At 60.2% G+C, this 56453-nt stretch carries 51 protein-coding genes (1 of these 51 running past the window's edge); 22 read left to right on the top strand and 29 right to left on the bottom strand.

All coding sequences use genetic code 11. The features are described 5' to 3' along the window. Both gdhA and ettA read right to left on the bottom strand, forming a co-directional pair. Positions 1–117, bottom strand: the start of a protein-coding gene (gene gdhA, locus ACZRKZ_RS09700) for an NADP-specific glutamate dehydrogenase (RefSeq protein ID WP_463981504.1). It extends 1221 nt beyond the left edge of the window; 117 of the gene's 1338 nt are visible here — the first part of the coding sequence; its start codon is at positions 115–117; its stop codon lies off the left edge, out of view. Between the two features lie 257 nt (positions 118–374). Then, the gene (ettA, locus tag ACZRKZ_RS09695; protein ID WP_463967273.1) at positions 375–2039 is read right to left on the bottom strand and encodes an energy-dependent translational throttle protein EttA; all 1665 of its coding nucleotides are present in this window, start codon (positions 2037–2039) and stop codon (positions 375–377) included. Between the two features lie 285 nt (positions 2040–2324). Between ettA and ACZRKZ_RS09690 the strand changes: the two genes are divergently transcribed. Both ACZRKZ_RS09690 and glyA read left to right on the top strand, forming a co-directional pair. Further along, positions 2325–6176, top strand: a complete 3852-nt coding sequence (locus ACZRKZ_RS09690) for a bifunctional diguanylate cyclase/phosphodiesterase (RefSeq protein WP_463981503.1) — start codon at positions 2325–2327, stop codon at positions 6174–6176. Positions 6177–6325: 149 nt separating this feature from the next. Beyond that, positions 6326–7579 carry a serine hydroxymethyltransferase gene (gene glyA, locus ACZRKZ_RS09685; RefSeq protein WP_463981502.1) on the top strand — a complete coding sequence of 418 codons (1254 nt, stop codon included), beginning with the start codon at positions 6326–6328 and terminating at the stop codon, positions 7577–7579. A 138-nt stretch (positions 7580–7717) separates the two neighbouring features. On the opposite strand, the gene yjiA is transcribed toward glyA, so the two are convergent. The 3 genes from yjiA to ACZRKZ_RS09670 are packed head-to-tail and all read right to left on the bottom strand — an operon-like array spanning position 7718 to position 11036. Beyond that, entirely contained in the window at positions 7718–8722 is a 1005-nt protein-coding gene (yjiA, locus tag ACZRKZ_RS09680) for a GTPase (RefSeq protein WP_463981501.1), read from the bottom strand. Between the two features lie 34 nt (positions 8723–8756). Continuing rightward, positions 8757–8954, bottom strand: a complete 198-nt coding sequence (locus tag ACZRKZ_RS09675) for a YbdD/YjiX family protein (protein ID WP_003182142.1) — start codon at positions 8952–8954, stop codon at positions 8757–8759. A 15-nt stretch (positions 8955–8969) separates the two neighbouring features. Continuing rightward, positions 8970–11036 carry a carbon starvation CstA family protein gene (locus ACZRKZ_RS09670; protein WP_463981500.1) on the bottom strand — a complete coding sequence of 689 codons (2067 nt, stop codon included), beginning with the start codon at positions 11034–11036 and terminating at the stop codon, positions 8970–8972. Positions 11037–11210: 174 nt separating this feature from the next. Between ACZRKZ_RS09670 and ACZRKZ_RS09665 the strand changes: the two genes are divergently transcribed. Then, on the top strand, positions 11211–11582 hold the full coding sequence (locus ACZRKZ_RS09665) for a PilZ domain-containing protein (RefSeq protein WP_463967278.1): 372 nt from the start codon (positions 11211–11213) through the stop codon (positions 11580–11582). Positions 11583–11608: 26 nt separating this feature from the next. Here the strand turns inward: ACZRKZ_RS09665 and radA are convergent, their stop codons facing one another. The 3 genes from radA to katB form a co-directional block, all read right to left on the bottom strand. Next, positions 11609–12976: a DNA repair protein RadA gene (gene radA / locus ACZRKZ_RS09660; protein WP_149410780.1), complete on the bottom strand. Its 1368-nt coding sequence runs from the start codon at positions 12974–12976 to the stop codon at positions 11609–11611. A 34-nt stretch (positions 12977–13010) separates the two neighbouring features. After that, positions 13011–13550, bottom strand: coding sequence for an ankyrin repeat domain-containing protein (locus ACZRKZ_RS09655; RefSeq protein ID WP_463981499.1), 540 nt, complete (start codon positions 13548–13550; stop codon positions 13011–13013). 78 nt (positions 13551–13628) lie between these two features. Continuing rightward, the gene (katB, locus tag ACZRKZ_RS09650) at positions 13629–15170 is read right to left on the bottom strand and encodes a catalase KatB (RefSeq protein ID WP_463981498.1); all 1542 of its coding nucleotides are present in this window, start codon (positions 15168–15170) and stop codon (positions 13629–13631) included. A gap of 287 nt (positions 15171–15457) precedes the next feature. Here katB and mscL point away from each other — a divergent pair, with 287 nt between their 5' ends. Next, the gene (gene mscL / locus ACZRKZ_RS09645) at positions 15458–15874 is read left to right on the top strand and encodes a large-conductance mechanosensitive channel protein MscL (protein ID WP_463981497.1); all 417 of its coding nucleotides are present in this window, start codon (positions 15458–15460) and stop codon (positions 15872–15874) included. A 42-nt stretch (positions 15875–15916) separates the two neighbouring features. On the opposite strand, the gene ACZRKZ_RS09640 is transcribed toward mscL, so the two are convergent. Beyond that, positions 15917–16693, bottom strand: coding sequence for a ferredoxin--NADP reductase (locus tag ACZRKZ_RS09640; protein WP_463981496.1), 777 nt, complete (start codon positions 16691–16693; stop codon positions 15917–15919). 434 nt (positions 16694–17127) lie between these two features. Between ACZRKZ_RS09640 and ACZRKZ_RS09635 the strand changes: the two genes are divergently transcribed. Beyond that, complete coding sequence (locus ACZRKZ_RS09635) at positions 17128–17838, top strand: helix-turn-helix transcriptional regulator (RefSeq protein WP_463981495.1); 711 nt, start codon at positions 17128–17130, stop codon at positions 17836–17838. A 208-nt stretch (positions 17839–18046) separates the two neighbouring features. Continuing rightward, a complete protein-coding gene (locus ACZRKZ_RS09630) occupies positions 18047–19171 on the top strand; it encodes a methyltransferase (RefSeq protein ID WP_463981494.1) in 1125 nt (374 codons plus the stop codon). A gap of 61 nt (positions 19172–19232) precedes the next feature. Here the strand turns inward: ACZRKZ_RS09630 and ACZRKZ_RS09625 are convergent, their stop codons facing one another. From ACZRKZ_RS09625 to ACZRKZ_RS09615, 3 genes are read right to left on the bottom strand one after another with little or no spacing between them, the layout of a single operon-like run. Next, complete coding sequence (locus ACZRKZ_RS09625) at positions 19233–19400, bottom strand: DUF2474 domain-containing protein (RefSeq protein ID WP_003215809.1); 168 nt, start codon at positions 19398–19400, stop codon at positions 19233–19235. 12 nt (positions 19401–19412) lie between these two features. Next, on the bottom strand, positions 19413–20420 hold the full coding sequence (gene cydB, locus ACZRKZ_RS09620) for a cytochrome d ubiquinol oxidase subunit II (protein ID WP_149410773.1): 1008 nt from the start codon (positions 20418–20420) through the stop codon (positions 19413–19415). A gap of 3 nt (positions 20421–20423) precedes the next feature. After that, complete coding sequence (locus ACZRKZ_RS09615) at positions 20424–21875, bottom strand: cytochrome ubiquinol oxidase subunit I (protein WP_149410772.1); 1452 nt, start codon at positions 21873–21875, stop codon at positions 20424–20426. A gap of 343 nt (positions 21876–22218) precedes the next feature. On the opposite strand from ACZRKZ_RS09615, the gene ACZRKZ_RS09610 reads away from it, so the two are divergent. Next, complete coding sequence (locus tag ACZRKZ_RS09610) at positions 22219–23463, top strand: MFS transporter (RefSeq protein WP_149410771.1); 1245 nt, start codon at positions 22219–22221, stop codon at positions 23461–23463. Here the strand turns inward: ACZRKZ_RS09610 and ACZRKZ_RS09605 are convergent. The 4 genes from ACZRKZ_RS09605 to ACZRKZ_RS09590 form a co-directional block, all read right to left on the bottom strand. Beyond that, complete coding sequence (locus ACZRKZ_RS09605; protein WP_463981493.1) at positions 23460–25643, bottom strand: xanthine dehydrogenase family protein molybdopterin-binding subunit; 2184 nt, start codon at positions 25641–25643, stop codon at positions 23460–23462. The genes ACZRKZ_RS09610 and ACZRKZ_RS09605 overlap by 4 nt on opposite strands. Continuing rightward, the gene (locus ACZRKZ_RS09600; RefSeq protein WP_463967287.1) at positions 25640–26629 is read right to left on the bottom strand and encodes an FAD binding domain-containing protein; all 990 of its coding nucleotides are present in this window, start codon (positions 26627–26629) and stop codon (positions 25640–25642) included. The genes ACZRKZ_RS09605 and ACZRKZ_RS09600 overlap by 4 nt, the downstream gene beginning before the upstream one ends. Beyond that, positions 26626–27150: a (2Fe-2S)-binding protein gene (locus tag ACZRKZ_RS09595; protein ID WP_463967288.1), complete on the bottom strand. Its 525-nt coding sequence runs from the start codon at positions 27148–27150 to the stop codon at positions 26626–26628. Before ACZRKZ_RS09595 ends, ACZRKZ_RS09600 begins: the two co-directional genes overlap by 4 nt. Before the next feature lie 103 nt (positions 27151–27253). Next, positions 27254–27700, bottom strand: a complete 447-nt coding sequence (locus tag ACZRKZ_RS09590) for a DUF4879 domain-containing protein (protein WP_463981492.1) — start codon at positions 27698–27700, stop codon at positions 27254–27256. A gap of 210 nt (positions 27701–27910) precedes the next feature. On the opposite strand from ACZRKZ_RS09590, the gene ACZRKZ_RS09585 reads away from it, so the two are divergent. The 4 genes from ACZRKZ_RS09585 (at position 27911) to ACZRKZ_RS09570 (ending at position 31885) form a co-directional block, all read left to right on the top strand. Continuing rightward, positions 27911–29206 carry an NCS2 family permease gene (locus ACZRKZ_RS09585; protein ID WP_149410766.1) on the top strand — a complete coding sequence of 432 codons (1296 nt, stop codon included), beginning with the start codon at positions 27911–27913 and terminating at the stop codon, positions 29204–29206. Beyond that, positions 29203–30282, top strand: a complete 1080-nt coding sequence (gene trmA, locus ACZRKZ_RS09580) for a tRNA (uridine(54)-C5)-methyltransferase TrmA (protein WP_463981491.1) — start codon at positions 29203–29205, stop codon at positions 30280–30282. Before ACZRKZ_RS09585 ends, trmA begins: the two co-directional genes overlap by 4 nt. Positions 30283–30587: 305 nt before the next feature. Then, positions 30588–31028: a type II 3-dehydroquinate dehydratase gene (gene aroQ, locus ACZRKZ_RS09575; protein ID WP_463981490.1), complete on the top strand. Its 441-nt coding sequence runs from the start codon at positions 30588–30590 to the stop codon at positions 31026–31028. 5 nt (positions 31029–31033) lie between these two features. Further along, positions 31034–31885 (top strand): shikimate dehydrogenase, encoded by an 852-nt coding sequence (locus tag ACZRKZ_RS09570; protein ID WP_463981489.1) that lies wholly within the window; start codon positions 31034–31036, stop codon positions 31883–31885. A gap of 35 nt (positions 31886–31920) precedes the next feature. Here the strand turns inward: ACZRKZ_RS09570 and ACZRKZ_RS09565 are convergent, their stop codons facing one another. Together ACZRKZ_RS09565 and quiC are read right to left on the bottom strand one after the other, a co-directional pair. After that, complete coding sequence (locus tag ACZRKZ_RS09565; RefSeq protein ID WP_463981488.1) at positions 31921–32616, bottom strand: TetR/AcrR family transcriptional regulator; 696 nt, start codon at positions 32614–32616, stop codon at positions 31921–31923. A 71-nt stretch (positions 32617–32687) separates the two neighbouring features. Continuing rightward, positions 32688–34592: a 3-dehydroshikimate dehydratase QuiC gene (quiC, locus tag ACZRKZ_RS09560; RefSeq protein ID WP_463981487.1), complete on the bottom strand. Its 1905-nt coding sequence runs from the start codon at positions 34590–34592 to the stop codon at positions 32688–32690. Positions 34593–34847: 255 nt separating this feature from the next. Between quiC and ACZRKZ_RS09555 the strand changes: the two genes are divergently transcribed. Continuing rightward, positions 34848–36182 carry an MFS transporter gene (locus tag ACZRKZ_RS09555; RefSeq protein WP_463981486.1) on the top strand — a complete coding sequence of 445 codons (1335 nt, stop codon included), beginning with the start codon at positions 34848–34850 and terminating at the stop codon, positions 36180–36182. Positions 36183–36188: 6 nt separating this feature from the next. Here the strand turns inward: ACZRKZ_RS09555 and ACZRKZ_RS09550 are convergent, their stop codons facing one another. After that, complete coding sequence (locus tag ACZRKZ_RS09550) at positions 36189–37067, bottom strand: DMT family transporter (protein WP_463981485.1); 879 nt, start codon at positions 37065–37067, stop codon at positions 36189–36191. A 194-nt stretch (positions 37068–37261) separates the two neighbouring features. Here ACZRKZ_RS09550 and ACZRKZ_RS09545 point away from each other — a divergent pair, with 194 nt between their 5' ends. The 3 genes from ACZRKZ_RS09545 to ACZRKZ_RS09535 all read left to right on the top strand — a co-directional run bounded on the left by ACZRKZ_RS09545 (position 37262) and on the right by ACZRKZ_RS09535 (position 39644). Continuing rightward, entirely contained in the window at positions 37262–37687 is a 426-nt protein-coding gene (locus tag ACZRKZ_RS09545; protein WP_463981484.1) for a hypothetical protein, read from the top strand. 94 nt (positions 37688–37781) lie between these two features. Then, the gene (ypfJ, locus tag ACZRKZ_RS09540; RefSeq protein ID WP_463967293.1) at positions 37782–38669 is read left to right on the top strand and encodes a KPN_02809 family neutral zinc metallopeptidase; all 888 of its coding nucleotides are present in this window, start codon (positions 37782–37784) and stop codon (positions 38667–38669) included. After that, entirely contained in the window at positions 38670–39644 is a 975-nt protein-coding gene (locus ACZRKZ_RS09535; protein WP_463981483.1) for an alpha/beta hydrolase, read from the top strand. 6 nt (positions 39645–39650) lie between these two features. Here ACZRKZ_RS09535 and ACZRKZ_RS09530 read toward each other — a convergent pair whose 3' ends face one another. From ACZRKZ_RS09530 to ACZRKZ_RS09520, 3 genes are all read right to left on the bottom strand, one after another. Next, positions 39651–40244 carry an HAD family hydrolase gene (locus ACZRKZ_RS09530; RefSeq protein ID WP_463981482.1) on the bottom strand — a complete coding sequence of 198 codons (594 nt, stop codon included), beginning with the start codon at positions 40242–40244 and terminating at the stop codon, positions 39651–39653. Beyond that, the gene (gene tesB / locus ACZRKZ_RS09525; protein ID WP_463967296.1) at positions 40241–41110 is read right to left on the bottom strand and encodes an acyl-CoA thioesterase II; all 870 of its coding nucleotides are present in this window, start codon (positions 41108–41110) and stop codon (positions 40241–40243) included. The genes ACZRKZ_RS09530 and tesB overlap by 4 nt, the downstream gene beginning before the upstream one ends. Before the next feature lie 78 nt (positions 41111–41188). Continuing rightward, positions 41189–41758, bottom strand: a complete 570-nt coding sequence (locus ACZRKZ_RS09520; protein WP_463981481.1) for a GNAT family N-acetyltransferase — start codon at positions 41756–41758, stop codon at positions 41189–41191. 75 nt (positions 41759–41833) lie between these two features. Between ACZRKZ_RS09520 and ACZRKZ_RS09515 the strand changes: the two genes are divergently transcribed. Together ACZRKZ_RS09515 and ACZRKZ_RS09510 are read left to right on the top strand one after the other, a co-directional pair. Then, complete coding sequence (locus tag ACZRKZ_RS09515; protein ID WP_463981480.1) at positions 41834–42754, top strand: histone deacetylase family protein; 921 nt, start codon at positions 41834–41836, stop codon at positions 42752–42754. A 172-nt stretch (positions 42755–42926) separates the two neighbouring features. After that, positions 42927–44162 carry a TIGR03862 family flavoprotein gene (locus tag ACZRKZ_RS09510; protein ID WP_463981479.1) on the top strand — a complete coding sequence of 412 codons (1236 nt, stop codon included), beginning with the start codon at positions 42927–42929 and terminating at the stop codon, positions 44160–44162. Between the two features lie 42 nt (positions 44163–44204). Here the strand turns inward: ACZRKZ_RS09510 and ACZRKZ_RS09505 are convergent, their stop codons facing one another. Continuing rightward, on the bottom strand, positions 44205–45536 hold the full coding sequence (locus ACZRKZ_RS09505; protein ID WP_463967299.1) for a DEAD/DEAH box helicase: 1332 nt from the start codon (positions 45534–45536) through the stop codon (positions 44205–44207). A gap of 48 nt (positions 45537–45584) precedes the next feature. Beyond that, positions 45585–46481, bottom strand: coding sequence for a drug/metabolite exporter YedA (gene yedA / locus ACZRKZ_RS09500; protein WP_463981478.1), 897 nt, complete (start codon positions 46479–46481; stop codon positions 45585–45587). A 160-nt stretch (positions 46482–46641) separates the two neighbouring features. Between yedA and ACZRKZ_RS09495 the strand changes: the two genes are divergently transcribed. After that, positions 46642–47103, top strand: coding sequence for an Lrp/AsnC family transcriptional regulator (locus ACZRKZ_RS09495; RefSeq protein ID WP_133100033.1), 462 nt, complete (start codon positions 46642–46644; stop codon positions 47101–47103). Positions 47104–47203: 100 nt separating this feature from the next. Here ACZRKZ_RS09495 and ACZRKZ_RS09490 read toward each other — a convergent pair whose 3' ends face one another. The 3 genes from ACZRKZ_RS09490 to ACZRKZ_RS09480 form a co-directional block, all read right to left on the bottom strand. Beyond that, positions 47204–47815 carry a 3'-5' exonuclease gene (locus ACZRKZ_RS09490; protein ID WP_463981477.1) on the bottom strand — a complete coding sequence of 204 codons (612 nt, stop codon included), beginning with the start codon at positions 47813–47815 and terminating at the stop codon, positions 47204–47206. Between the two features lie 34 nt (positions 47816–47849). Beyond that, positions 47850–48326: an NYN domain-containing protein gene (locus ACZRKZ_RS09485; protein WP_017476223.1), complete on the bottom strand. Its 477-nt coding sequence runs from the start codon at positions 48324–48326 to the stop codon at positions 47850–47852. Between the two features lie 129 nt (positions 48327–48455). Beyond that, positions 48456–49193: a DUF2076 domain-containing protein gene (locus ACZRKZ_RS09480; protein ID WP_463981476.1), complete on the bottom strand. Its 738-nt coding sequence runs from the start codon at positions 49191–49193 to the stop codon at positions 48456–48458. 168 nt (positions 49194–49361) lie between these two features. On the opposite strand from ACZRKZ_RS09480, the gene ACZRKZ_RS09475 reads away from it, so the two are divergent. Both ACZRKZ_RS09475 and ACZRKZ_RS09470 read left to right on the top strand, forming a co-directional pair. After that, complete coding sequence (locus tag ACZRKZ_RS09475) at positions 49362–50024, top strand: YciC family protein (RefSeq protein ID WP_463981475.1); 663 nt, start codon at positions 49362–49364, stop codon at positions 50022–50024. A 73-nt stretch (positions 50025–50097) separates the two neighbouring features. Continuing rightward, positions 50098–51186, top strand: a complete 1089-nt coding sequence (locus ACZRKZ_RS09470; RefSeq protein WP_463981474.1) for an endonuclease/exonuclease/phosphatase family protein — start codon at positions 50098–50100, stop codon at positions 51184–51186. A 2-nt stretch (positions 51187–51188) separates the two neighbouring features. On the opposite strand, the gene hrpB is transcribed toward ACZRKZ_RS09470, so the two are convergent. Further along, positions 51189–53696: an ATP-dependent helicase HrpB gene (gene hrpB / locus ACZRKZ_RS09465; RefSeq protein WP_463981473.1), complete on the bottom strand. Its 2508-nt coding sequence runs from the start codon at positions 53694–53696 to the stop codon at positions 51189–51191. Positions 53697–53884: 188 nt separating this feature from the next. Here hrpB and ACZRKZ_RS09460 point away from each other — a divergent pair, with 188 nt between their 5' ends. Together ACZRKZ_RS09460 and ACZRKZ_RS09455 are read left to right on the top strand one after the other, a co-directional pair. Then, the gene (locus ACZRKZ_RS09460) at positions 53885–54304 is read left to right on the top strand and encodes a polyribonucleotide nucleotidyltransferase (RefSeq protein WP_133100039.1); all 420 of its coding nucleotides are present in this window, start codon (positions 53885–53887) and stop codon (positions 54302–54304) included. Positions 54305–54320: 16 nt separating this feature from the next. Continuing rightward, positions 54321–55214 (top strand): cation diffusion facilitator family transporter, encoded by an 894-nt coding sequence (locus ACZRKZ_RS09455; protein WP_463981472.1) that lies wholly within the window; start codon positions 54321–54323, stop codon positions 55212–55214. On the opposite strand, the gene ACZRKZ_RS09450 is transcribed toward ACZRKZ_RS09455, so the two are convergent. Beyond that, positions 55211–56257, bottom strand: coding sequence for a DUF6515 family protein (locus tag ACZRKZ_RS09450; protein WP_463981471.1), 1047 nt, complete (start codon positions 56255–56257; stop codon positions 55211–55213). The two genes, ACZRKZ_RS09455 and ACZRKZ_RS09450, sit on opposite strands and share 4 nt — an antisense overlap. Positions 56258–56453 lie beyond the last annotated feature (196 nt).

Raw genomic sequence — 56453 nt, 5'->3', positions numbered from 1 at the left:
GGCTTCAAGAAACGGCCACAGGCTGCGCAGGACTTCTTCCACGGCCTGGTGGAATTCCGGCTGGTCAGGGTCGCGTTTCTTTAGACGGGAAAGGAAGGATTCAACGGATTCGATCATGAAAATTCTCGGCAAATTTAGTGTCGTTAACGGAGACTTGAGCCGGACTTTAACAACTCATGTCGCACCGCAACAGCGCAAAATGTCGCCTTTTTGAATTTAAATGGTGCGCTTGATATAAATAATCCAACTTTACAGGTTTGTTTGCACCTTAAGGGGGAGCGCAGCTCCAAGCATCGCACCAACAGACACCACCTCGTAGTGCACAAAAAAAAGCGGAGCCCGAAGGCTCCGCTTTTTCAAACCACCAGCCCGAATCAGACCAGTTTTTTGTGCCGTACACGATGCGGCTGGGCAGCCGCATCGCCGAGGCGTTTCTTGCGATCGGCTTCGTACTCGGTGTAGTTGCCTTCGAAGAACACGGCCTGGGAGTCGTCTTCGTACGCCAGGATATGAGTGGCCACACGGTCAAGGAACCACCGATCGTGAGAGATCACAATGGCGGCGCCCGGGAAGTCCAGCAGGGCTTCTTCCAGGGAGCGCAGGGTTTCCACGTCGAGATCGTTGGACGGTTCGTCGAGCAGCAGGACGTTGCCGCCCTCTTTCAAGGTCAGGGCCAGGTGCAAGCGACCGCGCTCACCACCGGACAGGTCCTTGACGAACTTCTGCTGGTCGCCGCCCTTGAAGTTGAAACGGCCCACATAGGTGCGCGACGGAATTTCATAGTTGCCGATGCGGATCTGGTCGGAACCGTCGGAAATCTGCTGGAACACAGTCTTGCTGCCGTCGAGGTCGTCGCGGCTCTGATCCACGCAGGCAAGCTGCACGGTTTCGCCGACTTCGATGGTGCCCGAATCCGGTTGCTCCTTGCCCATCAGCATGCGGAACAGGGTGGATTTACCCGCACCGTTACCGCCGATCACGCCGACGATGGCGCCCTTGGGCATGGAGAACGACAGGTTGTCGATCAGCACGCGATCGCCGTAGCCCTTGGAAACGTTCTTGAATTCGATAACCTTGTCACCCAGGCGCGGGCCGGCCGGGATGTAGATTTCGTTGGTTTCGCTGCGCTTCTGGAATTCCTGGGATTGCATTTCCTCGAAGCGTTGCAGACGGGCCTTGGATTTGGACTGACGCGCCTTGGCACCTTTTCGTACCCACTCCAGCTCGTCTTTCATGGCCTTTTCATGGGCCGACTGCTGCTTGGATTCGGCGGCCAGACGGTCGGACTTGGCTTCCAGCCAACCGGAGTAGTTGCCCTCGTAAGGGATACCGGCACCACGGTCGAGTTCCAGAATCCAACCGGCGACGTTGTCCAGGAAGTACCGGTCGTGCGTGATCGCAACCACGGTGCCCGGGAAGTCGTGGAGGAAGTGCTCCAGCCAGGCGACGGAATCGGCGTCCAAGTGGTTGGTGGGTTCGTCGAGCAGCAACATGTCGGGAGCCGACAGCAGCAAACGGCACAGGGCCACACGGCGTTTTTCACCACCGGACAGATGTTCGACCTTGGCGTCCCACGCCGGTAGGCGTAGCGCATCGGCGGCGACTTCCAGCTGGCGCTCCAGGTTGTGACCGTCACTGGCTTGCAGGATGGCTTCGAGCTTGGCCTGTTCGGCGGCCAGCTTGTCGAAGTCGGCATCCGGTTCAGCGTAGGCAGCGTAGACCTCGTCCAGGCGAGCCTGGGCGTTCTTGATCACACTGACCGCTTCCTCGACCACTTCACGCACGGTCTTGGTAGGGTCCAGGATGGGTTCCTGCGGCAGGTAGCCGATGTTCAGCTCGGGCATCGGACGGGCTTCACCGTCGAACTCGGTGTCGACGCCAGCCATGATTTTCAACAGCGTGGATTTACCCGAACCGTTGAGGCCGAGCACGCCGATCTTGGCGCCAGGGAAGAAGGACAGAGAAATGTTTTTCAGGATTTCCCGCTTCGGCGGAACAACTTTGCTCAGCCGATGCATGGTGAAGACGTATTGAGCCATGGTGAACCTAGCGTCAGTAACTGATGAATTAAGCGGGCGAAGCCCGTGCCAGGCCATGCGCGACGCGGGCCGTTGATGTTGATCAATGCCTGCGTACGGAAAAAGCCTGATTGTCTGGGGCTGGGACGCCCTCGCGTAACCGGCAAAGCTACCTGAATGCAGGTGGGCAGTCCAGCCAAGCGGGACTGGCACTTTGCCACAACACAAGGCATGCTAGCCGCCCTCCGGGCGTCCGGCTTATAGTGCACGTCGCGCGCCAGTCCAGCCAAACCGCAGGATCACAGCTTGTCCAACGTCACGCCGCCAACTCCCCTGCGCGCCGCTCATATAGCGCCGGGAGCGCCCCTGCACGGAACCCTCAAAGGCGCATTGGCGACGCTGGTCCTCGTGCTGCTCGCATTATTGTTCTGGCAACTGCTGGATCAATTGCAGCAGAACCAGAAGGACCAACAGCAGTACACCATCGACTACAGCGCGGACCTCGCCGAACAGATCAGCCTGAACATGGCCTTGAGCGCACAGATCGCCCTGAATCTGCTGCCGATCGTCGAGCCACCGCGCAACGATGAACAGCAACAAGCCTTGATGCGCACCCTGCAACGCTCGTTGCCGGAACTGCGCAGCGTCGCCCTGCTCGCCCCCAGCGGAGCGGTGATCAGTGACAGCGCCAAAGACAGCCAGGACAGCGCCTGGCTGATAGAACTGGTCAAGCGCAGCCATTCCCAGTCTTATTACTTGAGCAATAACAACGACGGCACAGTCATTTACCTGCTGCTGCATCAGCCCAGCGGCGGCGCCAAGATGTACTGGGCGTTGCGCCTGGCGCCTAACTACCTGGCCAACCTGACCCGCCAGGATGGCCAGGGCCAGCGGCCGATGTGGGTCATTGAAAACCGCCTGAACCACCGGGTGGTCAGCCGCGACAGCGGCATGACCGCCCAATGGGCGGCAGCGCTGACCCCGGACGAGCTGAACAAAAGCGTGCTGGTCACACCCTTGAGCAAAAGTGACTGGCAACTGCGCGGTCTGTTTGATCGCGTCGCCGTGCTGGAGCAACTGCTGCCGGCGTTTATCGGCAAATGCCTGCTGGGCCTGGCCTTCTCGCTGGTCCCGGTGATTGTCCTGCTGAACATGCGCCGCCGCCAGCGTCAGCTCCATGAAGGCCGCCGGCGCTACCAGGAAATTTTCGAAGGCACTGGCGTGGCCTTGTGCGTTCTTGATCTGTCCGGCTTGCGCGCGTTTTTCGACAAGGCCCACTTGCAGACCCGTGAACGACTGCAGGATTGGCTGCAAAACAGCCCGGAGCAACGCCAGCAACTGCTCAAGGAACTGCGCATCACCGAGGTCAACCAGGTTGCCGTGCGCCTGCTCAATGTGGCGTCCTGCGAACAAGCCTGGGACCGCCTGATCGACGGTTGCCCGCAGAACACCACTGCCATCGGCTATCAAGTGCTCGAAGCGGTGCTCACCCAGCAAAAGCAGCTTGAGCTAGAAATTCAGCTCAACGACGTCGAAGGTAACGAACAATATCTGTGGCTGGTCATGCGCCTGCCAGAAGAGCAGCACGACTATAAGGCGGTGATCCTCAGCATCAGCGACATCACCAGCCGCAAGCTGATCGAGTTGTCCCTGGTGGAGCGCGAAGGCTTCTGGTCGGACGTGGTGCGTACCGTGCCCGATCACCTCTATGTACAGGACGTGATCAGCCAGCGGATGATTTTCAGCAACCACCATCTGGGGCACACCCTGGGCTACAACAAGCCCGAGTTGCAGCAAATGGGCGAGTACTTCTGGGAGATCCTGTTGCACCCCGAAGACGCCGAGCGCTATCACGAACTACGCCAACAGCAGCGTGCCACAGGCTACCTGGCCCAACTGCAATGCCAGTTGCGCTTTCGCCACCGTAACAATCAATGGCGTCGGTTCGATATCCGCGAACAGGCCCTGGCGCGGGACAAGTCCGACCAGGTCACGCGGATCATCGGCGTGGCCAAGGACATTACCGATCAGATCGAAGCCAGCGAGTCCCTGCGTGACAGCGAACAGCGCTACCGCATGCTGGCGGAAAGCATCAGCGATGTGATTTTTTCCACCGACAGCAAACTGGCCCTCAACTACGTCAGCCCCTCGGTGAATGCGGTGCTGGGTTATGAGGTCGACTGGATCTTCAAGAACGGCTGGCAATCGACCATTGCCAACCCGCAACAGCTGACCGGCATCTACACCCTGGTGGAGAGGGTCAGCCGCGCCTTGGACAATCCCGAGACCCTGGCCCTGCTGCGCAACGAAGTGCAGACCCAACTGTTCCTGTTCGATTGCCTGCGGGCCGATGGGCGCAAGGTGCCAATCGAACTGCGGCTGGTACTGGTGTGGGATGAGCACGGCGCGTTCGAAGGCATTCTCGGTGTCGGTCGCGACATCAGCCAGCAACGCCGCGCCGAGAAAGACCTGCGCATGGCGGCCACGGTCTTTGAACACTCCACCTCGGCGATCCTGATTACCGACCCAGCCGGTTACATCGTGCAGGCCAACGAGGCGTTCAGCCGGGTCAGCGGTTATGCCGTGGCGGATGTCCTCGACCAGTTGCCGAACATGCTCACCGTCGACGAACAACAGGAAGCACACCTGCGTTACATACTCAAGCAGTTGCACCAGCACAGTACCTGGGAAGGTGAAGTGTGGCTCAAGCGCCGCAGCGGCGAGCACTACCCAGCATGGGTCGGCATCACCGCCGTGCTCGATGACGAGGGTGACCTGGCCAGCTACGTGTGTTTCTTCAGCGACATCAGTGAGCGCAAGGCCAGCGAACAGCGCATCCACCGCCTGGCCTACTACGACGCCCTGACACACCTGCCTAACCGCACGCTGTTCCAGGATCGCCTGCACACCGCGCTGCAGTCGGCAGAACGGCAGAAGTCGTGGGTGGTGCTGATGTTCCTCGACCTTGACCGCTTCAAACCGATCAACGATTCCCTGGGCCACGCCGCCGGCGACCGCATGCTCAAGGAAATGGCCACCCGCCTGCTGGGCTGCGTGGCTGAAGACGACACAGTCGCGCGCATGGGCGGCGACGAGTTCACCCTGTTGCTACAACCGCGAGTCAGTCGCGAGCTGGCGCTGAACCGGGCAATCCATGTGGCCGAACAGATCCTCGCCAGCCTGGTGAAGCCGTTCGTGCTGGAGGGCCGCGAGTTTTTCGTCACGGCCAGTATCGGCATCGCGTTGAGCCCTCAGGACGGCAATGAACTGAGCCAACTGATGAAAAACGCCGACACGGCGATGTATCACGCCAAGGAACGGGGCAAGAACAACTTCCAGTTCTACCAGGCCGATATGAACGCCAGTGCCCTGGAACGACTGGAACTGGAAAGCGACTTGCGCCACGCTCTGGAGCAGGATGAATTCGTGCTCTATTACCAACCGCAGTTCAGCGGCGATGGCAAACGTTTGACCGGCGCCGAAGCCCTGCTGCGCTGGCGCCATCCGCGACGCGGACTGGTACCACCGGGGGATTTCATTCCGGTGCTGGAGGAGTTGGGGTTGGTGGTGGATGTGGGCGACTGGGTGATCAGCGAAGCCTGTCGCCAACTCAAGACTTGGCACCAGAACAAGGTGCGGGTACCCAAGGTCTCGGTGAATATTTCCGCCCGGCAGTTCTCCGACGGCCAGTTGGGCACGCGTATCGCCACCATCCTCAAGGACACCGGCCTTCCGCCAGCGTGCCTGGAGCTGGAGTTGACCGAAAGTATCCTGATGCGTGAAGTCAACGAAGCCATGCAGATCCTCGCCAGCCTGAAAAATCTGGGCCTGAGTATCGCGGTGGATGACTTCGGCACCGGTTACTCTTCGTTGAACTACCTCAAACAATTCCCTATCGACGTGCTGAAAATCGACCGCACCTTCGTCGATGGCCTACCGTCGGGCGAGCAGGACGCACAGATCGCCCGAGCCATTATTGCCATGGCCCACAGCCTGAACCTGGCAGTGATCGCCGAGGGCGTGGAAACCCATGAGCAGCTGGACTTCCTGCGTGAGCATGGTTGCGATGAGGTGCAGGGTTATCTGTTCGGCCGGCCGATGCCGGCGAATCGGTTCGAGGCGCAATTCAGCAATGATGCGCTGTTTGTGTTCGATTGATCTGAGGGGCCGAGTGGCCGGAAAAGAGAGAGTCGTCCATCCCCAGATGAACACCACTTGTCCGCGACATGATGTCCTTTCATATGCCATCTAAAACCCATTGGGTTAGAATGCTCTCCTTTTCTGCCCCCCGATCCATGAGGACCGCCATGTTCAGCCGTGATTTGACTATTGCCAAGTACGACGCCGATCTCTTTGCCGCCATGGAGCAAGAAGCTGTGCGCCAGGAAGAGCACATTGAGCTGATCGCTTCGGAAAACTACACCAGCCCCGCGGTCATGGAGGCTCAAGGTTCGGTTCTGACCAACAAGTACGCCGAAGGTTATCCGGGCAAGCGTTACTACGGCGGCTGCGAATTCGTCGACGTGGTTGAGCAACTGGCCATCGACCGCGCCAAGGAACTGTTCGGCGCCGATTACGCCAACGTCCAGCCCCACGCTGGCTCCCAAGCCAACAGCGCCGTTTACCTGGCCCTGCTGCAAGCGGGCGACACCATCCTGGGCATGAGCCTGGCCCACGGCGGTCACCTGACCCACGGCGCCAGCGTTTCCTCCTCTGGCAAGCTGTACAACGCCGTTCAATATGGCATCGACACCAACGGCCTGATCGACTACGACGAAGTCGAGCGCCTGGCGGTCGAGCACAAGCCAAAAATGATCGTGGCCGGTTTCTCTGCCTACTCGCAGATCCTCGATTTCCCACGCTTCCGTGAAATCGCCGACAAGGTTGGCGCTTACCTGTTCGTCGACATGGCCCACGTGGCCGGTCTGGTCGCCGCTGGCGTCTACCCGAACCCGGTGCCTTTCGCTGACGTGGTGACCACCACCACCCACAAGACCCTGCGCGGTCCACGTGGCGGCCTGATTCTGGCTCGCGCCAACGCCGACATCGAGAAGAAGCTGAACTCCGCCGTATTCCCAGGCTCTCAGGGCGGCCCGCTGGAACACGTGATCGCGGCCAAGGCGATCTGCTTCAAGGAAGCACTGCAGCCTGAGTTCAAGACCTACCAGCAACAAGTGGTGAAAAACGCCAAGGCCATGGCCGGCGTGTTCATCGAGCGTGGTTTTGACGTGGTCTCCGGCGGTACTGAGAACCACCTGTTCCTGCTGTCGCTGATCAAGCAGGACATCTCCGGTAAAGACGCTGACGCCGCACTGGGCAAGGCTTTCATTACCGTGAACAAGAACTCGGTGCCAAACGACCCACGTTCGCCGTTCGTCACCTCGGGCCTGCGCTTCGGCACCCCAGCGGTGACCACTCGTGGCTTCAAAGAGGCTGAGTGCAAGGAACTGGCTGGCTGGATCTGCGACATCCTGGCGGACCTTTCCAACGCAGCAGTGATTGATTCTGTTCGTGAGAAGGTCAAGGCCATCTGCAAGAAGCTGCCGGTATACGGCGCTTGATTGCAGTTGCTTGATTGAAAAGCCCACTGTAGGAGCGAGCTTGCTCGCGAAAAACGCCAACGATAACGCGTGCATCCTGGATGCACGCGGTGCCTATGAGTTCTTCGCGAGCAAGCTCGCTCCTACAAGTGGGCTTTTTTATGCCTGATAGATTCGCTGGAAACCCGCGCGAATCTTCTCTTCCGGCAATTCGTCGGCAATAAACACAATCACACTTTCTCGCGCTTCGCCTTCAGCCCACTCGGTGTCCCAGTCGAACCCGTAGAGCTTCAGCACGCCCTGAAAAACCATGCGCCGTTCTTCCCCGGCGATGTTCAGCACGCCCTTGTAGCGCAGCAACTGCTTGCCGTGGTCTTCCAACAGCTCGTTCATGAACTCGCTGAGCTTATCGATATCCAGCGGCTGGTCGGTGCGTAGCACCAGGCTGGAGATTCGATCGATGGAGGGTGCCTTGCTCACTGGCCGCAAACTCATGCCGGCGTTGAGATTGAAACCACGCACATCCAACAATTCAGCCAGGTCGATCTTGCCGTGTTCCACGACGCGGATTGGCGCGCGGCGGTTGATGCGAGTCAGACGTTCGCTGAGGGCCTCGAAGGTGGCGTCGTCCACCAGGTCGCGCTTGCTCACCAGTAGGCGATCAGCAAAACCGATCTGCGCCTGGGCGATGGTTTGGGTGAGATGGTGCTCGGCGTGGGCCGCGTCCACCAGGGTGATGATGCCGTCGAGGATGTAGCGCTCGCGCAGTTCTTCATCGATGAAAAAGGTCTGGGCCACGGGTGCTGGATCGGCCAGGCCGGTGCATTCGATCACCAGCCGATCGAAGGCGATCTCGCCGCTGTCCAGGCGTTCGAGCAACAGGTAGAGGGCCTTGGTCAGGTCGGTGTGGATGGTGCAGCACACGCAGCCGTTGGACAGGGTCATGACTTGCACCGGCTCGCTGCCCAATAGCTGGGTGTCGATACCGGCGTCACTGAATTCGTTTTCGATCACGGCGATTTTCAAGCCGTGTTCGGCCTTGAGCAGGTGGCGCAACAAGGTGGTTTTGCCAGCGCCGAGAAAGCCGCTGAGGATGGTGACGGGGATGGGAGAGGACAAAACGCGATTCTCCTTCAATACACAGCAATAAAAATGGGAGCCCATATACAGGGGCTCCCACCGGAACCTGGCTAGCAGGTCAACAGCACTTTGGCCCACCCTTGCCGCCGTAACGGGCTTCCTGGCGTTCCCGGAAGAACGCCTCGTAGTCCATCATCGGCTTATCCGGGTGTTTGGTTTGCATATGCTCGACATAGTTGTCGTAGTCGGGCATACCGACCATCAGGCGCGCGGCCTGACCGAGGTACTTACCGAGGCGACTCAGGTCATTGAACATGATTGCAATCCTCTATCACGCGTCCGGTACGGCCTGGAATGGCGATTCTTTGTCCGTACGTTCCTTGTTGCCCCAGGCGGCGATACCGACCTTGAGCGCATAGAACAGGATGCTGAACACCACGAACAGGAACAGCACTGTCAGCGTTGCGTTGGTGTAAGCGTTCCAGATTACGTGTTGCATCTGGTCGATGTTCTTGGCCGGAGCCAGGATTTGACCGTTTGCCAACGCATCACTGTACTTCTTGGCCAGCGACAGGAAGCCAATCGCCGGGTTGGCGTCGAACAGCTTGATGAAGCCCGCGGCGGTGGTGCAAATCAGCAACCAGATCGCTGGCAACATGGTCACCCAGATGTAGCGCTGGCGCTTCATTTTGATCAGCACAACGGTGGCGAGCATCAGCGCGATACCGGCGAGCATCTGGTTGGAGATGCCGAACAGCGGCCACAAGGTGTTGATGCCACCCAGCGGATCGATTACGCCCTGATACAGCAAGTAACCCCACATCGCCACGCAGCCTGCGGTGGCGATCAGGTTGGCAGTCCAGGACTCGGTACGCTTGAGGGCCGGCACGAAGGAGCCGAGCAAATCCTGGAGCATGAAGCGCCCGGCACGGGTGCCGGCGTCTACAGCGGTAAGGATGAACAGCGCTTCGAACAGGATTGCAAAGTGGTACCAGAACGCCATGGTGTTTTCACCCGGCAGGACACTGTGCAGGATCTGCGCAATACCGACCGCCAGGGTCGGCGCACCGCCGGCACGGGCCAGGATGGTGGTTTCACCGATGTCCTTGGCCACCGCCTGCAGCGCTTCCGGAGTAATTGCAAAACCCCAGCTGCTGACGGTTTGCGCAACGGTTACCACGTCAGAGCCGACAATCGCAGCCGGGCTGTTCATGGCGAAGTACACGCCTGGCTCGATCACCGAAGCGGCAACCATGGCCATAATGGCCACGAACGACTCCATCAACATGCCGCCGTAACCGATGTAGCGGGAATGAGCTTCATTTGCCAGCAACTTGGGCGTGGTACCCGAGGAGATCAGCGCGTGGAAACCCGAGACCGCGCCACAGGCGATGGTGATGAACAGGAACGGGAACAGACCACCCTTCCACACCGGGCCAGTGCCATCGATGAACTGGGTCAGTGCCGGCATTTTCAGGTCAGGCATGGTGACCAGGATGCCAATCGCCAGGGCGATGATGGTACCGATCTTCAGGAAGGTAGAAAGGTAGTCACGCGGCGCGAGGATCAGCCATACCGGCAGTACCGCTGCGACGAAGCCGTAGCCGATCAGCATCCCGGTAATCTGAATCCCGCTGAAGGTGAAGGCCTTGGCCCACACTGGATCAGCAGCAATCTGCCCGCCCAGCCAAATCGAACCCAGCAGCAACAGCACGCCGATGATCGAAATTTCGCCGATGCGGCCCGGGCGGATGTAGCGCATGTAAATGCCCATGAACATCGCGATCGGGATGGTCGCCATTACCGTGAAGATGCCCCACGGGCTTTCGGCCAGGGCCTTGACCACGATCAGCGCCAGCACCGCGAGGATGATGATCATGATCAGGAAGCAGCCAAACAGCGCGATGGTCCCGGGAATGCGGCCCATTTCTTCGCGGACCATGTCCCCCAGGGAACGGCCGTTGCGACGCGTGGAAAGGAACAGGATCATGAAATCCTGTACCGCACCCGCCAGCACTACGCCTGCAATCAGCCATAGCGTACCGGGCAGATAGCCCATCTGCGCCGCCAATACCGGGCCGACCAAAGGCCCTGCGCCGGCAATAGCCGCGAAGTGGTGACCGAAAAGAATGTGTTTGTTGGTCGGCACATAGTCCAAACCGTCGTTGTTGACCACGGCGGGGGTGGCCCGCAGTGGATCGAGCTGCATCACGTGGTTAGCGATGAACAAACTGTAGTAACGGTAAGCCACCAGATAAATGGCCACAGCAGCGACCACAATCCACAAGGCGTTGATCGCCTCGCCACGGCGTAAGGCCACTACGCCTAGGGCGCATGCTCCTACAATTGCCAGCACCAGCCAGGGTAGATGGCGTAGCAGGCCATTATTATTTTTCATTTATATATTCCAGCCAGGTTGGACAGAAAGACAGCCATCGCGAGTTTAGCGCGCCCGGCTCTAAAGGCCACCCCCCTTACGTTGCTCTAGAGCCTTGTAGGCGCGAAAAAAACAGAAATATCCGCGCCATAATGGCGCAGGGCTACAATCCCCTTATATCCAGAGGGTTTCACCATGAGCGACCAGCCGTCAGATCGACGCCGTTTCCGGCGGATTGCCTTCGATGCCAGAACCGAGCTTGGGCAGAACGGACGGGTTTGGTCGGTGCAGTTAGTGGATTTATCGCTCAAGGGCCTGCTGGTGCAGCGGCCTGAACCCTGGCTTGGCCATGGCGACGAACCATTCGATGTCGATATTCATCTGGACAAGGATACCGACGTGAAAATGCAGGTGCGCCTGACCCATGACAATCATGGGCAGTTGGGGTTCGTCTGCGAACACATCGACCTCGACTCGATCAGCCACCTGAGGCGACTGATCGAGCTGAACCTCGGCGACCAGGAAGAGCTTGAGCGGGAGTTGGCCGCGTTGCTGGATCCGTTGTAGGAGCGAGGATTTTGTGGTGTTGCGGGTTACTCAAATAACGCATCCAGCGCTTGTTCCAGGCGCGTTACCCCAATCACCTGCAACCCCGGCGGCGATTCCTTTGGCGCATTGCCCTTGGGCACGATGGCCCGCTTGAAGCCGTGCTTGGCGGCTTCTTTCAAGCGCTCCTGGCCACTGGGTACCGGGCGCACTTCACCCGACAAACCGATCTCACCAAATACCAGCAAATCATGGGGCAAAGGTCGATTGCGCAGGCTGGACATCACCGCCGCCATCAATGCCAGGTCGGACGCGGTTTCCAATACCTTGACCCCGCCCACCACGTTGAGGAACACATCTTGGTCATGGGTCGGAATGCCGCCATGGCGGTGCAGCACCGCCAGTAACATGGCCAGACGATTTTGATCCAGCCCCAACGTGACACGGCGCGGATTGGCCAAGTGGCTGTCATCCACCAAGGCCTGGACTTCCACCAGCATCGGCCGGGTGCCTTCCCACGTTGCCATCACCACACTGCCCGGTACTTCTTCCTGAGCCCGCGTAAGAAAGATCGCCGAAGGATTGGAGACTTCTTTTAGCCCCCTGTCGGTCATGGCGAAGACACCCAGTTCGTTGACCGCACCGAAACGGTTTTTCACTGCCCGTAGCAGACGTAAACGACCGTCGGATTCACCCTCGAAATACAGCACGGTATCCACCATGTGTTCCAGCACCCGTGGGCCGGCCAGTGCGCCCTCTTTGGTCACATGCCCCACCAGGAAAATCGCCGTGCCGCTCTGTTTCGCGTAACGCACCAACAGCGCAGCACTTTCCCGAACCTGGGACACGCCACCCGGCGCCGATTGCAGTTGCTCAGTGAAAATCGTCTGGATCGAGTCGATCACCATGACCTTGGGCTTTTCCAGGCGGGCGGTGGCGATGATGCTTTCGATGCAGGTTTCGGTCATCACCCGCAATTTGTCCTGAGGCAAGCCCAGGCGACGGGCGCGCATGGCCACTTGTTGCTGAGATTCTTCGCCGGTGACGTACAGCGCCGACATGCGGCTGGCGATGCTGCACAGGGTTTGCAGCAGAATGGTGGATTTGCCGATCCCCGGATCACCGCCAATCAGCACCACCGAGCCGTCCACCAGGCCGCCACCGAGCACCCGGTCCAGCTCGCCGGAGGCGGTGGAGAAGCGCGGGATCTCTTCGACGCTGACTTCGGCCAGGGTCTTGATCTGGGTTTGCTGCCCGGTCCAGCCGGAACGGCCGCTGGGAGGCGCAGCACCACCGCTTTCCACCATGGTTTCGGTGAGGGTGTTCCACGCGCCGCATTCACCGCACTGGCCGGCCCACTTGGGAAAGGTCGCGCCGCACTCTGTGCAGCCGTACATGCGCTTGGCCTTTGCCATCCGAGAACCTCCACCGAAAAAACGCGATGATAGCTCAGCGCGGCTCGGCGGTACGGATTTCACCACTGGCCAACCGTGAAGCGCTGTTACCGACCGGGTCTTCGGCGTTCAGGTCGGCGCCCTTGGCCTTCAGTTCATCCAGCAGTTCAACCCGCTTGAACAGTCCCGCATACATGGCCGCCGTCTGTCCGGCGCCGTTGCGCTGGTCGGGGTTACAGTCGGTGGCCAGCAAACGCTGGGCAATTTTCAGTTCACCCTTGAAAATCGCCCCCATTAGCGCGGTGTTGCCACGCTTGTCCTGGGCGCAGGCATCGGCGCCGACCGCCAATAGTCGGTCCACCGCAGGGCCTTGCCCGTGGTAGGCGGCGAGAATCAGCGCGGTGTAGCCCTTTTCGTCGACCGTATTCAGGGAATAGCCGGCGTCAATAAAGGTATCGAGCATTTCCACGTCGCCCCGGCGGGCGGCATCGAAGTAGTAATCCTGCAGTTGCGCCTTGACCGCCGCCGGGCCTGACGGCTCGGCATGTGCGGCAAATGCCAGCAATATCATCAGCAAACCGATGTAGATACGCATGGAGTCTCTCCTCGTAACGTAATGCCCCCCGTAGCAGTTGCCGAGTAGAACGAGGCTACGGGGGAGCAAAACAACGGGTTAGTCGGTCAGCTTCTCAGCCAATGTCTTAACGCGAGCCAGATCACCCTTGGCGACCTTGGCCACGCCGGTGCCGTACTCGGGGTCAGCCTTGTAGAGGAACGACAAGATGATGTGCTTGCTCACGTCATCAGTGGTGGCCAGGGAGCCGCCGAAATTGTCGATCAAGTCCTGACGCTCTTTCTTGCTGAAGGAACGGTACAAGTCACCAGCCTGCTTGAAGTTCTGCTCACGCTGGATCTTCGCCTGCTGGGTCGTCCCCGACAGCGCCATCTGGCTATAGCGCGCACTTTGCGGCTCTTCCCGTGGCAGCAGGCGGCTTGGCTGGTAGTTCACGCCGCTGGTGCTTTTGCCAAAGTTCATCGCGCCATCCTGGTTACCGTTGTTGACGGTGACCCGTGGAGCATTGATCGGCAGTTGCAGGGCATTGGCGCCCAGGCGGTACATTTGCGTATCGGCGTAGGAGAATACCCGGCCTTGCAGCAGACGATCTTCCGACGGCTCGATGCCCGGCACCAGATTGGCCGGGGCCATGGCTACTTGTTCGGTTTCCTGGAAGACGTTGGCCGGGTTACGATTCAAGACCATTTGCCCAACTTTGCGCTCAGGAACATTCGGCCAGATCTTGGTGGCGTCCAATGGATCGAAGTCAAACTTGACGAGGTCTTGCGGCTTGAGCACTTGCACGTACAAATCCCACTTGGGGAAGTCGCCTTTATTGATATGCGTGACCAAGTCATTGGTCATATGGCTGTAGTCACGACCCTGAACTTCGCCAACCTGCTTGGGCTCAAGGTTCTTGATGCCCTGCTGGCTCTTCCAGTGGAACTTGACGTAGTGCACTTCGCCCTTGGCATTGATCAACTTGTAGGCGTGTACACCGTTACCGTCCATTTCCCGGTAACTGGCCGGGGTTCCGGAGTTGGAGTACAACTCGGTCAGGGTGCGGGTGGACTCTGGAACATGGGAGAAGAAGTCGAAACGACGGGAGTCATCGTCGAGGTTAGTGCGTGGGTCTGGTTTGAAGGCGTGAACCATGTCCGGGAACTTGATGGCATCGCGGATAAAAAACGTCGGGAAGTTGTTGCCGACCAAGTCCCAGTTACCTTCGGCGGTATAGAACTTGGTGGCGAAACCGCGAGGGTCGCGCAAGGTTTCCGGGGAATGGTTGCCGTGTACTACCGCCGAGAAGCGCACGAACACCGGGGTGGCTTCACCAACGGCAAAAACTTTGGCCTTGGTCAGGTCGCTGAGGTTATCGGTGACTGTGAAAGTACCGTGGGCGCCAGTGCCACGGGCATGGACGATACGCTCGGGAATACGCTCACGGTCAAAACGCTGCAGCTTCTGGATCAGTTGCACGTCTTGCAGCAGCACCGGGCCAGTGGCGCCAGCGGTTTGCGAGTTCTGGTTGTCGCCTACTGCAGCACCATTATCGCGGGTCAGGTTGGCAGCTTGTACGGATAGCGAAAGCAGGCTGGCGGTCACCATGAACAGCACGCAACGTGCAGTAATAGGCCCGCGATTAATAGGGTTTTTCATCAAGGTTTCCTCTGGTTTTTTTAATGCACATTCAGTTGTGCTTACCAGAGGCTAGTGACCGTAGAGTCAGAAGATAAATAGAAAAACCATACCAGGTCGATTGAAAAAATAGCGTGGTAAGGCACTGAAATTATGGGTAATTCGCGCGCGAATGATGGCACTTTGCAAACTATTTACGATTTAATGTGTCGATTACAACGAACACTGTTAACAGTTGTGTCGCGCACGCCGTGCAGGACTGACTTACACTGGGTTCTACCCTCCTCATCTGTAACAAGGAATAACCTATGGGCGTGATAAATGAGTTCAAGGCCTTCGCGGTCAAAGGTAATGTGGTCGACATGGCCGTCGGTATTATCATCGGCGCCGCCTTCGGCAAAATTGTTTCCTCCTTTGTAGGCGACGTGGTGATGCCCCCTATCGGTCTGTTGATCGGTGGCGTGGACTTCGGTGATCTGGCCGTGACACTCAAGGCCGCGCAGGGCGACATCCCGGCAGTGGTCCTGGCCTATGGCAAGTTTATCCAGAGCATGATCGACTTCGTGATTGTGGCGTTTGCGATCTTCATGGGCGTTAAGGCCATCAACCGCCTCAAACGCGAGGAGGCCGTGGCACCTAGCCTGCCGCCGGTACCAACCAAGGAAGAAGAGCTGCTGGAGGAGATCCGCGATCTGCTCAAGGCACAGAACAGCAAGCCCGAGTAATCGGCGGGCAAAAAAGCGGCGCCTTTATCAGGCGCCGTTTTTTTACCAGTAGTTTTCCACCGCCACCTGCCCCGGCCGCCGGGTCAGGCTCAACTGCATGTCCCGCTGTTTAAGCAACTGGCGTGTGTCATCGATCATCTGCGGGTTGCCGCAGATCATTACCCGCGAATGCTCCGGTGTCAGCTCGACGCCGGCCGCACGCTCCAGCTCACCATTCTCGATCAGCGCAGTGATCCGCCCATTCAGCGCCCCCGCATGCTGCTCACGAGTGACGATGGGAATATAGGTGAGCTTATGGGCATGCTCCACCAGGTACTCGCGCTCGCCCAGCGCATTGATCAGTGACTGATAGGCCAGCTCCCTGGCCTCCCGGGCACTGTAGACCAAGATGATCCGCTCGAACTTCTCCCAGACTTCAAAGTCCTGCAGGATCGACAGGAACGGCGCGACCCCGGTGCCGGTACCCAGCAACCACAGGTCGCGGCCATCGGCAAAGCGGTCCAGAGTCAGGAAACCGGTAGCCTGGCGCTCCACCAGCAAAATATCGCCCTCGCGCAGTCGGCTCAGTTCGCTGGTGAACTCGCCACCGGGCACCACAATGGAGAAGAAATCGAGGTGTTCGTCAAAGGGCGAAGACGCCACAGAGTAGGCACGCCACACGATACTGCCATCGGCCTTGGTCACGCCCAGGCGGACGAACTGACCAGCCCGAAAGCGAAAGCCTGGGTCTCGGGTGGTACGCAGGGTAAACAGGCTGGGGGTCAGCGACCGCACATCGAGAAGGGTCTGGCGTGTGTATTTTTCAGCACTGGCCGTCATGAGGGACTCCGTTTCACAGATGGCCCTAGTGTCCCTCAAAGGGACGCGTGGAAACACTGGTGGTTTGTAATGGCATCGCCCAGAGACAGCAGTAGCCATGCTGTCATTTTCACCAACCGCAGAAACCCTTAGTAGTGGCAATTTAGTGTCGCGTCAATCATTTAGCTATTGAGCAAGTTACAAGAGCGCCATTACACGGCACTTGCCATTCTAATGAGCACAACGGCAACTCATTGAAAATCAAAAAAATCGCCATTTCCTGACGACTACTTGTAAAGCCTACTAACGCACCGCATTTAGAAAATGCATAAGCCTGCACTTGAAGATAGCGAATCTTTTATTTCGCTTCGCAGGATATGCCCTACACTCATTTGCGTGCCGCATTGGGGTCCAGGACGTACCCAAGCTACAGCAATACTCAAGGAGAGTTACCGATGCTCAATTGGCGCAACACCCGTCTCCCCAAACTGAAAGGTGAGAACGAAATAACCAGCATGTTTGAAGCAGCCCTTAACATTACCTTTGAACTCGGCTTCCAATACTGTGCTTTTAGCATGAGTTCTCAACTACCACAGATTCAAAAAAAACCTATTTTTATCAATAACTATCCAAGTGAATGGAATCAGCTTTATAAACAACAAAACTACTTCGACATGGACCCTGTTGTTTCCCACTGTAAACGCTGCGTGCTACCTGTTGTCTGGGAAGAAAAAACTTTCTCCAGCGCTCCCGACTTGTGGGTTCATGCGCAGTCCTACGGTCTGAATTTCGGGTGGACCCAACCCGTCCATGACTTTCAGGGGGTTTTCAGCATGCTGAGCCTGGGGCGCAGCGAATGCCCTGTGAGCCCGGAGGAGCTTTACGAAAAAGCCGGACAAGTCCTCTGGCTTTGTCATGCCTTACATGCGGTGGTGGCGCAAAAATACTCGACCAACCCCCTCGTTCATCCCCCCACCAAGCTGACATCACGGGAAACCGAAGTCCTGCAATGGTCAGCGCAGGGCAAGACCGCAGCGGATATCGCTACTATTTTGTGCCTATCCGAACGTACCGTCGGTTTTCATATCAGCAGTTCGATAAAAAAACTGGGAGTCAGTAACAAGATTGCTGCCGTGATGACGGCAGTGAAAACCGGACTGTTTTAACCCGCACGCCCAAGACGCTCTGAACGCCTGCAGCGTGACGCAAAACACCGAATGTAATCCCCAGGAAAAAAAAGTAACATTTACGGCCAGTTCTGAGTGATGAAGCAGCCTCCAACACCGTGCGTCGAAGTCCACTCAGAAGGTTCCTCACGTCAGGCCCCACAGCCAAACTACGGAACACCCGTCGATTACCCAGAGTCTCCCCGCCATGCCCCTGCTCGACAGCCCCTTCGCCCAACTCGACCTGATCCGCCAGCCAGAGCAGCAAAACGAACCGCTGCAAGCCTTCGATGCCGCCGACGATTATTTGCTCAGCCACCTGGCCGAACAACAACCGACACACGCAACCCGCGTTCTGGTGCTCAATGACAGCTTTGGCGCTCTGGCGGCCAGTCTTGAAGGGCATGTACAAGTGACGTCCAGCGGCGATTCGTTCCTCGGTGCCCTGGCACTGGAGAAAAACCTGGTGCGCAATGGCAAGCCATTCGATGCGGTGTCGAGCGTGCCCGCCAGCCAGGCGCTGATCGGACCTTTTGATCGAGTGCTGATCCGCGTGCCGAAAACCCTGGCGCTGCTCGAAGAGCAATTGATCCGCCTGCAGGGCCAACTGGCGCCCGGCGCCGAGGTGATTGCCGGGGCGATGGTCAAGCACCTGCCTCGGGCGGCCGGAGAGTTACTGGAGCGCTACATCGGGCCGATGCATGCGTCCCTGGCAGTGAAAAAAGCCCGTTTGCTGATCGCCACCCTGGCCGACCGGCCACAGGCCGTTTCGCCTTATCCCACTCGCTATCGCCTGGAAACGCCGTCCATCGAACTGCTCAACCATGCCAACGTGTTTTGCCGCGAAGACCTGGACATAGGCACCCGGGCATTTCTACCGCACCTGCCACAGAACCTGGGCAACGCCCGGGTCGCAGATCTGGGCTGCGGCAATGGCGTACTAGCGATTGCGAGCGCCCTGCAAAACCCACTGGCGCAGTACACCTTGGTGGACGAGTCGTACATGGCCGTGCAATCGGCGGCCGAGAATTGGCGGGTGGCGCTGGGCGAGCGGGATGTGGTGATTCGTCCTGGCGATGGCCTGGCCGATCAGGAACCGCAATCCCTGGACGTGGTGCTGTGCAATCCGCCGTTCCACCAGCAGCAGGTGGTGGGGGACTTCCTCGCCTGGCGTATGTTCCAGCAGGCTCGCGAAGCGCTGGTGGTGGGCGGTGCTCTCTATATCGTCGGCAACCGCCATTTGGGTTATCACAGTAAGTTGGCGCGGTTGTTTCGGGGTGTCGAGCAAGTCGCCGCCACGCCGAAGTTCGTGATTCTGAAAGCACGAAAATAAATTAAAAAAACCCTCCGTGAGGAGGGTCATAAACCGTGCTGCAAGGCAACGGGATGGGATGTCAGTGAGTGGTCAAGCCCGCAGCGTTCATGAACATGCGCATCAGGCTGGCCACTACAAACAGGGCCAGGACGCTGCCGGTCCAAATCATCGCCAGCCAGCCCAGGCGTTGCCAGAGCGGCTTTTTCTCGGCCTGTTCGATGTCGTGCAACGAAGGTTTGCCGGACATTGATCGATCCTCCTAGTGATAACCGTCTTCGTGGGTGACCTTGCCGCGGAACACGTAATAGCTCCAGAAGGTGTAGCCCAGAATGAACGGGATGATAAACAGCGTGCCCACCAGCATGAAGCCCTGGCTTTGCGGCGGCGCAGCGGCGTCCCAGATCGAGATCGACGGGGGCACTATGTTCGGCCACAGGCTGATGCCCAGGCCGCTGTAGCCAAGGAAGATAAGCACCAGGGTCAGCAGGAACGGCGTGTAGTGAGCGTTGCGAGCTACGGCACGCACCAGGCCGTACATGGTCACCAGCACCAGGATCGGTACCGGCAGGAACCAGAACAGGTTCGGCAGGGTGAACCAGCGCGAAGCAATGTCCGGGTGTGCCAGCGGCGTCCAGATGCTGACGATACCAATCACCGCCAACACCACGAATGCCAGGGGCCGCGCCAGGTTATGCATCTGTTCCTGCAACTTACCTTCGGTCTTCATGATCAGCCAAGTGCAGCCCAGCAGCGCATAAGCAATGATCAGTGCCACGCCACAGAACATCGTAAACGGCGTGAACCAGTCCAGCGAACCTCCGGCGAACTGACGATCAACCACGGGAAAGCCATCGATAAACGCCCCCAAGGCCACGCCCTGGAAGAAGGTCGCCGTCAGCGAACCGCCGATAAAGGCCTTGTCCCACAGGTGGCGCTTGTCATCCTTGGCCTTGAAGCGAAACTCAAAGGCCACACCGCGGAAGATCAAGCCGATCAGCATCAGGATCAACGGTAGGTACAGCGCCGAGAGCACCACCGAGTAAGCCAGCGGAAATGCGCCGAACAGCGCCGCGCCCCCCAGTACCAGCCAGGTTTCGTTGCCGTCCCAGACAGGGGCGACGGTGTTCATCATCACGTCGCGGTCGGTCTTGCCCTTGATAAAGGGGAAGAGAATGCCAATGCCCAAGTCAAACCCGTCCATGACCACGTACATCATGATGCCGAATATGATGATCACGGCCCAGATCAGCGGAAGATCAATACCCATGACTCAATTCCCCTTCTTCTGACTATCGGCCAGGCTGTCGCCATGATCGGCGTCGGAGCTGTCATCGGCCGCCGACAACGGCCGGGCCGGTGTGCGTTGTTGCCCGGGCCCACCGTGGGCCGGCTCGGTACTGTCGTCGGTGACCGGGCCTTTGCGCACCAGGCGCATCATGTAGCCAAGACCGGCGCCGAACAGGGCGAAATACACCACCACAAACAGCGCCAGGGTGATGCTCATCTGCACGAAACTATGCCCGGAAGAAGCATCCGCCGTGCGCATCAGCCCGTAGACCACCCACGGCTGGCGACCAATTTCCGTGGTGAACCAGCCAGCCAGAATCGCGATCAGGCCGGACGGCCCCATCCACAGCGCCAGGTAAAGGAACGGCCTGGAGGTATAAATCTTGCCGCCCCTGCGCAGCCAGAGACTGAACAGGCCGGTGAAGATCATCAACAAACCAAGCCCGACCATGACCCGGAACGACCAGAACACGATAGTCGAGTTGGGACGGTCCTCAGGGGGAAAGTCCTTGAGGGCCGGCACCTGTTTGTCCAGGGAGTGGGTCAGGATCAGGCTGCCCAGGTAAGGGATTTCTACCGCGTATTTGGTTTTTTCGGCCTTCATGTCGGGCCAGCCGAACAGGATCAGCGGCGTAGGTTCGTCACCGATATTTTCCCAGTGACCTTCGATGGCAGCGATTTTCGCCGGCTGGTGCTTCAAGGTGTTGAGGCCGTGGAAGTCACCGATAACCGCCTGGATCGGCGCCACGATCAGCGCCATCCACATGGCCATCGAGAGCATGGTGCGGATCGCCGGGCTGTCTTTGCCCCGCAGCAGGTGCCAGGCCGCCGAAGAACCGACAAAGAACGCCGTGGCAACAAAGGCAGCGGTAGCCATGTGCATCAGGCGGTAAGGGAATGACGGGTTGAAGATCACCGCAAACCAGTCCGTGGGGATCACCCGGCCGTCAATGATTTCAAAGCCCTGGGGCGTCTGCATCCAGCTGTTGGAGGCAAGAATCCAGAACGTCGAGATCAGCGTGCCGACCGCCACCATCACCGTGGCGAAGAAGTGCAGTTTGCGCCCGACCTTGTTCCAGCCAAACAGCATTACCCCAAGGAAACCGGCTTCGAGGAAGAAGGCGGTGAGCACCTCATAGGTCAGCAGCGGCCCGGTGACTGCACCAGCGAAGTCCGAGAATCGACTCCAGTTGGTACCGAACTGATAGGCCATGACCAAACCCGAGACCACGCCCATGCCGAAGTTGACGGCAAAGATCTTCGACCAGAAATGGTAGAGGTCACGGTAGGTGTCGTTGTGGGTCTTGAGCCATAAGCCTTCCAGCACCGCGAGGTAACTGGCCAGGCCGATGGTGATGGCCGGGAACAGGATGTGGAACGAGATGGTGAACGCGAATTGGATTCGGGCGAGGTCTAGCGCCTCCAAACCAAACATAAGTCTTCCTCTGTCAGGTAATACCGGCTGCTGGCTGGGGCCTGCACCCACTGCCCCCACGGATATGGAGTGTGGCGAATTGCAATTCGTTCTTTTTATAACTGACCACGTAGGGATTCTGGCCTGAAGGCCGCCAGATCAACGCCTAAAAAGGCATTGATCTGGATCAAGCATCGCTGAAAGAGTAGTCCCATTTTCGGCGCTGGACTGTGTGGCCTTTTGCCGCGTGACAGGTTGCCTCACTGAAATAGATGTCTTGCTAAGGATATTTCCACTCCTGCAACTATTTGTTACAGCTTGATGCTAATCTCGCCTGTCCCCCGAGCCCAGACCTGTCTTCCCGATGCCCAGTGAGCCCGCGTTGCTGTTACGTCATCATCGCCCTTTCATCGCGTTCTGGCTGGCGCGGATCTTTACCGCCAGCGGCTTCCAGATGCTCACCGTGGCCATCGGCTGGAACCTCTACCAACTGACTGGCAATGTGCTGGACCTGGGGTTGGTGGGCTTGGTCGAGTTCATCCCCCGCGTGCTGTTCATGCTGCACACCGGCCATGTTGCCGACCGCTATGAACGGCGCAAGGTCGCCGCCATCTGCCAGACGCTGCAGGCGCTGATCGCCCTGTCCCTGGCCATCGCCAGCCTGAACGGCAGTGTCACCCGCGAGATGATCTTTATCCTCGCCTTCCTGCTCGGTGCGGCACGCTCCTTTGAGATGCCCACCACCCAGGCGCTGCTACCGAGCATCGTGCCCAGCGCGTTGTTTCCCCGTGCGGTGGCGGCGTCGCAGTCGGCGCAGCAATCAGCCACCATCGTCGCTCCGGCCCTCGGTGGTTTGCTGTATGCCTTCGGCAGCGCCTGGGTGTATGGCCCAACGGTGTTGCTGTACCTGATTGCCTGCGTGCTGACCCTCAACCTGCCGGCCCGGCAGACGCCGCTCAACAAAGCCAAGGCGACCATGGACTCGTTGCTGGCCGGGATTCGCTTTATCCGCAGTCGCCCGGACATTCTCGGGGCGATATCCCTGGATCTGTTCGCCGTGCTGCTGGGCGGCGCGACCGCGTTACTGCCGGTGTTCGCCAAGGACATCCTGCTGACCGGAGCCTGGGGCCTTGGGCTACTGCGTTCGGCGCCAGCGGTGGGAGCACTGCTGATGTCATTGTGGCTGGCGCGGTTTGCAGTGGACCGCCACGTCGGTCGTATCATGTTTACCGCCGTCGGCGTGTTTGGCGTGGCGACCATTGCCTTCGGCCTGTCCACCTCGTTCTGGTTCTCCATGGCGGTGCTGGTGGTACTGGGCGCGGCGGACATGATCAGCATGGTGATCCGCGCCTCCTTCGTACAACTGGAAACCCCCGATGAAATGCGCGGCCGGGTCAGCGCCGTCAACGGGCTGTTTATCGGCGCCTCCAATCAGTTGGGCGAGTTTGAGTCCGGCGTCACCGCCCACTGGCTGGGCACCGTGCCCGCCGTGGTCATGGGCGGGATCGGCACGCTGGTGGTGACCGGGGTCTGGATCAAATTGTTCCCAACCCTGGCCAACCGCGACCGCATGCACACGCCGGCACCGGTAGAAGACACCAAGGTTTAAAGCACCTTGTCGAGGGTGATGGGGAAGTCCCGCACCCGCTTGCCGGTGGCGTGATAGATGGCATTGGCCACCGCCGCCGCTACGCCGACAATGCCAATCTCACCCACGCCCTTGGAACCCAGGGCGTTGACGATCTCGTCATGCTCTTCGACAAACAGCACGTCAATCTCGCCGATATCAGCGTTTACCGGAATGAGGTACTCGGCCAGGCTGTGGTTCATGTAGCGCCCCAGTTGATGGTCGATCTGGGTTTCTTCGTGCAAGGCCATGCCGATGCCCCAGACCACACCGCCGAGGATCTGGCTTCGGGCCATTTTCGGATTGACCACACGCCCGGCAGCGATTGCGCTGACCACGCGACTGACCTTGATGGTGCCCAGGTCCTCGTCCACCCGCACCTCGACGAAAACCGCCGAATGGGTGGCCGTGGCATAGCCCTCGCGCTTTTTATCCGGCTCGCTGTCGACCTGCACTTCCAGCGCCTGCTCACCACTGTCGCGCACCAGTTTCGCCAAGGAAACACGTTGCTCGCCAGCATATAATTGACCGTCCTCAAAGCGGGCGGACTCGGCATCCTTGAACGCCGGATAGGTCTTGCGGGCAATATTGAGCAGCTTTTCATTCAGCGCCTCACAGGCTTGCTGCACGGCAGTGCCCACCGAAGACACGGTAAACGAACCGCCCTGCAACGGCGCCGGCGGCAGTGACGAGTCGCCAAGAATAAAACTTACGTTCTCCATGGCAATGCCGCTGGCCTGGGCGGCAATTTGCGTCATGACCGTGTAGGTGCCGGTGCCGATATCGGTGGTGGCGCTACTGACGGTGAGCTTGCCGTCATGATCGATCCGCGCCTTGGCGCTCGCTTTCATTTGCAGGGCCTCCCAGACGCCGCCAGCCATGCCCCAGCCGATCAGTTGGCGACCGTCACGCATACTGCGCGGTTCGGGGTTGCGCCGGCTCCAGCCGAAGCGCTCGGCGCCTTCGCGGTAGCACTCGCGCAAGGCTTTGCTGGACCAGGGCTTGTCTTCATTCTGGTTGCGCTCGGCGTAGTTGATCAGCCGCAGTTGCACCGGGTCGATGGCCAGGGCGCAGGCCACTTCGTCCATGGCGCATTCCAGGCCGATCACACCAAGAGCCGCGCCGGGAGCACGCATGTCCAGCGGGGTGAAGACGTCCAGCGGCACCAGCTTGTAGGTCAGTTGCACGTTGTCGCAGTGATAGAGCATGCCGCTCCATTCCACCACGTGCTCGCTGAAATCCTCGAACCGTGAGGTCTGGCCGATGGCCGTGTGACCGAGGGCGAGCAGCCGACCATTGGCAGCTGCGCCCATTTGCAGACGCTGCAAGGTGCGTGGGCGATAGCCGAAGGTGAACATCTGTTGGCGGGTCAGGGTTACCCGCACCGAACGCTTGAGGGCCAGCGCCGCCATCACCGCCAGGGGCAGTTGATACTGCGGGCGCAAGCCGGAACCGAACGCACCGCCGACGAACGCAGCAAAGATCCGCACCTGGCTTTTGTCCAGGCCGAAGACTTTTTGCACATAGGCCTGGCAGTTCTGCGGGCCTTGGGTCTTGTCGTGGATATGCAGCGTACCGTCCGGCTGGTACAGCACGGTGCTGGCGTGGGGTTCCATCGGGTTGTGGTGTTCGATCGGGGTGCTGTAATGCAAGTCCAGACTGATGGCGGCACCGGCCCATTCGGCCTGGAAGTTACCCCGTGGCTTGGGCGGTGTTTGCGGGGACGGGTGTGCCTGCTCTTGCACGGCGAGCAGGTCAGTCTCGGCGGCTTCGGCTTGATACTCGATGGTCACGAGGGAGCCGGCATATCGCGCCACTTCCAGATTATCGGCGATCACCAGGGCCAACGGTTGGCCGCTGTACAGCACACGGTCGTTGTACAGCGGGCGAAATGGCGAGCCGTCGGCAGCATCGGCGTCGGCGTAGCTGTCGTCGTAGCTGGCCAGCTTCGGGCGGTTGAGGTGATCGAGCACCATCACCACTCCCGGCAGCGCCAAGGCCTTTGAGACGTCGATGCGCAGCACCCGGCCCCTGGCGACAGTGCTGGAGACTACGCTGGCGTGAAGCAGGCCATCTTCGCGGAACTCACCGGCATAACGCGCCTGGCCGGTGACCTTGAGTAGACCGTCGACCCGGTCCAACGGTTTGCCGATAGCACTCATGGGCGAGCTCCTGCGACGGCGGCATCGCTCAAGGCGCGGATAATCGCGCGGCGTGCCAGTTTGATCTTGAAGCCGTTGTGCTCCAAAGGCTCGGCGTCCTGGAGCATGGTGTCGGCGGCGGCGCTGAAGGTTTCACGGCTTACCGACTGGCCGATCAACGTGGCCTCCACCGCACGGTCACGCCAGGGTTTGTGGGCGACACCGCCCAAGGACAGGCGCGCATCGCGGATCACTTCGCCATCCAGTTCCAGCGCGGCGGCCACAGACACCAGAGCAAAGGCGTAAGAAGCGCGGTCGCGAATTTTCAGGTAGTGGCTGTGGGCGGCCAGGTTATCGGCGGGTAACTCAATGGCGGTGATCAATTCGTCGTCGGCCAGTTGGTTGTCGCGCTGAGGCGCATCGCCAGGCAACCGGTGGAAATCAGCGAACTCGATGATTCGCGCCCCGCCGCGCCCTTGCACATGCACCCTGGCTTCAAGGGCGGCCAGGGCCACGCACATGTCCGAAGGATGGGTAGCCACGCACTGGTCGCTGGCGCCGAGGATCGCGTGAATGCGGTTCAAGCCCTCCCGCGCCGGGCAGCCGCTGCCGGGTTTGCGCTTGTTGCAGGGCACGGCGACGTCATAGAAGTAGTAGCAACGGGTGCGCTGCAGCAGGTTGCCGCCGGTGCTCGCCATATTGCGCAATTGCGGTGACGCTCCAGCGAGGATCGCTTGGGATAACAGCGGGTAGCGCTGTTCGATCAAGGGGTGCCAGGCCAGGTCGGCGTTGCTCACCAAGGCGCCGATCATCACCCCGCCTTCGGCTGTTTCTTCGACCTGGCGTAATGGCAGGCCGGTGATGTCGATCAGATGTTCGGGATGGCTGATGTTCTCCTTCATCAAGTCCAGCAGGTTGGTGCCACCGGCAATGAACCGCGACGTTGCGCTGCCCAGAGCTACGGCGGCCTGCACGTCGGCCGGCTTGCTGTAGTGGAAGGGATTCATTGCTCACCTCCCTGCTGGCGACAGGCCGGCAAGGCCTCTTCGATGGCGTCACGGATATTGTTGTAGGCGCCGCAGCGGCACAGGTTGCCACTCATTAATTCCTGGATCTGCGCGGTGTCGTGAGCCCGCCCTTCCCGGGCCAGGCCCACTGCCGAACAGATCTGGCCGGGTGTGCAGTAGCCACACTGGAAGGCATCGTGCTTGATGAAGGCCCGTTGCATCGGGTGCAGCTCTTCGTCGTCGGCCAGGCCTTCAATGGTGGTCAACTCGGCACCGTCGCACATCACCGCCAGCGTCAAGCAGGCGTTGACCCGCTTGCCGTTGAGCAACACGGTGCAGGCGCCGCACTGGCCGTGGTCGCAACCCTTTTTGCTGCCGGTCAGGTCCAGTTGCTCGCGCAAAAGATCCAGCAGGGTGGTCCAGGGCAAGACGTCCAATTGCCGGACTTGGCGGTTGAGAGTCAGGTGTATCGGATGACTGACGAACGGCTTGGCCGCAGCAAAGATAGGAGTCGCGCTCATAAACACCTCACGGTTGGTGTGCATTCGCGGCGTTCTGGGAAGTCGCCGTCTTAGCGGTACGACTTCGGGGAGTTATGAGCGTTCAAGGGAAGTGATGGGTGGATCAGCGAATAGAGAGCACGGTACTCAAGGTATTGCGCGGCACGTTAATCGACGTGTTGCTGTACTGGAACGAGCCCTGGGCCCGGACGTCCAGATCAAACACATACACATAACCCATCAGCACACCCGCCCCGCTGCAGGCCTGGCTGATGGAACCGACCTGGCACACTGCCGTGCTTTGGCCCGAAAGCCGTGCGCCATCGAAAGACGCCACGGCGTTGTTGCCAATACCCACTTCCATCACATACACCTTGGTAGGCCCACGATGAGCACACTGTCGCGTGCTGTCAGCCTGTTCGGGGATGACTTCCGTGCAATTGGCCGACTCGACCTTGAACACCCGCACCTCGCTCAAGGCCGGTGCAGGCGCGCCCCATGCAGGTGCCGAACCCAGCCACAAGCTGATACAAGCGAACAGAGCTAGACTCCAGGCGTTGGTTTTTTTCATGCTGTCGATGACTCTCTACTAAACGTCGGCGCAGTATGCCTCAGGCCTATAACAAGCAAAACCATACCCGAGCGCCACTGAGCCTCCGCGGCTGGTATGATGCGCCGCTTTTTCCGATCCTCTGTAGAAAACACGCGGCGCCTGGCGCAGTTTGTGCTTTGACTTTGAGGTCAATAAATTACGGCGCCGAATGCGCCACAGGGAGCAGGCATGCTGGAAAAGCTGTTTCAACTCAAGGCACACAACACCAACGTGCGCACCGAGATTCTCGCGGGCATCACGACCTTTCTGGCCATGGCCTACATTCTGTTCGTCAACCCGAGCATTCTCGGCGAGACCGGCATGGACAAGGGCGCGGTGTTTGTCGCCACCTGCCTGGCGGCGGCCATCGGTTCGACCGTGATGGGCCTGATCGCCAACTACCCGATTGCCTTGGCACCGGGCATGGGCCTGAACGCCTTCTTTACCTACACCGTGGTCATCCACCAGGGCCACACCTGGCAAGTGGCGCTGGGGGCGGTGTTCATTTCGGCGGTGCTGTTTTTCCTGCTGTCGATCTTCCGCATCCGCGAGTGGATCATCAACGCCATCCCTCTGCCCCTACGTTCGGCGATTGCCGCTGGCATCGGCCTGTTCCTGGCGCTGATTGCCCTGCACAACGCCGAAATCGTCGTGAGCAACCAGGCAACCATGGTGGGCCTGGGTGATCTGTCAAAACCGGCACCGATTCTCGCCGCTCTCGGTTTCGCGCTTATCGTCGCGCTGGAAGCCCTGAAAGTGCGCGGCGCCGTACTGATCGGCATTCTGGTGGTGACTGTCGCCTCTATCCTGCTGGGCGTCACCCCGTTCGGCGGCGTAACTTCGATGCCACCGTCCCTGGCCCCGACCTTCCTGCAACTGGACATCGCCGGCGCCCTGGATGTCGCCCTGATAAGCGTGATCTTTGCCTTCCTGTTCGTCGACCTATTCGACAACTCCGGCACCCTGATCGGCGTCGCCAAGCGCGCAGGACTCATGGGCAAGGACGGCCACATGCCGAAAATGGGCCGCGCGTTGATCGCTGACAGCACCGCGGCCATGGCCGGCTCCCTGCTGGGCACCTCGACCACCACCAGTTATATCGAATCGGCAGCGGGCGTCAGCGCTGGTGGCCGGACCGGTTTGACCGCCGTTGTGGTCGCGATTCTGTTCCTGCTGGCGCTGTTCTTCTCGCCACTGGCGGCCAGCGTACCGGCCTTCGCCACCGCGCCAGCATTGCTGTTCGTCGCGGTGCTGATGACCTCAGGCCTGGCGGAAATCGACTGGGACGACATCACCGTCGCCGCACCCGTGGTGATCACTGCCCTGGCGATGCCTTTCACTTACTCCATCGCCAACGGCATCGCCTTCGGTTTCATCGCCTGGACTGTCATCAAGCTGCTCTCGGGCCGCTACCGTGAGCTGAACCCGGCGCTGGTGATTCTGTCGATTCTGTTCGTGATCAAGCTAGGCTGGTTCCCCGCATGACTTTTGACGCCGCAAGCTACGCCCTGCAACTGGACGAAAAGGTCGCGCGCCTGCGTGACCTGCTCGCGCCTTTTGATGCGCCAGAGCCGCAGGTTTTCGACTCGCCATTGCAGAACTTCCGCCTGCGCGCCGAATTCCGCCTGTGGCGCGAAGAAGGTGAGCGCCACTACGCGATGTTCTCCCAGGACGACAAGCGCACGCCGATCCTCATCGAACAATTTCCCATCGCCAGCCTGCGCATCAACCAGTTGATGCCGCAACTCAAGGCTGCCTGGCAAGCCAGCGCCGCCTTGAGTCACAAGCTGTTCCAAGTGGAGTTCCTCACCACACTGGCGGGCGATGCGATGATCACCCTGTGCTATCACCGCCCGCTGGACGAGCATTGGCACACCGCTGCCAACAAGCTGGCCGCTGAACTGAATGTCAGCATCATCGGTCGTTCCAAGGGCAAGCGCGATGTGATCGGTCGTGATTACGTGGTGGAAAAACTGGACGTCGGCGGTCGCATCTTCAGCTACCGTCAACCGGAAGGCGCCTTCACCCAGCCCAACGGCACAGTGAACCAGAAAATGCTCAACTGGGCGTATGAAGCCCTGGGCGATCGCAGCGATGACCTGCTGGAGTTGTACTGCGGCAACGGCAACTTCACCCTGCCGCTGGCAACCCGCGTGCGCAAGGTGCTGGCCACCGAGATCAGCAAAGCCTCGGTCAATGCTGCGCTGAGCAACCTCGACGAGAACGCAGTGGGTAACGTCACCCTGGTGCGTTTGTCCGCCGAAGAACTGACCGAAGCGTTGAACGAAGTGCGGCCGTTTCGCCGTCTGCACGGCATCGACCTCAAGAGCTACGAATTCGGCAGCGTATTCGTCGACCCGCCGCGCGCCGGCATGGACCCGGACACCTGCGAACTGACCCGGCGCTTCGAGAACATCCTGTATATCTCGTGCAACCCCGAAACGCTGGCGGCAAACATCGCGCAATTGCACGACACGCACCGCATTACCCGCTGTGCATTGTTTGACCAGTTCCCGTGGACGCACCATATGGAATCGGGTGTGCTGTTGACCCGGCGGTAAGCCCGCCTGTGGCGAGGGGCCTGCACCCTCGCCACAAAAGTCTCACAGACTAGTAACAATGAGCACCTCTTCGAACATGGGGTTGTAACCACTCATCCCCCGCCTGGAAAAACCCTGCCAATACCCGCGAATCCTGCTCACTCAGCAACCCTGCGTAATACTTGAGCTGAATCCACGCGAGGCCTTTTTCACCCAACGTTCGATAATCGAACGGTTAACTGCGCTTCGCGTCTTCGACAATTGACCAAATTAACCATTCAGTACATTTTGTCCCCACAGATAAAAACAACAGTGGAGACTCCCATATGCCCCCTATCGTGCTGGTGCTCAACGGCCCCAACCTAAATCTGCTAGGCACCCGCGAACCGGCCACCTACGGCCACGAAACCCTGGCCGACGTTGCTGACCTGTGCGGTCGCAGTGCGAAAAAACTGGGGCTCGCCATCGAATTTCGCCAGACCAACCATGAAGGCGAATTGCTGGACTGGATTCACGGCGCCCGCGCCCGTTGCGCAGGGATTGTGATCAACCCGGCGGCCTGGACCCACACCTCAGTGGCGATCCGCGATGCGCTGGTGGCCAGTGAAGTACCGGTGATCGAAGTGCATTTGTCCAACGTGCATGCCCGCGAGCCGTTTCGGCATCACTCCTTCGTGTCGCCGATTGCCAAGGCGGTGCTCGCCGGTTTCGGCAGCCATGGTTATCACCTGGCCCTTGAGCATTTCAGCCTGACATTGAAGGGATGAGTCACATGTCTCAACACCGAATTCTGGCCGGCCTGATCGGCTCCGGCATCCAGGCTTCCCGCACGCCAGCCCTGCATGAACATGAAGGCGATGCACAGGGTCTGCGTTACCTGTATCGCTTGATCGATCTGGATCAGTTGCAACTGGACAGCAACGCCCTGCCCAACCTGCTGAAGGCCGCCGAGCAGATGAACTTCACCGGTTTGAACATCACCTATCCGTGCAAGCAGGTGATCCTGCCGTTGCTGGATGAGTTGTCCGCCGAAGCGCGGGGGATTGGCGCGGTGAACACCGTCGTACTGCGCGACGGCAAGCGCATCGGCCACAACACCGACTGCCTGGGATTTGCCGAAGGTTTTCGCCGGGGCTTGAGCGGTGCTGCGCGCAAGCGCGTGGTGCAGATGGGCGCGGGTGGCGCAGGCGCAGCGGTGGCCCACGCGCTGCTGGGTGAAGGCGTGGAGCAACTGAGCATTTTTGATGTGGATAACAACCGCGCGCAAAGCCTCGCCGACAGCCTCAACCAGCATTTTGGCGCGTCCCGAGCCCAGGCCGGTAGCGACCTGCCTGGTGCCATGGCCGAAGCCGACGGCCTGGTGAACACCACGCCCATGGGCATGGCCAAACTGCCGGGGATGCCCGTGCCGCTGGCGTTGTTGCATCGGGAGTTATGGGTGGCGGAAATTGTCTATTTCCCGCTGGAAACCGAACTGCTGCGCAACGCTCGAGCCTTGGGCTGCCGCACGCTGGATGGCGGGAATATGGCGGTGTTTCAGGCGGTGAAGGCGTTTGAATTGTTCAGTGGCAAAGTGGCGGATGCGGGGCGGATGCTTGAGCACTTCCAGAACATGAACACCTGATCACTGATCTTTCCCACGCACCACGTGGGAAAGATTCAAGCCTGCAAATAGCGCAACACCGACTCGCAGATCATCGCCCGATGCCGCTGCTTGACCACTTCATCCGACAACACGATCTGAAAGATCTCGCTAAACGTATGCCGATTGGACACCCGGTAAAAGCTGAATGAGTTGATCAGCAGGTGCACATCCAACGGCTCCAACCCTTCGCGAAACACCCCCAGTTCCGCGCCCCTGCGCAACGTCGCACCAAGGGCTTCAAGGATGTTGCTGTTCATCGCCTTGATCGACTCGGATTGCTTCACATATTCGGCGTTGTGAATGTTCTCGATGCTGACAATCCGCACGAAATCCACGTTCTGGTCATGGTGATCAAAGGTGAACTCCACCAGGCGCCGGATCGCTTCACGTGGTTCCAGTTCGGTGAGGTTCATCCGCGCTTCGGTGTTGCGGATATCGCCGTAGAGCTTCTCCAGCACTTCGACGTACAACTGCTCCTTGCTGCCGAAGTAGTAATAGATCATGCGCTTGGAGGTATGGATGCGCTCGGCAATGGCGTCCACGCGGGCGCCGGACAACCCCTGCTGGACGAACTCGACAATGGCTTCTTGAAGAATGTTTTCGCGGGTCTTTTCCGGGTTGTTCTTGCGACTTTTGCGCGGCGCGGGTGAGGCGGCGCAGAGCTCGGAGGTAGATAGCTCGGAAGTAGAGCGTTCGGAAGTCGAGGTCATGGTGCACTCACGGCCATTTATGCAGGCCGTGATTATGGGCCGCCGCACACCCCGAAGGAAGCGCCAACACCCTACAACTTGGCCTGGCGCACGGCGCCGCTGCGGGACTTGGCCATCGCCGCCAGACGCACCGCCACGTTGGCCGCACCGTAACCGGCGTAGCCGTTTTTGCGCTGGATGATCTCGAAGAAAAATCGCCCTTCAAACGGCTCCGTGTAGACGTGAAACAACTCACCGCCTTGGGCGTCACGGTCGTACAGAACGTTGTAGTACGCCAACTCACTGAGGAACTCATCATCGAAGTCAAAGCGCGCCGCCAGGTCATCGTAATAGTTGAGCGGGATGTCCAACAGCGGCACACCGGCGTCCTTGGCCCGGCTGACTTCGGCGAAAATATCCACGCAATCAAAGGCAATATGATGCACGCCGGAACCGCGATAGCTTGATAGCGCGTGGGAAATAGCGGTGTTGCGGTTCTCGGAAATATTCAGTGGCAGGCGAATCGAGCTGCAACGGCTGCGCAGTGCCCGGCTTTTCACCAGGCCATACGGGTCGGGCAGCACCACTTCGTCATCGGCCTCAAAATCCAGCAGGCTCTTGTAGAACAGCACCCAACTGTCGAGGCTGTCGGCCGGCAAGGCCATGGCCATATGGTCGATGCGCAGCAGGCCGCCGCTGGAAGCGGTCGAGGCTTGCAGGTTGAAATCAGTGCTGTAGATCCCGCCTTCGTTCTGATCCACCAGGTAAATCAGGCTGCCATCGGGTGCACGCACCGCCGCCAGTTCCAGTTCGTTGGGGCCGACCAACCCGCGATAGGGCTGGCCTTTGTAGGCCACCGCCCGCTCCAGAGCCTTGGCGCTGTCCTTGACGCGGATCGCCGTGGCGCACAACGAAGGGCCATGGGCTTCAAAAAAATTGTGGGCGAAAGAATAGGGCTCGCAGTTGAGGATCAGATTGATATCGCCTTGGCGCAGCAGGCTGACACTTTTGGAGCGGTGCTGGCCAGTCTTGACGAAACCTAGGCGTTCCAGCCATTGCGTGAGCTTGGCGCCCAGGCTTTCATCTATGGCGAACTCCAGAAACTCGATGCCGTCGTACTCGCTGGCGGCCGGCGTTTCGAACAGGATCTCAAGGTTTGTCGCAGCTGCCGCCTCCTGCTCCAGGCGTTGGCGAGTCTTCTCTTCCAGGTACAGCAGCGAGCGCAGGCCATCGGCAGCGTTGGCCCGGGTCGGCGCGGCACGAAAGCCGTCGTTGAAGATTTCCAGGGACAACGGGCCGGTGTAGCCACTCTTGATGATCGGCGCGAGAAAACCCGCCAAATCGAATTCGCCTTGGCCGGGGAAGCAGCGAAAATGTCGACTCCACTCCAGCACGTCCATGGCCAGGATCGGTGCGTCGGCCATTTGCACGAAAAAAATCTTGTCGCCGGGAATCTCGGCGATGGCCGTGGGGTCACCCTTGAGGGACAAGGTATGAAAACTGTCCAGCAACACCCCCAGGCTTGGGTGATCGACCTGGCGCACCAGGTTCCACACCTGCTGCCAGGTATTGACGTAGCGACCCCAGGCCAGCGCTTCATAGCCGATGCGCAAGCCTCGGCGGCCGGCGTGTTCGGCCAGCAAGCTCAAGTCATCCAGCAGAATGCTCTCATCGCCGACGGAATCCGCCGACGCATTACTGCACACCAGCACCAGATCGGTGCCCAGCTCCTGCATCAAATCGAACTTGCGCTCGGCCCGCTCCAGGTTGCGCGCCAGGCGCTCGCGGCGGCAGCCTTCAAAGTCTCGGAACGGCTGGAAAAGGGTGATGGCAATACCGAGGTCAGCGCACATCTGCCGCACTTCCCGAGGGCTGCCGTCGTAATACAACAGATCATTTTCGAAGATTTCCACACCATCAAACCCGGCAGCCGCAATGGCTTCGAGTTTTTCCGGCAGGGTTCCACTCAAGGAAACGGTGGCGATGGAACGTTGCATGGGGCGACTCCCGGAAGTGAAGGCAGGTCTTGTTTGGGCCGAATTATTGGCTCGGTAAATCGGCCTAGCAATTAAAATGTACGGACTAGTTAGTTTTATGGGCGATTATCGAACAAAATGGCGGTTTGGCGAATTGACGATTTTTCAGCCACTGCGCACCATCGATTGGGCATAAGGGCTGTTTCTATTCGAGCGGCCTAAAATGATCAAGACCCAGAACACACCATAAGAATTTCAAAAAACGGGTACCTCCTCATGCCTTCGCAAAATTCCGCTCTGGCCGCGCGCCAGGGCAATCCGCAAAGCGGCATCGGCGACAAGATTCGCGGCGCAATGGCCGTCGGCAAGACCCGCTGGGGCATGCTGGCCCTGGTGTTTTTCGCCACCACCCTCAACTACATCGACCGCGCCGCACTAGGCGTGATGCAACCGATCCTGGCCAAGGAAATGAACTGGACGGCGATGGACTACGCCAACATCAACTTCTGGTTCCAGGTCGGCTACGCCATCGGTTTTGTATTGCAAGGTCGCTTGATCGACCGGGTCGGCGTCAAGCGCGTGTTCTTCTGCGCGGTGCTGCTGTGGAGCATAGCCACGGGTGCCCACGGCCTGGCCACCTCGGCGGTGGGCTTTATGGTCTGTCGCTTTATCCTCGGGCTGACGGAAGCCGCCAACTACCCAGCCTGCGTCAAGACCACCCGGCTGTGGTTCCCTGCTGGTGAGCGAGCGGTGGCGACCGGGATCTTCAACGCCGGCACCAACGTCGGCGCAATGCTGACGCCGATGATGCTGCCGTTGATTCTCCACGTGTGGGGCTGGCAGGCAGCGTTCCTGGGCATGGCGGCGCTGGGCGGGATCTGGCTGGTGTTCTGGGGCCTGAAGTACTACAACCCGGAAGAACATCCAACGGTCAAACAATCAGAACTGGACTACGTGCAACAAGAGGTCGAACCAGACCAACCCCGCGTGCCCTTCAGCCGTATCCTGCGCATGCGCGGCACCTGGGCCTTTGCCTTGGCCTACTCGATGACCGCGCCGGTGTTCTGGTTCTACCTGTACTGGCTGCCGCCGTTTCTCAACCAGCAATACAACCTGGGGATCAACGTCACCCAGATGGGCATCCCGCTGATCATCATTTACCTGACAGCGGACTTCGGCAGTATCGGGGGCGGGATTCTGTCTTCGTTCCTGATCGGTCGCGGGATGCAGCCGATCAAGGCGCGGTTGCTGTCGATGCTGCTATTCGCCTGCTGCATCATCGGGGTGATCATGGCTGCCGGCTCCAGCCAGTTGTGGGTCGCGGTGTTTGCCATCTCCCTGGCCATCGGCGCCCACCAGGCCTGGACCGCCAACATCTGGAGCCTGGTGATGGACTACACGCCCAAGCACATGATGAGCACGGTGTTCGGCTTTGGCGGCATGTGCGCGGCAATCGGCGGGATGTTCATGACCCAGATCGTCGGGCATATCCTGACGGTCACCAACAACAACTACACGGTGCTGTTCACGCTGATTCCGGCGATGTACTTCATTGCGCTGATCTGGATGTACTTCATGGCGCCACGCAAGATCCCTGTCGTCGACGCCTGACTCGACCTACCTGCGCCGCTGCTGCCATGCAGCGGCCAGGCCACTCAAGCAGATCACTCCGATGCCGACCACCGTGGTCAGGGTTGGGGTATGTTCGAACACCAGCCAGCCCAACAATCCTGCAAAGACGATCTGGCAATAGCCGAACGGCGCCAGCAAGGCCGGTGCCGCCACGCGGAAAGCCTTGGTCAGCATCAGGTGCGCAGTCATCCCGCAGGTTCCCAGCGCCAACATCAATACACCGTGCCACCAGGTCGGGATCTGCCAGAAGAACGGCACCAATGCGCTCATCACCAGGGTGTTGCACAGGCCGGCGAAGAAGTTGCTGGTGGTCGGGCTGTCGTACTGGCTGAGGATGCGGGTGAGCAGTTGATAGAAGCAGAAAAACAGCGCAGAGCACAGCGGCAGCAACACCGCAGGCGTGAACAGATCACCACCCGGGTGAACGATGATCAGCACCCCGACAAAACCGCAAAGCACCGCCAGCCACTGGCCGCGAGTCACGTGCTCGCCCAGCAGGGGCACCGACAAGGCAGTCACCAGGATCGGTGCCAGGAAGTTGACCGCCGTTGCCTCGGCCAAGGGAATGAAATGCAGGGCCGAGGTGAAAAACAAACTGGTGCCCAATAAGCACAACGCGCGCGCCACCTGCAGCCACGGCCTTTTGCTGCGCAGTACCCGCAAGCCCGATTGTGGCAGGAAGATCCCGGCCATCAGCAAGGTATGCACCATGTAGCGGGCCCACACCACCATCACAATCGGATAAAACCCGGCCAGGTATTTGGACAGGGCGTCGTGGCTGGAGAACAGAAAAGTCGCCACCACAATCAGCAAAATGCCTTTGAGGGGATGGTTGACGCCGGAAAGTGGAGTACTGAGGGTCATTGAGTTCCCTTGAATGACAGGCTGAGATGACCGCCGCACATCGCGGCACTCAACCCGGTAATCTAGAGCCTGGCGTGCATCTGCTCCAAGAGCATAACCAAACACTGTTCGAACAGCGCACTAAATTGCCGGAATTAAGTCCAACGCTCCACGCCAACCCACCATTGCGCGTTTTTTAACCAAGGCCCTCTAAAATGAAAAAAACACTCTTCATCCTCTCGACACTTATCTTGCTCAGCGCCTGCGACAAAGAAGCCCCGGACACAAAAGTCGCCAATAAAACCCCTCCGGCGTCCGTGCAAGCCACGCTGGTGCCGGAAACGTTGCCCACCGATAAATGGGTCGGCAAATGGGTTGGCGTAGAAGGCCTGAGCCTGACCATCACCAAGGACGATAGCATCGGTCGCGGACATTACGTGCTGACCATGAAATACGGGCTAGACGCCGATGCCTCCGGGACCTTCAAGGGCGAGGCGGCCGATGATGGCATCACCTTTGCCCGCCCGGACGGCCCACAGATCCTGCGTGCCGGCGACGGTGCAGCCACTGGCATGAAATGGCTGGCCGATAAAAAGGACTGCCTGGTGGTCAATACCGGCGAAGGCTATTGCCGCCAGTAACACCTTTGGGCTTTGATAGCGTCAGACCGCCGGACTGGCGCCAACCCGACTCACCAACAACACTGATCTGCACGCTCATCAAGAGGATTGCCACATGCTATGGAAAAAAGGCCGACGCAGCGACAACGTGGTGGATGCCCGCGATGGCAGCGGCGGCGGTGGGGGCATGCGTTTTGGTGGCGGCAAGGGCTTGAGCCTCACGGCCATTGTGCTGATCGTCGGCATCGGCTGGCTGACCGGCCAGGACCCGATGCAGATCCTCGGCCAACTCAGCGGCCAGCTCACCGAGCAAGCGCCCTCAGTCAGCCCGCAAACGCGCCAGGCTCCACCGGCCAATGACGAACAGGCCGACTTCGTCCGCGCCGTATTGGGCGATACCGAAGACACCTGGGCCCAGGTGTTCCAGGAAAACGGCCTGGCCTACAAGAATCCCAAATTGATCCTGTTCCGTGGCCGGGTGAATTCCGCCTGCGGTGGCGCCACGTCTGCCAGCGGCCCGTTCTATTGCCCTGCCGACCAGCAGGTCTACCTGGACCTGGACTTCTTCCGGGAAATGTCCCAGCGCTTCAAGGCTGCCGGCGACTTCGCCCAAGCCTACGTGATCGCTCACGAAATCGGACACCATGTGCAGACCTTGCTGGGCATCTCGTCGAAGATCCAGGCCGCGCGACAACAAGGCCGGCAGATGGAAGGCGACGGCGGCCTGCTGGTGCGCCAGGAGCTGCAAGCCGACTGCTTTGCTGGCGTGTGGGCAAACCACGCGCAGAAGCGCCTGAACTGGCTGGAACCCGGCGACATCGAAGAAGCGCTGAACGCGGCCAATGCCATCGGCGATGACCGTTTGCAACAACAGGGCCAGGGCCGTGTAGTCCCTGACTCCTTCACCCACGGTACTTCGGCACAACGGGTTCGCTGGTTCAAGACTGGCTTTGCCCAGGGCCAGATCACTCAATGCGACACCTTCACCGCCAAGAGTCTTTAAATGAATAAACGATTGGGGTTGCTGCTGGGTTTGTTGATGACATGCACCTCCACCTGGGCCGCCGAACATGGGGTCAAGGTGATCAGCCCCGATCGGTTTCACCTGGATGCTGGCGACCTCAGTGTTGGCCTGAGCCAGGACTGGCGCCAGCCGCTACCGCAGGTGACTCGCGCACTGATCATCGTCCATGGTCGGCTGCGCAACGCCCAGACGTACCTGCAAAGCGCTGAAAAGGCCGCTGAGCATGCAGGACAAAGCGCCAACACCCTGGTGCTTGCACCGCAGTTTCTCAATGAGTCCGACGTCAAGCGCAACCCACTGGACAACCAGGTCCTGCGCTGGCATGGCAATGACTGGATGGCCGGAGAGCCGTCGGTTGGCCCCCGCCACATCAGCTCCTACGGGGTGTTGGACCAGATCATCAAGCACTTGGGCAACCGCAAGCTGTTCCCGGCCCTGAAGGAAATCGTAGTGGCCGGGCATTCCGGCGGCGGCCAGGTAGTGCAGCGCTTTGCCTTGACCGGTCACGATCATCCGGCCCTGCAAAGCACCGGAATCAGCCTGCGTTATGTGATCGCCAACCCATCGTCCTACGCCTACTTCACGGCGCAACGCCCAGTGAAGTTCGACCCGGCCAGTTGCCCCGGTTTCAATGACTGGAAATACGGCATGCAAAACCTGCCGGCCTACGCCAAAGGGCAACGTGCCAAGCAGTTGGAGCAGGCTTACGTGAAACGCAATATCACCTATCTGTTGGGCCAGAACGATACCGACCCCAACCACCCGGCGCTGGACAAGAGCTGCGCCGCCGAGACCCAGGGCGCGTACCGCCTGATTCGCGGGCACAATTATTTCGACTACCTCAAGCAGCGCCATCCACAGTTGGGTCACACGCTGATTGAAGTGCCTGGGGTGGGGCATAACGGGGATGGGATGTTTACGTCGCCTGAGGGGCAGGCGGTGTTGTTCAGGTAGGAGCAGTCAGGCCTTAATCATCCGGCGCAAAACCCCACAATCCTCGGCATGCCAATCCGCCAATTCTGGCCACGGATTATCCGGCAGGTTGACCAGCACGGTCCTGGTCCCTGCCGCACGACCGCAATCCAGGTCGAAGCGGTAATCGCCCACCATCACCATCTTGCCGGGAGATACGTCCCAGGCCTCGGCCAGTTTCAACAAGCCGCCTGGATCTGGCTTGGGCGGTGCATCATCACGGCCCAGCACATCTTCCACGGCAAAGCAGTCCGCCAAGCCGATGGCTTGCAACGTCACATGGGCCAACTCACGGGCATTGCGAGTCAGGATGCCCAGGCGACAACCCCGTTCAGCCAATTCCCGCACCAGCGCCACCGCACCCTCGGCCGCCACGGAACCGAGCGCCAACTCCCGCTCGTGCTCCAGCAACCAGGCGTGCTTGGCGGCCGCGATATCAGCCGGCAACGCCGCCAGGTGAGTAAGGATGTCTTCGGTCGCAGGAATACCCAGCGCCACACGGATCGCCGCAAAGTCATGCACCGCAACCGTAAGGGTGCCGTCCATGTCGAACACCCAATGCTTAATCTCAGCCAGGCTCATGCCCAATCCTTGCGATGACGAATCAGACCTTCCTGTGTCACCGACGCCACCAACTGGCCGGCGCGGTTGTACACGCTGCCACGGGAGAAACCTCGAGAATTGCCGGCCCACGGGCTATCCATGGCGTAAAGCAACCAGTCATCAGCACGCAGGTCGGCGTGGAACCACAGCGCATGGTCGAGACTGGCGACTTGCATGTCTTTCTGCCACACCGTTTTACCGTGGGGCAGCAACGAAGTGGTCAGCAGGCCAAAGTCCGAGGCATAGGCCAGCAGGTATTTGTGCAGCGCCGGCGAATCGGCCAGGGCGCCGTCGGCGCGAAACCACACGTACTTGATCGGGTCGCAGGGCTGCGGGTTATAGGGGTCTTTCTCGGTCACCGGCCGCACTTCGATGGGCTTGGGGCACAGCAACTTCTCGCGCATGTGTTCGGGGATCAGGTGCGCGCGCTGCTGGGTCAACTCCAGCTCCGAGGGCAAATTTTCCGGGCCAACCACCACGGGCATCGACGTCTGGTGCTCGAAGCCTTCCTCGTCGTACTGGAACGAGGCGCTGGCAGTGAAGATCGGGTTGCCCTTCTGGATCGCCGTCACCCGCCGCGTACTGAAGCTGCCGCCATCACGCACCCGGTCGACCTGGTAGACCACCGGTAACGACGCATCTCCAGGACGCAGGAAATAGCCGTGCAGGGAATGCACATGCCGCGTTTCTTCAACAGTTTGGCTGGCGGCCGACAGCGATTGGCCCAGCACTTGGCCGCCGAACAGCTGGCGAAAGCCCAGGTCCTGGCTGCGGCCGCGAAAGAGGTTCTCCTCGATCTGCTCCAGGGTCAGCAAGTCGACCAGATCTTCCAACACTTGGCTCATTCAAACTCTCCTCACACAGAGCAATGCCGCGCAGTCTTGGCTGCGGCGGTCGATAACATTCAGCATCGGGCGGCCTGCTTATCCATGCAGCGTATCCAACCATTGGGGGCGGGTGATGCGGTACAACACATGATGACGCAGTGGATCATCCCCTGCGACCTTGGGGTGCTCAAAATCCGCCGAGCGATCGTACTGCATGCCGATGGCCTGCATGACTTTCTGTGACGGCAAATTGGCCTGGGTGGTGAAAGCGACAATCTCATCGAGATTCAGCCGGTCGAAACCACAACGCAACGCCGTCCAGGCTGCTTCGCTGGCATAGCCCAAGCCCCAATGTTCGCGGGCCAGGCGCCAGCCGATCTCCACTGCTGGGGTGAAGTTGGCGTCAAAGCCGACATTCAACAACCCGGTCAGGCCGATAAATTCGCCACTGTCCTTGCGCTGCAACGCCCACAGGCCAAAGCCGTATTCGGCAAAATGGCCACGAATGCGCCCGATCAGCGCGGCGCTTTCCAGGCGGCTCAAGGTGGCCGGAAAATAGCGCATCACCTGCGGGTCGGCGCACATGCGCGCAAACTCCGGCAAATCGGCGTCGCTCCATTGGCGCAACACCAGCCGTGCACTTTCCAACGCCAGTATCGGCTCCATCGCTCCCCTCCCTTGCCATGTGCGTAAGTGTAACGCGCTGGTAAGATCCGTCGCTGGTTCCCGTCAGAAAATGCCATGCCTTTGCCACTGATCTACCACGACGACTACAGCCCAGAGTTCCCGGCGGACCACCGTTTTCCCATGGATAAATTCCGCCTGCTGCGCGATCACTTGGTGGACAGCGGCCTGACCCTGGACAGCCAATTGCTGCGCCCCGAACTGTGCCCTCCCGAGATCCTCGCCCTGGCCCATGAACCTGGGTATATCGAACGTTACATGAACGGCGAACTGTCCCGCGAAGACCAACGACGCCTCGGCCTACCCTGGAGCGAAGCCCTGGCCCGGCGTACCGTGCGCGCGGTGGGCGGCTCGCTGCTGGCCGCCGAACAAGCCCTGGAACACGGGCTGGCCTGTCATCTGGCGGGTGGCACTCACCACGCCCACTACGATTACCCGGCAGGCTTTTGCATCTTCAATGACCTGGCGGTAATCAGCCGTTACCTACTGGAAAGTGGCCGGGTGAGCCGGGTATTGATCTTCGACTGCGACGTGCACCAGGGCGACGGCACCGCCCGCATCCTGCACGACACTCCAGACGCAATCACCGTGTCCCTACACTGTGAAAAAAACTTCCCGGCGCGCAAGGCCCATAGCGATTGGGATATCCCGCTGCCCATGGGCATGGGCGATAGCGACTACCTCAAAGTGGTCGACGATGCCCTCAACTACCTGCTGCCCCTCTACCAACCCGACCTTGTTCTGTACGACGCCGGCGTCGATGTGCACAAGGACGACGCCCTCGGTTACCTCAAGCTGACAGACCAAGGCGTGGCTGCCCGCGATGAAAGCGTGATGCGCCATTGCCTTGGCCGCGACATCCCGGTGGTCGGCGTAATCGGCGGTGGCTACAGCAAGGATCGCCCTGCCCTGGCCCGCCGCCACGGCATTTTGCACCACAGTGCCCAGCGGGTGTGGACGTCATCAGGCTGTCATTGAGATGTGCGCGTTACCCACAATGCCTGTGGAACTGCCTGTGGATAACCTGAGTGAAAGCGTCTGTAAGCGAGAAAACCCATAGCCTGCAGGAAACTGTACGTTTTTTGATCAGGCAGTATTGCTGTCCTCGGGTAGAATGCTCGGCTTACTTCGCCGAACCGTAGTCACTCCCATGCCTCAGACCCAAACCCAGTCTCCACACGTCATCATCATCGGCGGCGGCCCTGCCGGGCTGATGGCTGCCGAAGTGCTGAGCCGGGCCGGGGTCAAGGTCGATCTGTATGACGGTATGCCGTCGGTGGGCCGCAAGTTCCTGCTGGCGGGCGTGGGAGGCATGAATATCACCCATTCCGAGGCCTACCCGGCATTTTTGTCACGCTATGCCGAACGGGCACCGCATATGGCGCCATTGCTGCGTCAGTTCGGTGCCGAGGCGTTGTGTGAATGGATTCATGGGTTGGGCATTCAAACCTTTGTCGGCAGTTCTGGCAGGGTGTTTCCTACCGACATGAAAGCCGCCCCGCTGCTGCGGGCCTGGCTCAAGCGTTTGCGCGACAACGGGGTAGTTATCCACACCCGCCATCGCTGGTTGGGCTGGAACGCCGACGGCAGTTTGCTTATCCACAGCCCCGAGGGCGACCAAAACCTGCGCAGCGACGCGGTGCTGCTGGCCTTGGGCGGCGGCAGTTGGTCGCGGCTGGGCTCCGACGGTGCATGGCTCAAGCTGCTGGAAGATAAAGGCATCCCCTACGCACCCTTGCAACCGAGCAACTGCGGTTTCGAGGTGTCCGCCTGGAGCGAGTTGATGGTCAGCAAATTCGCCGGTGCGCCGTTGAAAAACGTCGCCATCGGGCTGGCGGATGACAAGCCTCGCCTTGGGGAATGCGTGATCACCGCCACAGGTATCGAAGGCAGCCTGATCTACGCGCTGTCGGCACCAATTCGTGAGGCGATCAATCACGATGGCTCAGCCACGGTGCATATCGATCTGCTGCCGAGCAAACCGTTGGACAAGGTCCAGGCGGCGCTGGCCAAGCCTCGCGGATCACGGTCGATGAGTAAGCATTTGCACAGCCAACTCGGGCTGGACGGGGTGAAAGCCGCGCTATTGCGCGAGCTGGCAGCCGCCGAGCAGTTTGCCGATCCAGCGCAGTTGGCGCTCGCCATCAAGGCGCTGCCCCTGACGCTGGTGAAAACCCGGCCCATGGACGAAGCCATCAGCACCGCTGGCGGTGTGCCGTTTGAAGTGCTGGATGAACGGCTGATGCTCAAGCAACTGCCAGGGGTATTTTGCGCAGGGGAAATGCTGGACTGGGAAGCGCCGACGGGCGGCTATCTGCTGACGGGGTGTTTTGCCAGTGGGCGGGCGGCTGGTCGGGGTATTCTGGAGTGGTTGCAGGCTAGCTGATTACTTGTGGCGAGGGGGCTTGCCCCCTCGCCACAGTGACCTTTACTTCTTCTTACGCGGCCCGGTATTAAACACAGGCACCTTGCGCACCGGCTTGAGCGAAGGCGGCGCCACCGACACTTCCCCACTCTCCACCCACTTGCCCAGGTTGCGCTTGCTGCCACCGGACGTCTTGGGTTTCTTCGGCTTTTTCGGTTTCTTCACCACTTGGCCACTGGCATCGGTGTCCGGCACGCGGTGCTCTGGCTCGAAGTCTTGCTCCATGTGGCGAGTCAGGGTCTGGCGAGTCAACATCTCGATGGCCGACAGCATGTTCACTTCATCGGCACACACCAGGGAAATCGCCTCACCGGTGTTGCCCGCACGACCGGTACGGCCGATGCGGTGGATGTAATCCTCGGCAACGATTGGCAGGTCAAAGTTGACCACCATCGGCAAGTCTTCAATGTCCAGGCCTCGGGCCGCCACGTCGGTGGCTACCAGGATCTGTACTTCGCTGGCCTTGAAGCGGTCCAGCGCACGCTGGCGGGTTGCCTGAGGCTTGTCGCCATGGATACCGTCGGCGTTGATGCCCAGGCCCTGGAGTTTTTCCACCAACTCGTCCACGCCTTTGCGGGTCTTGGCGAACACCAGCACCTGCTTCCACTTGCCCTTGCGCATCAAATGCACGAACAACTCGGCCTTGCGCTTCTTGTCCACCGGCACCACCCATTGCTTGACGGTGTTGGCGGCGACGTTGCGCGGGCTGACTTCGATGCTCAGCGGGTCGTTGAGCATCTGCCCAGCCAGCAGGCGGATATCATCGGAGAAGGTCGCGGAAAACAGCAGGGTCTGGCGCTTTTTCGGCAGCACGCGGTAGATGTTCGACAGTTCTTCGGAGAAGCCCAGGTCGAGCATGCGGTCGGCTTCATCCAGCACCAGGGTTTGCAGCTGGCTGAACTTCAGCGCTTTCTGGCGGAACAAATCCAGCAAGCGGCCCGGCGTGGCCACCAGTACGTCGACACCTTTGCGCAGCTTCATCATTTGCGGGTTGATGCTGACGCCGCCGTACACCGCGTAAGTGCTCAGCGGCAGGTTTTCTGCGTACTGTGCAACGCTTGCGTGAACCTGCTCGGCCAGCTCGCGCGTTGGCACCAGGATCAGCGCGCGCACCGAGTTGGCGCTGACTTTTGGCCCTTCCATCGTCAGCAGCTGCAACAGCGGCACGGCGAAACCGGCAGTCTTGCCGGTGCCTGTCTGGGCTGCGGCCATCAGGTCGCGTCCGGCCAGCACCGCCGGAATGGCTTGCGCCTGCACCGGCGTCGGGGTCTGGTAGCCAAGCGTCTCAAGGGCGCGCAGCAAGGGTTCGATCAGGCCAAGGGTGGCGAAAGTCATGGAGGTACCGTAGGAAAAAGTCAGAGCAAGGTCGCAATGCGCCGCAGTTTACCCTAAATCCAGTTTGGGCTTACGCCACTGTGGCAGGCTGATCAGCAGCACGGCGCTGATGATCACCAACATTGCCAGAGCCTCTTCCATACCGATGGTCTCGCCGACAAACACAATCCCCAGCAACACCGCTACCGCAGGGTTGACGTAGGCATAGCTGGTGGCGGCAGCCGGACGCACGTTTTTCAGCAAATACATATAGGCGTTGAAAGCGATGATCGAGCCAAACACGGTCAAGTAAGCCAAGGCCAGCCAACCTTCCACCGGCGGCATCGCTTCCAGGTGTTCACCCTTGAGCGCGCTACCGATCAACAGCACCACCCCGGCGATCAGCATTTCCGCCGCGCTGGCCATGCCGCCCTGGGGCAGCGGCAAGTGCTTGCTCCACACCGAACCGAAAGCCCAGGCGGCCGCAGCGAAAATCAACAAGGCGGCGCCGCTCGGGCTCGATTGCAGGTTCGAGCCCATGTTGAGCATGGCGATGCCGATAATCCCCAGCACCACCCCGGCCCACTCCAGACGGGTATTACGCGCGCCCCAGAAATAACCGCAGAGCAGAGTAAACAAAGGTACCGTCGCCACCGCCAGCGCCGCGACCCCGGAGGCCACGCCCGTGTGCTCGGCGACACTGACCGCGCCGTTGCCGAAGGTCAGCAGCAAGATGCCGATCTTGCCGGCAGCCTTCCACTGTACCCAGGTCGGTGCTGGCACCCCACGCCAGCGCAAAAAGCCATACATCAAGGCGCCCGCCGTGACGAAACGAATCCCGGCCAGCAACAGCGGCGGCCAGTATTCAACACCGATACGAATCACCAGATAGGTAGAACCCCAGATCACATACAACGCAAAAAAAGCGGCAATCAACGGTAAGGGAAAGCGACGTGGTCCAGGCATGGGGTAGCTCTAACGCAGGGCAAGGGAGGTTTATTCTAAAAAAGCCGGGCATTAAACATAAGTTACAAAACCTGTTTAAAGCGCCCATACACTTTTCAAAGCATGGTTATCAGCGCTATAAACCATGCTTTCGAAAGCCACGCCTTACCAGAGCCTTATCATGGATAGATACGACCGCATGCTCCTCAGCGCTCTGCTGGAGGATGGCCGCGCCACCTACGCGCAACTGGCCCGCACCGTAAACCTCTCCGCCCCCGCCGTCGCCGAGCGCGTGGCCAAGCTGGAAGCCAGTGGCGTGATCACCGGCTACCAGGCCAAGGTCGACCTGTCCAAGGTGGGCCTGCCGATCCAATGCGTGATCGAGCTGCGCCTGACCAACCACGGCAGCCAAAAGGTCTACGACGCCCTGGGCAAAATCCCCGAACTGACCGAATGCCACCGCGTCACCGGCGACCCGTGCGTGATCATGCAAGCGGCGGTGGGCTCGATGCCGGAGCTGGAAAACCTGATCAACCGCATCGCCCAATTCGGCTTCAGCAAGACGTCGATCATCCTGTCCAGCGCGATAGAGCGGCGGGTACCGTTGGGGCAGTTGGAGGGGAATGGGAAGAATGGGGGCTGAGCAGTAAAGATCGCCAGTGTGGCCGACGTAGCCTCACCAAGGCTCGACAACTGCGGCCAACTCCTGCCCTCGAAGGTGGCCAGTAACCTCACCGCAGGGTTTAAAACCCGCGATGCTTCTTCAAATGCTCACCAATCTTCGCCGCTGGCACTTTCTGCAGGCTGCACAGCAAGTCATGGGACAGCTCCCGCAACCCGTGCTTGCCGCGCAGTTCCTCGGCCAGGTAAGCGGTGAGGTTTGCCGCCATTTCCGCATCGGCCATGGCCCGGTGAGCCTTGCCGGTGTGGGGCAATTGGGCGAAGGAGGTCAAGGTGCCGAGCTTGTGGTTCGGCGCCGCTGGCATCAGGCGGCGGGCCAGCAGCAGGGAGCAGGCGAAATTTTGCAGGCGGGTGCGCTTGATCAAACCCAGTTCGTAGTCCCAGAACCGTTTGTCGAACGAGGCGTTGTGAGCCAGCAACGGCGTGATGCCGACGAACTCATTGACCTCGTTCATCACCTGCTCGGCCGATGGCGCAGTGCGCAGCATGGCGTTGCTTATGCCGGTCAGTTGCTCGATAAAGCCTGGCACGCGCACGCCGGCGTTCATCAGGCTCTGGTAGCGGTCCACGATCTGGCCCCGCTCCAGGATGACCACGGCAATTTCCGTGGCCCGGCAGTAGCTGCTTGGGGTAATGCCGGTGGTTTCAAAGTCGATGACCGCTATACGTTCCAAACCTGTTCCAACTCCGTCAAAAAATCAGTTTCAGCTATTTGAGCAACAACGCGCCTTCAATCGGCACGTAGCGGCTGGCGGCGCGTATCAATGAGTTGGCCGTCAGCCCCGGCACGCCGTAGGCCACAGCTTCGACGCCATGCTTGTTGATGATGCGGTCCAGCAGCATATCGAAATCGCCATCGCCGGAGGCCAGCACCACTTCGTCGACATGGGCGGCGGCGTCCATGATATCGATGGTGATGCCCACATCCCAATCGCCTTTGGCCGAGCCATCGCTGCGTTGGATGTAGGGCTTGAGCTTCACGGTGAAACCGAGGTTGCGCAGGATCTGCTGGAATTGCTGCTGCTTGCTGTCGCCACGATCGATGGCATAGGCGTACGCCTCGACGATCTGGCCGCGCTGGCTGATGTCAGCCCACAGGGCGGCGTAGTTGAAGTGACAACCGTACGCTTGGCGCACGGTGTAATAGAGGTTTTGCACATCGGCGAACACTGCAATTTTTTTCACCGAAAATCCTCATGACACCAACATGGACCCCAGACTCAAAGGCCCGGAAAGGCGGTCAGTATGCCAGTCAGCAGGAAGTTTCCGAGAAAAATCAATCCGGGGCGACGAAGCGCCCCGGATTAGTGTGCGTCAGACGAAAGAGTCGTCGTCGCCAAAGGAGGAAGAATCGTCGGAATAACCGCTGTCGGCGAAACCATCCGAATCGTTGCCATCGCTGTCGTTGCCAGCGAAGCGCTGTTCATCATTGCCGCTGTCGCTCGCGGGCGCGGGCTCTTCACGAACAATTTCTTCCACCACCTGCGGTTGCTGGTTGTGGCCGAACAGACTGCTGATGCCTTGGGCCAGCATCACACCACCGGCCACGCCGGCGGCGGTTTTCAGTGCGCCGCCGAGAAAACCACCGCCCATGGGCGCCGCTTGCTGGGGCTGTTGGTAGTTCTGCTGCGCGGTGGCGAAGTTCTGTTGTGGCGCCGGTTGGCTGTTAAATCCCGGGCGCGTCGGTTCACGCCAGCCGCCGCCCGAAGATACGGGAGCACTCTGTGCCGGTTGCGGGTCACGGGAACCGCCGCCGAAGATGCTCGACAGGAAGCCTCCGTTGCTCTGTGCCGTCTGGGCCTTGGCCCGTTGCAGTTCACCCTGCAATTGCTGGACCTGTTGCGCCTGCTGCTTGTTCTGCGCGTCGAGGCTCTTGATGGCCGCCTCTTGCACCAGAATCGCCTGGGTCATGAAATACCCGGCGGCGGGTTGGCGAGTGATGTGTTCCTTGATCCGCGCTTCTGCCTGGGCGTCGCGGGGGGCTGAGTCCGTTTCGGCTTGCTGCAACCGTGAAAACAGTCCATCAATCAGGGTTTGCTCTTCGCTGTTCATGGCGACCTCGTTAGATTGCCGGTAGAAATCTTCGCCCTACCCGGTGGGGCATGGCACTGCCTAGTAATGGAGCTGCCTGGGAAGGTTTCAATGGTCTTTACTCAAGGTTTACGTTTGCCGGTGATCGGTTAAAGTGTCCCCCTGCTTTTTCGGCCTGTGATGACCCTGATGAATCCGTTAAACGTGCTGCGCGACTCTTTCTTTTTTTTCCAGCGCAACCTGGGCGCCATCGTTCAGTTGTGCCTACCGCTGGTGATTCTGGAGGCCCTGCTGCAACAGGTGCTCGACCACTCGCTGGGGCCTGACGCATTCCCCGGCTACAGCGTGGTGGTGGGGTTGCTGGTGTATCCGCTGTACACGGCGGCACTGATTTTGTTCCTCGACGCCCGCAGCCGTGGCGAATCGCCGCGAACCCTGGACGTGCTGGCCATGGCCCTGTCCCTGTGGCCGCGCTTTGCGCTGTTGACGGCCTTGAGTACGCTGCTGATTCTGCTGGGCCTGTCCATGTACTTCCTGCCAGGGTTGTGGCTGATGGTCACCCTGGCCTTCGCCGAATACTTGCTGGTGCTGCGCGGGATGCCGGCGCTGGCGGCGATGAAGGAAAGCTTTCGCCTGACCCGTGGGCATTTCCTGCTCATTCTGGTCTGCCTGCTGTGTGTGATGACCCCGCTGTGGCTGCTCAAGGGCGCCAGCGTGGCGGCCTACCCAGACCCGCAAAACCCGATGCTGGCGGTGCTGATCGACAGCGCCCACAGCTTCCTGCAGTTGTTTACCAGCGTGGTGCTGTTTCGCTTGTTCATGTTGATCGGTAGCGACGCCGACGCGCAATGACATGAGCCCTTGGGCTCTCGTGCGGCTCTCGGTTATGCTCCGTGCCTGTCCTGGAACGCCATAAGCTGAGCCGATGACCCGTTTACTGCGTATCACCCTGCTGGGCCTGCTGATCCTGGCGGGCCTGCTGACAGCCTTGATTTACAGCCTGACCTGGCGCCCCGGCGACAAGGAAACATTGCCCGTTCGCTGCGTCGCACCCCGCGCGCCAACGCTGCTACCGGGCCAGGCAATCAAGGTAATGACCTGGAACGTGCAATACCTGGCCGGCAAGCGCTATGTGTTTTGGTATGACACTCCAGACGGCAGCGGCCCGGACGACCGCCCCACCGTCGAAGACATGGCGTTCAGCCTCGACGAAGTGGCGCGGGTGATCCGTGACGAACAACCGGACATCCTGCTGTTGCAGGAGCTGGACGAAGGCGCCAAGCCCTCTCACTATCAAGACCAGTTGGCCCTGCTCCAGGAACGCCTCGTCGACCTCTATCCCTGCAGCGTCCAGGCCTTCGACTGGAAGGCCGACTTTGTCCCGGACCTGCATATTTTCGGCAGCGTCGGCCGCAAACTGGTGACCCTCAGTCGCTACCAGATTGAACACGCCGAACGCCTGCAATTACCCGTGGCATCAGCCAACCTGATCAGCCGTCAATTCCAGCCCAAGCCGGCGCTGTTGTTGAGCTATCTGCCGTTGAGCGACGGTGGCCAGTTGGCAGTGCTCAATACTCGGCTGGACAGCACCGCCCCTGGGCACAGCGTCGTGCAGGATCAAGTGCAGGTAACGGTCAAACTGCTGGATAAACTCGAAAGCCGCGGCACGTCGTGGTTGATTGGCGGCGACTTCAATTTACTGCCCCTGGGGCAATTCCTGCGTCTGGATGCGGGTAAACGTGGGCAATACTCACCGGACAGTGAGCTGCATCTGTTGTGGGACAAGTACCCAATGATCCCCAGCAACAGCGAATCCAGTGGCATTGATCGCGCCAAGTGGCTGACCCACGTTCCCAATGACCCGAGCGTGGATGGGCCGGATCGCACGCTCGACTATCTGTTCTACAGCTCGCGAATTAAACGGGTAAATGCCCAGGTGCGGCAGGGCGATACGTTGCGCATCTCCAATCATCTGCCGGTGATCGGGCGGTTTCTGTTGCCGGCGGCGCAGTAACATTACTTTCTCGGTTTGATCCGCGCCGTCGCCTCCGCCACCAGCGGATCATCCGGCCAGTAATGCTTGGGATACCGCCCTTTCAAATCCTTCTTCACCTCGGCATAAGTACTACGCCAGAAGTTCGCCAGATCCTGAGTCACCTGCACCGGCCTTCGCGCTGGCGACAACAGGTGCAACTTAACCACTTGCCGCCCGCCCGCAATACGCGGGGTGTCGGCCAACCCGAACAACTCCTGCAACCGCACTGCCAGGATCGGTGGTTGCTCGCTGTAGTCCAAACGCACTGATGAGCCCGATGGCACTTTCAGATGATGGGGCGCAAGTTCGTCCAGGCGTTGCGGCAACGGCCAGGGCAGAAGATTGTGGAGGAAGCTGGAGACATCCAGATTGGCAAAATGGCTCAGGCGCGAGACCTTGCCCAGGTATGGCATCAGCCAATGCTCCAGGCTGGCAAGCAAGGCGTTGTCGCTGACATCGGGCCACTCACTGACCTTACCGTCGTCCAGGTGGCGCAGCAGCATCACCCGCGCCTGCCACTGGCGCAGCTCCGGGGTCCAGGGCAGTAGCTCCAGGCCCTTGCGCCGCACCAGGTTGACCAGCGCCTGGTTGCGGGCCGCTTCGTCCAGGCCGGTCAGCGGCTCACGGCTGAGCACCAGTTCGCCAACCTTGCGCTGGCGTTCGGCGCGCAGCACACCTTCGCGCTCATCCCAATCCAATTGATCGACACAGCGCACCTGCTCGGCCAATACCGAATCGAACAACGCCGGATCAAAGTCCGCCGCCAGGTAAATCCGCTCTTCACGCTGGCCCTGGCGACTGCCCAGATCGGCAATCACCAGCCACGGCTGTTTCATCAGGCTGTCGGCTTCGGCAAACAGCGCGGCGCGGCCATTGGCCAGGCGGTATTCGGCACTACCGGCGCGACGTTGTTGAGCGACGCGATCCGGGTAAGCCAGGGCCAGCAAGGCGCCGAGCCAGCGCGGATGCTCGGGGTCGGCGACCGCTTGTTCAGCCTTGCCACGCAAGTAACCGCGATATTGCCGCGCCAACTGCTTGGCACGCTGCACGCCGCCTTGAGTGCCTCGGGCCCGTTCTTCGCCGGACAACAACGCCAGGCGACTGTGCAAATCCGCACCAGCACCGCGCAAGATATCGCGCTCGCCCAACAGTGCTGCCACATCACAGGCCATGTTTGCCAGCCCCAGATCCTGACCGCGCAACAGCAGATGAGCGATGCGTGGATGAGCCGGCAACCCGGCCATTTTCTGGCCATGGGCCGTCAACGTGTTTTCACTCAATGCCCCGAGGCGTTCCAGCAAATCCTGGGCCTGTGCATAAGCGGCAGTCGGTGGTACGTCGAGCCAAACCAACTGCGCGGGTATCACGCCCCAGCGCGCCAATTGCAGGGCCAATCCAGACAAGTCCGCCTGAAGGATTTCCGCACTGGCATACGCCGCCAACGCTTCGTGCTGATCCTGGGACCACAGCCGATAACACACGCCAGGTTCCAACCGCCCTGCCCGACCGGCCCGCTGGGTGGCGCTGGCACGGGAAATACGCTGGGTGTCCAGGCGCGTCATGCCGCTGCCCGGATCGAAGCGAGGCACCCGCGCCAGCCCCGCGTCGATCACTACCCGCACACCATTGATGGTCAGGCTGGTCTCGGCAATGTTGGTGGCCAGTACCACCTTGCGCTTGCCAGGTGGCGCCGGGTCGATGGCCGCCCGCTGCGCCGCCAGGTCCAGTTCGCCATGCAGCGGGCATAGCAACACGTCGCCGCGATCACCCAAGGCGTCGGCCAACTGTTGATTGACCCGCCGAATCTCCGCCTGCCCCGGCAGGAACACCAGCACACTGCCGGTTTCGTCATTCAGGGCTTCGAGGATGGTCTGCACCAGCCGCGGCTCGATAAATTCACCGGGCTGGAAGGGCCGACCCCAGCGCATTTGCACCGGATACATGCGTCCTTCGCTGCGCAGGATGGGCGCGTCGTCCAGCAGAGCAGCCAGGCGTTCGCCTTCCAGGGTGGCAGACATCAGCAAAATTTTCAGCGGCTGCTCGTCGCGAAACAAGTCGCGGCCATTGAGGCTCAAGGCCAGCGCCAGGTCAGCGTCGAGACTGCGTTCGTGGAATTCATCGAAGATCAGCAGGCCTACGCCTTCCAGCGCCGGGTCGTCCTGCAAGCGGCGGGTGAGGATGCCTTCGGTGACCACTTCGATGCGGGTGTTGGGCCCGACTTTACTGTCCAGGCGGATGCGGTAGCCGACGGTTTCACCGACTTTTTCACCCAGCTCGCTGGCCAGCCGTTCGGCTGCCGCACGCGCCGCCAGGCGCCGCGGTTCAAGCATCAGGATGGTTTGCCCGGCCAGCCAGGTCTCATTTAACAGCGCCAACGGCACCCGCGTGGTTTTACCGGCGCCGGGTGGTGCTTCGAGCACGGCTTCATGGCGCGTCGCCAAGGCTTCACGCAGGGCGGGTAAAACATCATCGATTGGCAACGAATTCATACTGGCTCCAAAGCAGAGCGGCGAGTATAACGGCGAACGGCCGGGTGTCGGTGGCGGTCTCATCGACGCCGCCCCTTCACTTGGAGCGAGGGGGACGCCCAGTTCTTGCTCGCGAAAACGCGAGAGCGCCGCGCACATTCAGGCGGCACGCGTTATCGTTACGTCCAGCGTTTATTCAGGAGAGTCCCATGCGTATTGCTTCCCGTGTCATCGGCGGTGTTCTGGCCGCCACCCTGCTGAGCCAGTTGACGGCCTGCGGTTCGATTTTCTACCCCGACCGCCGTGGCCAGATCGACGGCAAGATCGACCCGGCGATTGCCGTGCTCGATGCAGTCGGCCTGTTGTTCTACGTGATCCCCGGCCTGATCGCCTTCGGTATCGACTTCGCCACCGGCGCCATCTACCTGGAACCGGGCAAGACCGCCCAAGTAGCGCCGGAAAAACTTCAGGAAGCCATTGGCGCCGACGGCAAAGTCGATAACGCCAAGCTGCAAACCATCATCCAGACTGAACTGGGCCGCCACCTGCCGCTGACCGACCCGCGCCTGATCCAGTTCAAGGGCAGCGTTGAACAACTGGCCATGCTTGGCCTGCAACCCGCCGCCTGAAGGATTTGATCAACTTATGACCAGCAGTCCCGAACACGCCCGGCTGTTGCGCCTGGCCACACGCGCTTCGGTCGGTGTGGCCTGTGTGCTGATTATCACCAAAGCCATCGCCTGGTGGCTGAGCGGTTCGGTGAGCATGCTCGCCGGGCTGACGGACTCGCTGCTCGATGGCGTGACCTCGCTGCTCAACTTGCTCGCGGTGCATTACGCCTTGCGCCCAGCCGATGACGATCATCGTTATGGCCATGGCAAGGCCGAGTCTCTTTCCGGCATGGCCCAGGCGCTGTTTATTGCGAGCAGTGCGGTGCTGATCGCCTTTCAGGCCGTCGCACGCTTGCAGCATCCGGAGCCGGTGGGCGCGCCGTGGCTGAGCATTGCGGTGATTCTTCTTTCCCTGGCGCTGACGGTAGCGTTGCTGATTCTGCAACACCGGGTGATTCGCGAAACCGGTTCGAATGCGGTGCGCGCCGATTCGCTGCATTACCGCTCCGACTTGCTGCTCAACGGCAGCATTCTCGTGGCGCTGGTACTGGCTGGGTTTGGCTTTCATCAAGTGGACGCCTGGTTTGGCCTGGGCATCGCCGCCTATATTTTGTGGAGCGCGATCCAGATCGCCCGGGAAAGCTTCGCGGTGCTGATGGATGAGGAACTGCCTGCGAACGTCAGCCAGCACATGCTGGAACTGGCCTGCAGCGTGCCAGGCGTACTCGGCGCCCATGACTTGCGCACGCGGATTTCCGGCAGCCACTGGTTTGTGCAGCTGCATCTGGAATTGCCGGGGGAGTTGACTCTGACAGTGGCCCACGGCATCAGCGACCAGGCCGCCGATGCCATCCATCAAGCCTACCCACGGGCCGAAGTGCTGGTGCACGCCGATCCGCAGGAAGTGGTGACGAGTGCCAAGGCCTAGTAGGTCACCTGATAGCCGCGACTGCTCAGGCAGTTGCCCTGGGCCTGGCGATAGGTTTGCACCACCGCAGGCGCCGGAGCATAGGTGACGGTACGAGGGTCGAATCCACTCTGTTGCACAGCCCAGCGATAACAATCGTAGCCATCCTGTTGCACCTGTTCCGGCGTTTGGCCGTTGGCGGGATACGCAACCACATCATAACCGTTGCCCTGTGGCGCCGGCTGCGGTGGCAGGCTCGCCACTGGCGGTTGCACCACTACGTACTGCTGGCTGCTGGTTTCGTAGGTGTAATAGGCACCGGCGGCAAGGAAAAACAGCGCACTACCGACCCACACTTCCCGCGCATAGTCCGGCAGGTAATGCACCCGTATCCCGTACGGCGGCGTCACTATTACGTAGCGCGGGCCTTGCGGACGGTACCAGTAGCCACCGGAGAAAAAGTAATCCTGGCCACGATAGGGCACGCGGTAGTTGCGGTCGGGGAACCGATCCACCATGTAGCCGGGGCGATGTTGCGGCCCAGGGCCCCAGCCGTTGCCATGCCCATCAGGACGGCCCGGCCAGCGGTTGTCATTGGAGTGGCCGTTGTAGCCTGGCCGTGAGCCGGGGCCGCCAGCTTCCCAATGCTGGTTACCGTCGTTGCGCCGAGGAATGTCACGGTCGTTGCCGGGCCGGGGTTGCTGGGTTTGGCGCACCGAGTCAGGACGCCCCTGGATAGGCAAGTTGTTGCCCGGCTGAGGTGCTGGCCGAGGCTGCTCGTTGCCTTGAGGACGGCCTTGCCCCTGACCATTCTGACCTCCACGGTCAAAATGCTGGTTCTGGGGGCGCGGCTGATTATTTTCCGGGCGAGGTGTGTTGTTCTCAGGACGTGGCTGATTGTTGCCCGGCCGCCCGCCTTCCTGGCCTCGCTCATGTTGCCCCCCGCCACCGCCCTGCGGGCCTTGCCCCTGGCGCGGTGAATTATCTCGCTCGTCGGCCATGACCTGCGCGCCAACGGTGACCATCAGCAAACCAACACCTGCCAAACGCCAGACGCGCTTCATGCTATTCCTCACTGCGGATTAGGGCCTGTAGATGAGACTGGAAAAGCACCGCCCGGTTCTGCAACAGGTTATCAGTCACGAGAACAATTTTCGCAGGCAATCGGCATAGGGGGCGGCCTTCATGGCCGCTCCCCTGCCACACCACCCGGCATGCGGGTCCGCACCGGGCGGTTCGAGGGATTGAGGTCAGGAGAGA

Source organism: Pseudomonas sp. c313, assembly GCF_055407145.1.
Note: the sequence above shows the minus strand (reverse complement) of the source record. Positions and strands in the feature narration are given on the sequence as shown.

Excerpts from the sequence above, each read along its gene's own strand:
- ettA (WP_463967273.1), bottom strand. The coding sequence starts at position 2,039 with ATGGCTCAATACGTCTTCACCATGCATCGGCTGAGCAAAGTTGTTCCG.
- glyA (WP_463981502.1), top strand. The coding sequence starts at position 6,326 with ATGTTCAGCCGTGATTTGACTATTGCCAAGTACGACGCCGATCTCTTT.
- yjiA (WP_463981501.1), bottom strand. The coding sequence starts at position 8,722 with ATGGGCTCCCATTTTTATTGCTGTGTATTGAAGGAGAATCGCGTTTTG.
- ACZRKZ_RS09675 (WP_003182142.1), bottom strand. The coding sequence starts at position 8,954 with ATGTTCAATGACCTGAGTCGCCTCGGTAAGTACCTCGGTCAGGCCGCG.
- ACZRKZ_RS09670 (WP_463981500.1), bottom strand. The coding sequence starts at position 11,036 with ATGAAAAATAATAATGGCCTGCTACGCCATCTACCCTGGCTGGTGCTG.
- ACZRKZ_RS09665 (WP_463967278.1), top strand. The coding sequence starts at position 11,211 with ATGAGCGACCAGCCGTCAGATCGACGCCGTTTCCGGCGGATTGCCTTC.
- radA (WP_149410780.1), bottom strand. The coding sequence starts at position 12,976 with ATGGCAAAGGCCAAGCGCATGTACGGCTGCACAGAGTGCGGCGCGACC.
- ACZRKZ_RS09655 (WP_463981499.1), bottom strand. The coding sequence starts at position 13,550 with ATGCGTATCTACATCGGTTTGCTGATGATATTGCTGGCATTTGCCGCA.
- katB (WP_463981498.1), bottom strand. The coding sequence starts at position 15,170 with ATGAAAAACCCTATTAATCGCGGGCCTATTACTGCACGTTGCGTGCTG.
- mscL (WP_463981497.1), top strand. The coding sequence starts at position 15,458 with ATGGGCGTGATAAATGAGTTCAAGGCCTTCGCGGTCAAAGGTAATGTG.
- ACZRKZ_RS09640 (WP_463981496.1), bottom strand. The coding sequence starts at position 16,693 with ATGACGGCCAGTGCTGAAAAATACACACGCCAGACCCTTCTCGATGTG.
- ACZRKZ_RS09635 (WP_463981495.1), top strand. The coding sequence starts at position 17,128 with ATGCTCAATTGGCGCAACACCCGTCTCCCCAAACTGAAAGGTGAGAAC.
- ACZRKZ_RS09630 (WP_463981494.1), top strand. The coding sequence starts at position 18,047 with ATGCCCCTGCTCGACAGCCCCTTCGCCCAACTCGACCTGATCCGCCAG.
- ACZRKZ_RS09625 (WP_003215809.1), bottom strand. The coding sequence starts at position 19,400 with ATGTCCGGCAAACCTTCGTTGCACGACATCGAACAGGCCGAGAAAAAG.
- cydB (WP_149410773.1), bottom strand. The coding sequence starts at position 20,420 with ATGGGTATTGATCTTCCGCTGATCTGGGCCGTGATCATCATATTCGGC.
- ACZRKZ_RS09615 (WP_149410772.1), bottom strand. The coding sequence starts at position 21,875 with ATGTTTGGTTTGGAGGCGCTAGACCTCGCCCGAATCCAATTCGCGTTC.
- ACZRKZ_RS09610 (WP_149410771.1), top strand. The coding sequence starts at position 22,219 with ATGCCCAGTGAGCCCGCGTTGCTGTTACGTCATCATCGCCCTTTCATC.
- ACZRKZ_RS09605 (WP_463981493.1), bottom strand. The coding sequence starts at position 25,643 with ATGAGTGCTATCGGCAAACCGTTGGACCGGGTCGACGGTCTACTCAAG.
- ACZRKZ_RS09600 (WP_463967287.1), bottom strand. The coding sequence starts at position 26,629 with ATGAATCCCTTCCACTACAGCAAGCCGGCCGACGTGCAGGCCGCCGTA.
- ACZRKZ_RS09595 (WP_463967288.1), bottom strand. The coding sequence starts at position 27,150 with ATGAGCGCGACTCCTATCTTTGCTGCGGCCAAGCCGTTCGTCAGTCAT.
- ACZRKZ_RS09590 (WP_463981492.1), bottom strand. The coding sequence starts at position 27,700 with ATGAAAAAAACCAACGCCTGGAGTCTAGCTCTGTTCGCTTGTATCAGC.
- ACZRKZ_RS09585 (WP_149410766.1), top strand. The coding sequence starts at position 27,911 with ATGCTGGAAAAGCTGTTTCAACTCAAGGCACACAACACCAACGTGCGC.
- trmA (WP_463981491.1), top strand. The coding sequence starts at position 29,203 with ATGACTTTTGACGCCGCAAGCTACGCCCTGCAACTGGACGAAAAGGTC.
- aroQ (WP_463981490.1), top strand. The coding sequence starts at position 30,588 with ATGCCCCCTATCGTGCTGGTGCTCAACGGCCCCAACCTAAATCTGCTA.
- ACZRKZ_RS09570 (WP_463981489.1), top strand. The coding sequence starts at position 31,034 with ATGTCTCAACACCGAATTCTGGCCGGCCTGATCGGCTCCGGCATCCAG.
- ACZRKZ_RS09565 (WP_463981488.1), bottom strand. The coding sequence starts at position 32,616 with ATGACCTCGACTTCCGAACGCTCTACTTCCGAGCTATCTACCTCCGAG.
- quiC (WP_463981487.1), bottom strand. The coding sequence starts at position 34,592 with ATGCAACGTTCCATCGCCACCGTTTCCTTGAGTGGAACCCTGCCGGAA.
- ACZRKZ_RS09555 (WP_463981486.1), top strand. The coding sequence starts at position 34,848 with ATGCCTTCGCAAAATTCCGCTCTGGCCGCGCGCCAGGGCAATCCGCAA.
- ACZRKZ_RS09550 (WP_463981485.1), bottom strand. The coding sequence starts at position 37,067 with ATGACCCTCAGTACTCCACTTTCCGGCGTCAACCATCCCCTCAAAGGC.
- ACZRKZ_RS09545 (WP_463981484.1), top strand. The coding sequence starts at position 37,262 with ATGAAAAAAACACTCTTCATCCTCTCGACACTTATCTTGCTCAGCGCC.
- ypfJ (WP_463967293.1), top strand. The coding sequence starts at position 37,782 with ATGCTATGGAAAAAAGGCCGACGCAGCGACAACGTGGTGGATGCCCGC.
- ACZRKZ_RS09535 (WP_463981483.1), top strand. The coding sequence starts at position 38,670 with ATGAATAAACGATTGGGGTTGCTGCTGGGTTTGTTGATGACATGCACC.
- ACZRKZ_RS09530 (WP_463981482.1), bottom strand. The coding sequence starts at position 40,244 with ATGAGCCTGGCTGAGATTAAGCATTGGGTGTTCGACATGGACGGCACC.
- tesB (WP_463967296.1), bottom strand. The coding sequence starts at position 41,110 with ATGAGCCAAGTGTTGGAAGATCTGGTCGACTTGCTGACCCTGGAGCAG.
- ACZRKZ_RS09520 (WP_463981481.1), bottom strand. The coding sequence starts at position 41,758 with ATGGAGCCGATACTGGCGTTGGAAAGTGCACGGCTGGTGTTGCGCCAA.
- ACZRKZ_RS09515 (WP_463981480.1), top strand. The coding sequence starts at position 41,834 with ATGCCTTTGCCACTGATCTACCACGACGACTACAGCCCAGAGTTCCCG.
- ACZRKZ_RS09510 (WP_463981479.1), top strand. The coding sequence starts at position 42,927 with ATGCCTCAGACCCAAACCCAGTCTCCACACGTCATCATCATCGGCGGC.
- ACZRKZ_RS09505 (WP_463967299.1), bottom strand. The coding sequence starts at position 45,536 with ATGACTTTCGCCACCCTTGGCCTGATCGAACCCTTGCTGCGCGCCCTT.
- yedA (WP_463981478.1), bottom strand. The coding sequence starts at position 46,481 with ATGCCTGGACCACGTCGCTTTCCCTTACCGTTGATTGCCGCTTTTTTT.
- ACZRKZ_RS09495 (WP_133100033.1), top strand. The coding sequence starts at position 46,642 with ATGGATAGATACGACCGCATGCTCCTCAGCGCTCTGCTGGAGGATGGC.
- ACZRKZ_RS09480 (WP_463981476.1), bottom strand. The coding sequence starts at position 49,193 with ATGAACAGCGAAGAGCAAACCCTGATTGATGGACTGTTTTCACGGTTG.
- ACZRKZ_RS09475 (WP_463981475.1), top strand. The coding sequence starts at position 49,362 with ATGAATCCGTTAAACGTGCTGCGCGACTCTTTCTTTTTTTTCCAGCGC.
- ACZRKZ_RS09470 (WP_463981474.1), top strand. The coding sequence starts at position 50,098 with ATGACCCGTTTACTGCGTATCACCCTGCTGGGCCTGCTGATCCTGGCG.
- hrpB (WP_463981473.1), bottom strand. The coding sequence starts at position 53,696 with ATGAATTCGTTGCCAATCGATGATGTTTTACCCGCCCTGCGTGAAGCC.
- ACZRKZ_RS09460 (WP_133100039.1), top strand. The coding sequence starts at position 53,885 with ATGCGTATTGCTTCCCGTGTCATCGGCGGTGTTCTGGCCGCCACCCTG.
- ACZRKZ_RS09455 (WP_463981472.1), top strand. The coding sequence starts at position 54,321 with ATGACCAGCAGTCCCGAACACGCCCGGCTGTTGCGCCTGGCCACACGC.
- ACZRKZ_RS09450 (WP_463981471.1), bottom strand. The coding sequence starts at position 56,257 with ATGAAGCGCGTCTGGCGTTTGGCAGGTGTTGGTTTGCTGATGGTCACC.